The sequence below is a fragment of the Yeosuana aromativorans genome (genome assembly GCF_014646655.1).
Classification (GTDB): Bacteria; Bacteroidota; Bacteroidia; order Flavobacteriales; family Flavobacteriaceae; genus Yeosuana; species Yeosuana aromativorans.
Genome location: NZ_BMNR01000002.1, coordinates 617,642 through 675,312 on the forward strand (window position 1 = coordinate 617,642; position 57,671 = coordinate 675,312).

Genomic DNA, 57,671 nt, shown 5'->3' on the forward strand with positions numbered 1-57,671 from the left:
GTATTTTCGTTTGTCATATTAATTAGTTCTTTTTTGGTAAAATTACCGGTTATGGGCGTGCTCATGTTCATATTGTTCAATGTATTGGTTGTCGTCAATAAAAAACTCTTAAAAAGACTAGAAAAAATTGACAAAAATGTAAGTAGTTACCAATATTTAAAATCTTTTAATGCCTGGATGCAAGAGCAAATTGCCATTAACAAGAAGATGTCTCAATACATTTATCCTTACATTTTTATTGCCATGGTTTCTGGGTTTTGGTTTTCAAGCCCAATTCGGGAAACGCTACAAAGACAATTTGGAAATTACCAGCCCTACATGGTTTATGGTATGCCTGTTTATTGGTTACTTGGCATGTTAGCTGTTATAATAATTTTATACTTTTTTGGTGGACGAATTTATAAATGGGATTTGAATTTGGTTTACGGACGCGTACTAAAAAAGCTGGATGAGTTGATTAAAGATATGGAAGATTTAAGATCTGAATGAATTAAGGTGTAATAATATTGGCTTTTTGACACTAATTAAACAAACATTAAAATTATGAGTATTACAGACGCAATAGATTTTTTTAAAAAACTATCAAAAGAGACAAACAACAAACGGGAGTTACGGATTTACAAAGACTTCATAACCATGCTTTCTAATTTAAATAACAGAAACTTGTCAGAAGAGCAATTATTACAGATTGAAAAGGAGATTGAAACGTTAAATTTAAAATCAAATCCTGAAAACAAAAAACGCTTTTTTAGCAAAAAACTGACGGTTTTCAAGCAGTTTTTAAAAACTGAATTTTCACTAGTACCAAAGGGATACTACACAAATATGGGTATTGGCTTAGGAACCTCTTTTGGGATTCTTTTTGGAGTGATGGTTTTATCAAGCTTAGAACGGTCTTTGGGTATTTCACTTGGTATAGTTGCAGGCATGCTAATCGGCATAATTATTGGCCATTATATGGATTCCCAAGCAAAAGAAGCAGGAAAGGTGATATGATTTACATATCTATTTTTGAAAAATAAAAAAGGAGTAGCAAATTAACTACTCCTTTTGGTTTATTTATTTGGAATCTGCTTTAAAATCTCCAATACAAACTTCCAGAACTTTTGAACAGATGAAATCTGGGCACGCTCATCAGGTGAATGGGCGCCCTTAATGTTTGGTCCAAAACTTATCATATCCATATCTGGATAATGAGTGCCCAAAATGCCACATTCCAATCCGGCATGACAAGCTGCTACATGAGGTTTGGTTCCATTCATTTCTTCATACAGATTCGACATCACTTTTAATATCGGCGAGTCCATATTGGGTGTCCATCCCGGATAATCACCAGAAAATTCAACTTCGCAACCCGTTAATTCAAAAGTTGCTCGCAACGCATTGGCTAAATCCATTTTAGAACTTTCCACAGACGAGCGCGTTAAACAGCCCACATGAATGTTACCATCCTTAACTAAAACCTTAGCTATGTTATTGGACGTTTCAACCAAATTCGGGATGTCCGCACTCATTCTATACACCCCGTTTTGGGCTGCGTACAAAGCTCGTGTAAATCCTTCTTGAACACCTAAATCCATAATCATTTTTGGCGTATCAACTTTAGAAAATACAATCTCTAAATCAGGCTCCATGGTTTTTAACTCGGTCTTTATGGTATCAGCTTGTTCCTTCATTTCCAATAAGAAAGCTGCTTCATGAATGGCATCAATAGCAACAATGGCTTTGCTTTCCCTTGGAATGGCATTACGCAGGCTTCCGCCATCAATTTCTGAGATACGCAGTCCAAAATTCTCAAAACCATCAAACAACAATCGATTCATGATTTTATTGGCATTGCCCAATCCTTCATGGATTTGCATCCCCGAATGTCCGCCTTGCAATCCTTTTACTATTATTTCAAATCCTGTTTTAAACTCAGGCGTTTCTTCTTCTTTATAGGTTCTTGTTGCCGTAACATCGATACCGCCGGCACAGCCAACCCCTATTTCATCATCCTCTTCGGTATCTAAATTCAACAAAATACCGCCAGAAAGCAACCCTCCTTTAAGTCCCATGGCGCCTGTCATACCCGTTTCCTCATCAATGGTAAACAAAGCCTCAATGGCTGGATGTGCAATGTCTGTACTTTCTAAAATAGCCATAATAGTGGCTACTCCCAATCCATTATCAGCACCAAGTGTGGTACCTTTTGCTTTTACCCAATCGCCATCCACATACATATCAATGCCTTGGGTGTCAAAATCAAAAACGGTATCATTGTTTTTTTGATGTACCATATCCAAATGCGACTGCATTACCACGGTAGTTTTTGATTCCATTCCCTTGGTGGCCGGTTTCTTTATGATCACGTTCCCTACTTCATCAACCAAAGTCTCAAGGCCAAGCTGCTCCCCAAAATCCCTCATAAACGCAATAACACGTTCTTCTTTTTTTGAGCCTCTGGGGACTGCATTTAAATCGGCAAATTTATTCCAAAGAGCTTTGGGCTCTAGTTGTCTTATTTGTGAACTCATGGTGTGATTTTTAAGTGCAACAAAGGTAACATATCTAATCAGGAATATTAAACATTTCCTTATTTTTGAGCATGCTAAAACACAAAAAGTCCTTAATAGCCTTTTCAATTGTCCCACAATACCTTTTGGTGAAATGGCTTTCGCATAATCCGCAATTTATAGAAACCTATTACAGCAATGGCCTGTACCCGTATATCTCAAAACTATTTCGGTTTATGTTGGGCTGGATACCGTTTTCGTTTGGTGATTTTGTCTATGCTTTTGCAATTATTTATATTGTGAGATGGCTTTTTAAAAACAGAAAGCGTTTACGAAAAGACACCAAACAGTGGTTTATTGATGTGTTTGCAGCTTTATCTATTGTTTACCTTGCATTTCATTTGTTTTGGGGACTAAATTATTACAGACCTCCACTTTACAAAAACTTGGGTTTAAAACCTGAATACACCACAGAACAGCTTGTTAAAGTAACCAAAAAACTTATAGAAAAATCAAATAAACTGCATGCCAGCATCATTAAAAATGATACGATTCCTATTGATATTCCTTACAGCAAACATGATATATTAAAGATGGTTCCCAATGGTTATTCCAATTTAAAAAAAGAATTTCCACATCTTGAATACTACCCAAAAAGCATTAAAAAATCGCTGTTTAGTTTGCCCTTAACCTACATGGGGTTTAGCGGGTATTTAAATCCGTTGACCAATGAATCCCAAGTTGATGCACTCATCCCCGTGTATATTTTTCCAACAACTGCTTCGCACGAAGTTGCCCATCAATTGGGCTATGCCGCAGAAAATGAAGCTAATTTTATTGGGTGCTTGGCGGCCATCAATCATGATGATATCTATTTTAAATACTCTGGATATACGTTTGCATTGCGATTTTGTTTGAACGAAATTTACAGACGTGACGAAACCTTATTCGATTCACTTTCTGAAACCGTAAATAAAGGCATTTTGGAAAATTACAAAGAAACCCGTGAGTTTTGGGAAGGTTATGAAAACCCTTTTGAACCGATATTCAAAGAAACATATAGTTCTTACCTAAAAGCCAACAAACAAGATAAAGGCATGGAAAGTTATAGTTATGTAGTGGCCTTATTGGTAAATTATTTTGAAAACAAATCGTTATAATCAATTGAATGGAATTACATTACTTTTGTCTTTGAAATGAATAAACAAATCCTCAGTACACAAAACCCATTGATCAAACAACTGGTCCAATTAAAAGACAAGTCTCGCGAACGCAAAAAAACAGGCTTGTTTTTAATTGAAGGTGAACGCGAAATCCGTTTAGCATTAAAAGGCGATTATGAGTTGGACACTATTTTGTTTTATCCTGAATTATTTTCTCAAGAACAACTTAACAACTTAACAGCTAAACAACTAAACGTCATTGAGATTTCAAAAGAGGTTTATGAGAAATTGGCGCATAGAGAAACCACAGAAGGTGTCTTGGCTGTTGCCAAATGCAAAGAACATACTCTAAGCGATTTAAATATTACCTCTAAAAACCCTTTGATTTTAGTAGCCGAAGCACCTGAAAAACCTGGTAACATCGGCGCCCTGTTACGAACGGCCGATGCAGCCAATGTAGATGCCGTTATGATTGCAAACCCAAAAACAGACTTGTACAATCCAAATATTATCCGCTCTAGTGTGGGCTGTGTGTTTACCAATAATATTGCCATGGGCTCGACAACTGAAATTATTGAATTTCTAAAATCAAAACACATACATGTTTACTGTGCCGCCTTACAAGCGTCTGTTAATTATAACACCCAAGATTTCACCAAACCATCCGCTATTATTGTAGGTACTGAAGCTACTGGTTTAAGTGATGAGTGGCTTAAAAGCTCAACCCAAAACATCATTATTCCCATGCAGGGAGACATCGATTCCATGAATGTGTCTGTTGCAGCAGGAATTCTTATTTTTGAAGCCAAAAGACAACGCCATTTTAAATAACACGTCATTACGAGGACAGTATGACCGAAGTAATCTCATAAATTGAAATTATAACAAAACAGATTGCCACGACTTTTAAAAAAGTCTCACAATGATGAAAAATATCAAATATGACTGCAAATACGCTTTTTTACATCATCATCGGAATAATAATTGTAAACTTTATCGTTGACAAATTTTTGGATGCTTTAAATGCCAAACATTTTAATGATGATTTACCCAAAGAAATTGAAGATGTTTACGACAAGGACGAATACAAAAAATCTCAAGATTACAAAGCCACCAAATATAAATTCGGAATCATAACCTCAACATTTTCATTGGTTTTGACATTGGCCTTTTTATTGTTGGACGGATTTGAATACGTTGATAGTATTGCCAGAAGTGTTAGTGATAAGCCTATCATCATTGCATTGATTTTCTTTGGTATTATTATGATAGGCAGTGATATTGTTACCACACCATTCTCGTATTACAGCACCTTTGTAATTGAAGAACAATTTGGTTTTAATAAAACAACCAAAAAAACTTTTTTTCTGGATAAACTAAAAGGCTGGCTGATGATGATTGTCTTGGGAGGCGGCATATTAGCACTTATTATATGGTTTTACCAAATAAGTGGTGATCAATTTTGGTTATATGCATGGGCTTTGGTTACGGTCTTTACGGTGTTTATGAATATGTTTTATTCACGATTGATTGTGCCATTGTTCAATAAACAGACACCTTTAGAAGAAGGCAGTTTAAGAGATAAGATTTCAAACTATGCTAAAACGGTTGGTTTTACATTGGATAAAATATTTGTGATTGATGGCTCTAAGCGCAGCACCAAAGCCAATGCCTATTTTTCTGGTTTTGGCAGTGAAAAACGTGTGACCCTTTATGACACCTTGATGTCGGATTTGGAAGACGATGAAATTGTTGCCGTGTTGGCCCACGAAGTAGGTCATTACAAGAAAAAACATATCATCTTTAATTTAATCAGTTCTATTTTGCTCACTGGTTTGACGCTATATGTGCTATCCTTGTTTATTTCAAATCCTGTGTTATCAAACGCTTTGGGTGTTGACACACCTAGTTTCCATATAGGATTAATTGCGTTTGGATTGTTGTATGCGCCCATTTCAGAAATAACGGGTTTGATCATGAATCTGTTTTCAAGAGCTTTTGAATACCAAGCCGATGATTATGCCAAAAACACCTATAAAGCGGAACCGCTTATTACCTCACTTAAAAAACTGTCCAAAAACAGTTTGAGCAATTTAACGCCGCATCCGGCGTATGTATTTATGCATTATTCACATCCTACCTTGTTGCAACGGATTAAGAATTTAAAAAAATAGTTGTTTTCTAAAAAAAATGACAGAAGCCTAATAAACTTTTTAAAATAAAAAAGGGCTAGTATTTTAAGCCGACCCGTTTTTATCATAGTCAATTATAACTTAAAAAACTATCAAAAAATAGTTTGAGTAATTTAACGCCGCACCCTGCGTATGTGTTTATGCATTATTCGCATCCTACGTTGTTGGAACGGATTAATAATTTAAGATTAACAATAAATCAATAAAAAATCAAAATCGGTAACTATTACAACTCTTTTTTTGAAGACATATAATAATTACCGATTAAGGAATTCTGAATTTTACTCTTGATGGTTTATTAATAGGTTATTTCACCATAAGCAGTGTGTGATTCATGAAAAGTGTCTAGATTGTATATCATATTTTCAAAGATAAACCAGCCTGTGGCACCTTCAAATCTACCAGTACCACCAACAATGGTAGATCCACCTTCAATTGTTGCGATATTAGAGCCATCTGTTGGAAAAGTTATTTCAATGCTTCCATCAGACCATAATTCATCTCCATTTGCCGCAATAGTAACTTCGTGCCCGCTACTGATTAAAGTTCCAGCTTCAGTCCAATGACAGTCTGATCCATCGGTATAACCAGTAACCTTACCCATATGGGTAACATTACCATAGAATAAAGATTCACCACAGGGGTTATCAGTATTTGGGTCTGGATCACTTTCCAAATTTGTGTTTATTGGCCTAGTAACTCTTTTGGCATTTGCATTTTTATTAGTTGCTGACTTTGATAACAGGTTTGCGGCATCAGAGCCATCAAGAACGGGGGCGGTAGATTCTGTAGTACATGACAATGCAAATAGAATCACAAATAAAAGCGTAAACTTAAAAACTGTTTTCATAATTGGTTGGTTTTAATTGGTTATATAATTGATTAAAAATTACACATTTTGAAGTTGCTTATAATCACAACTACATTAATACACAATAACTTAAACCAAGTCAAATAGGTAGAAAAAAGGGCACACAATATGTATTAATTAAATAAAAATCCAATCAAATTATAAATGCACTGTTAATTAGGGAGTTACTACTGAATATAGTGAAAAATTAAATGCAAACATTCAAATATATATTTTAGTCGTTTATAAACCAATAACCAAGGTCAAAAGACTAAATTTTAAAAAATCAAGTGGTTTTAACAAACCACTAATTAACTATTACACTTAAGTTAACCTAATATCCAATATCCAAATACACATGGCACAAGCCGAAAAATGACTTTCCAAAGAACATAAATACCTAAAACTAAAGATTTGTTAAACAGTAGTTAATCACAAATAAAAAACTATCTTTGCCGCTTGAAATCCGAAGACGGGTTTTTAAATTCCTCAGAGTGAGGATGTGTTACAAGAAGGTTAAGTTAAGTATGTCGATTTGCTTCTTATGTAACACCACATAACAACATCGAATACTTACATACGAATGAACACATTCCAAGAATTGGGTCTTAATGAGGACCTATTGCACGCTATTACTGATTTAGGTTTTGAAACGCCCAGTGATGTACAGCTAAAAACCATCCCTATTTTATTAGAAAGAGAAACCGATTTGGTAGCTTTGGCACAAACCGGAACCGGCAAAACAGCGGCATTTGGTTTCCCCATGCTCCAAAAAATAAATATTGACAGTCGAACCACGCAAGGGCTTATTTTATCGCCAACCCGAGAACTTTGCTTGCAAATAACCAACGAAATAAAACTCTACGGAAAATACTGCAAAGGTCTTAATGCGGTTGCTATTTATGGTGGTTCTAGCATTACAGAACAAGCTAGAGATGTAAAAAAAGGCGCTCAAATTATTGTGGCCACACCTGGCCGAATGAAAGATATGATAAGCCGCAAGCTGGTTGATATCTCTAAAATTGAATATGCCGTTTTAGATGAAGCTGACGAAATGCTCAATATGGGCTTTTATGAAGATATTACTGATATCTTGTCATATACACCACAAGAAAAAAACACCTGGTTGTTTTCTGCAACCATGCCCAGGGAAGTGGCTTCCATTGCAAAAAAATTCATGCACAACCCAGTTGAGATTACTGTTGGGAATAAGAATGAAAGCACCAATCAAGTTAGTCATGAATATTACTTAATCAATTCAAGAGACCGATATGATGCCTTAAAACGTTTATCGGATGCTAATCCAGATATCTTTTCGGTAGTGTTTTGTAGAACCAAACGGGATACCCAAAAAGTTGCCGAGCAATTGATTGAAGATGGCTATAGCGCTGGCGCTTTACATGGCGATTTAAGCCAAAACCAGAGAGATTTGGTCATGAAATCCTTCAGAAACAAACAAATACAGATGTTGGTAGCTACTGATGTAGCGGCTCGTGGTATTGATGTTGATGACATTACCCATGTTGTAAATTACCAATTGCCTGATGAAATTGAAACCTACACCCACCGCAGTGGCCGTACAGGTCGTGCTGGAAAAACAGGTGTTTCCATGGTACTGGTTTCAAAAAGTGAGGTTAGAAAAATAAAAAGTATTGAGCGCATCATTAAAAAAGACTTCGTTAAAAAGGAGATTCCTGATGGCATGGAAATTTGCGAAGTGCAATTGATGTCTTTGGCCAATAAAATCCACAATACGGAAATCAACCATGAAATTGATAAATACTTGACCAGTATCAATGCATTGTTTGCCGATTCCAGTAAAGATGATTTGATTAAAAAATTCTTTTCTGTGGAATTTACCAGATTCTTCAACTATTATCAAAAATCCAAAAACCTAAATGTTTCTGAAAGTTCTAGAGATACCAGAGATGATGGTCGTGATTTTGGCGGAAATTCAAACTCTACACGGTACTTTATCAATGTAGGCAGTAAGGATGGATATGACTGGATGAGCCTTAAGGACTTTTTAAAAGAGGTTTTAGAGCTTGGTCAAGATGATGTGTTTAAAGTAGAAGTAAAAGATAGTTTCTCATTCTTCAATACCGAAAAAGAGCATCAAGAAAAGGTTTTGGCATTTTTTACCGACTTTAAATACAACGGTCGCTTTGTAAATGTTGAAATCTCACAAGATAGAGGTCGTGGCGGTAGTAAACGAAGTGGAAGACGTGATGATAGAAAAGGAGGCGACAGACGAGGTAGTGATAAACGTTCCAGTTCAAGAGGTGACAGACGAAGTTCTGGTTCTGATTCTGGAAACAGAAGTGAACGAAGACGTTCTGACAGTGCTCCAAAACCAAGACGTTCAGGCAGTTCAAATGCCAAATCATCTGCTTCTGGTTTTGACAGACCAAGACGCTCAAGACGCTAATATTTAAACCTCTTTGCTTTTGTCAAAGAGGTTTGTTAATTTTAAGACAAAAATATTGCATCGGCATAAAACTTGGTATTTTGTTTACTATTTTTATGCTCAATTAAAATCTCAATGAAAAAGTACCTTTTCCTCTTTACATGTATTGTATCAACTGTGTTCTGTTTTGCCCAAGAAAGCACAACCGTAAAGGGAGTGGTTATTAATAGTGCTGACGATACGCCACTTGAAAGTGTGAATATTGTTAACCTTAACCAGGTGGTTGGTACCTCAACCAATGACAAGGGCGAATTTGAAATTCGAGCAAAGGCCAATGATACCTTACATTTTTCATACTTAGGATTTAAGTCCATTAAGGTAAGGGTCACCAATGACTGGATAAAGTTTGGAAGTTCAAAAATTGAATTGACCGAGTTGGCTTTAGCCCTTGAGGAAGTTGTGGTGAACCAATTAAAACTTACTGGTTATCTTGAGGTTGATATCAAGCAAGTCCCCCTAAATAACAACAATTACAGATATAGTATTTCTGGATTACCAAGTACAGGTTACGAGGCCAGTTCGCCCAGTGCCATTACAAGAATCATGGGGTCTATATTTAATCCAGCTGACTTTTTACACAGAATGTTCGGTAAAAAACCAAATGAGCTGAGGAAACTGAAGAAAATGAAAGAAGATGATGAAATCCGGAATATACTTGCTTCGCGTTTTGACAGGGAAATGCTCACCGCATTATTGCAGGTAGACCGTGTTGACTTGGATGAGATTGTGAGCCAGTGCAATTACTCAAAAGGGTTTATTCAAACCGCTAATGATTTGCAAATTTTGGACGCTATCAGTGAATGCTATGAAGAATATAAATTATTGAGCAGAGGCAGAACCAACAAGTAATTTAAACCCAAAAACTATTTTTTTTCTAAAAGTAATTTTAAGTTAGATAGGCCTTCTTCAAAATCTTTTCCAACAGACTTTTCCATATTAAAAAACAGCATGAAAATACTTGAAGGGAATTTATTTTTTCCAAAAAAGCCCCAGGCTACTTTGGTTTGCATTTTTCCTAAATCTTCAACTACAAGAAACGCATTTGATGTAGACTTCCAAGGTTTATAAAACCGCAATTCAGTATCCATTCGCTTGTTGTTAACAATCGCTGTAATTTCTTGTTCACCTTCTCCCACATCACTGTTACCTTTCCATCTTGCTGTAAACCCTACTTCTCCATCGGTACCAACAAACTCTTGGCTCATTGTGGGATCTTTCTTTTTCCAAGGAGACCAATGATCTTGATTTTTCAGATATTTTAAATAGTTAAAAACTTCGGAGACCGGTTTGTCTATAATAATCTCTCTGCTTATTTCATAATACTTGGGTGATGAGATGGCTAGTATTACAATCATCCCAATAACTATAAGGAAGCCGAATAGAATAAGTAACATTTAAAATTTGGTTGTTAGTTAGAAAACTAAATTAGCAAATCTTTTTTGTATTCATTAAAAATCCTACAAAATATTTTTAAGGGATTACAATGGAATTTTGTAAAATGTATAATAACAACTTTTACAACTTGGTTTTAATTTGGTATTTTTAACACATGAAACACCTTGTTGTACTTACTGGCGCTGGCATGAGTGCAGAAAGTGGACTCAAAACTTTTAGAGATGCCGATGGTTTGTGGGAAGGTCATGATGTCAGGGAAGTGGCTTCGCCAGAAGGATTTGCCAAAAACCCTGAACTTGTTTTGGAATTTTATAACCAGCGTAGAAGACAGTTATTAGAGGTCAAACCCAATACTGCACATATTGATTTAGCCAACCTTGAAAACGAATTCAAGGTATCAATCATCACGCAAAACGTTGACGATTTACATGAACGTGCTGGCAGTAGCCATGTTGTTCATTTGCATGGCGAATTGCTCAAAGCTAGAAATATTGTTGATGAGCAATCTGTAATGGAATGGAACACGGATATTCATTTAGGTGATACTTGTCCAAAAGGCTATCAACTGCGCCCACACATTGTTTGGTTTGGTGAGGCCGTTCCAATGATAGACAAAGCCATTGATATTTGTATGACCGCTGATATGCTTCTGATAATTGGCACATCAATGCAAGTATACCCTGCCGCTAGTTTGCTGCATTATAGACCAGCAAACGCGCCCATTTTTTTTATTGACCCAAAACCAGCAATACAAAGCCAGCAACAAATAACTGTTATAGCTGAAAGCGCTACAGTTGGAATTAAACAATTTATTGAAATTGTAAAAAAGTAGCTGTTTTTAAAAGCGTCAATAACATAACACACCAAATTAATCATCTTCACTTAATTCAAAAAAGTCATTAACCGGCTTCTTAAATAGTTTAGATAATTTTAGTGCCAAAACCGTAGAAGGCACATATCTATTGGCTTCAATGGAATTTATGGTTTGCCTGGAAACACCTATTTTTTGGGCAAGTTCATCCTGGGTTATGTTTAAAATGGCACGTTCTATTTTTATTTTATTGTGCATTATCTATAACGTTTTAAGTTATGATAGAACATAAGTTGTATCATGAGCATAAAAAGCAACACTTGAAAATCGCCTAAATCTTTGTAAGCTTCCCCACCATTGTTCACAACATTTGAAACCCCAAATTCTACATAGGGCATGACTAAAGCATAAACAACACCCAGAACAAAAGCATACATATAAGATTGAGCTCTCAACTGAATAGTCATTTCATCTTCTATCTTATCTTTTGAAATGGACATGATTAACATCCCTACCAAAAGTGTTTTTTGAAATAATAATTTCAACCACTCTGTATCACTTACATGAAAAAAGCCTCTAACTACCATCCCTATCAGGGATAATCCTACAATAGCAATTCCAATTTTTAAAAATCTATTAGGTAATCTAAATTTAATTAGTTTAACAAAACGTTTTCGTTCACATTCAATAAAGCTTTCTTTATTCATAATTACATATTTTAAATTGACAAATATATTTTCTATTAAGAAAAATACTTTTTACATAATGACAAATATATTTTACATTTTATTATAAAACAAATTATGAATGCTTTTTTTTTAAATTGTTTATGACGCTTTTTTATACTTTCTGGGGAAAGGCCTATAGGTATAATAATGCAAAACTTCCTCAATGGCTACTTTTAAAGCTTGATTAATAGGAAGAATGGTATTACCAAGTTTAAAATCTATTTGGGAAAGTTTCATATAATAATCCGTGAAAATTGGAATATCCAAACCATTTCCAATGGCCACTTCGGCTCTATTGTAACTTGCGTTTTGATTCTCTTTTATAATCTTACAGGTTGCCAATCTAAGCTGGCCGAACTTGTCTTTTGTAGCCGCATAACCAAACAAACGGCAAATAAGTCCACGATATTTATAGTTCCCACAACTTCCACTATGGCTATCCAATAAGGAAAGCGGTTGATATATATAACAAATGGAATTGCCCCTGTTGTTTAGCTCTGCCAAAGTTATTTCAGCTTCTTTATTTAAAAACAACTGGAATGCCCAAGGCAAAAACTCCAATGGCGATGCTTCTACATCTGGTTTGGTGCAGCATTTTCCGCAGCCAGATATACAATGTAACGTTGTTTGTGATTGAAATTTAGAAATTTCGCTATCGAGGCAATCAAACAAATGTTCAATACGCCTCACTTTAGATTCTATGGACATGAATCCTTAAAAACCAAACTGAAATTTAGTGTTCATAAAGCATGGAATTTTCCGCAAATGTAATCTATTTAAGAATACAATTTATATCTAGATACTTCTTTTTAATCTTCTAAAACTCGTTTCAAATCCAAATCGTGAAAATCAAAACTAAAATCGATATTTGGAGAAATGCCTTTCATTTTAATGCTTTGTGCCAGACCGTTTTCATCTAATGAAAACATAGCAAAAGCATCACAATTCATATCTTGATATTCCCACTTTATAGCAAACGTGTTAGCGTTATAAAAATACATAGCGCCATTAAGTTTAGGTGAACGATAAGATTTTATCCAAAGTTGGTTCCCTTTCTTAAAAACCGCCATTTTCCCGAACCAACTATCTTCATAAACGCCAATATATTTTGATTCATCCACTTTTATTTTCTTATGGGCTTCTACGGTTTCCCATGTTTTTTTGGTTACCTCATCACCTTTTTCGGCTCTTGCTTTTAAAATCTGACTTAATTTGTCGGTCCAATGGAAATCGTCCAGTCCTAAATAACTGTCTTCAATAGTTGATGAAACGGCATAAAACAGTCCAGCACCACCAGGCTCTGTATTGGTTAGAACTACTACACCAAGATTAAGATCTGGAATCAACAGTGTTTTGCTTAACATACCTGGCAACCCTCCTGTATGAGATACTTCCATGTTGCCTTTTTTATCGGTTAATTGCCATCCCAAACCATATCCGGCAAAGTGTGAGTTGTATCGTGGGTTTCTACTGGCTTCTTGAACAGTATGAATCTTCCACATTTCACGTTGGCTCTCCTTTGTAAACAGCTGCTTTTCTAAACTATCACCATATTTCCCATTATTTAGCTGGACAAGCATCCACTGACAAATATCATCAACATTGGAATAAATGCCTCCGGCAGCACCATTGATCATTTCTTGATAATCTGGCAGTACTTTAAATTCGCCTGAATCTGCATTGTGTGGTGATGCCAAATTACTTTTGTCGGTCATATAATTTAAGGCCGGATAGCTGTTGTCCATTCCAAGAGGTTCAAAAATTCTTGTTTTAACAAACTCTTCCCAAGTCTTACCGCTCTCTCTGGCGATTAATTCACCAGCTACTAAATACAATAAATTATCATAATCCCATTTCGTTCTAAATGCAGATACTGGCTTAAATTTCTTGAAACTAGCCAATAAGTCGTCAATGGTAAAATCGGTTCCATCTGGAAAAAACATTAAATCACCCATACCAAGACCAAGACCGCTGCGGTGCGTTAACAAATCTTCTATATTAAAATTTTGCTGTACATAAGGGTTGTACATGGTAAATTCCGGAATATGGTCAACCACTTTGTCGGTCCATTTTAGTTTACCTTCTTCAACCAACATGGCCAATGCAGCCGTTGTGTATGCTTTACTGTTTGAAGCAATGGCAAAATTGGTATGTTCATTGACAGGCTCCTTTGTTATTGTGGATTTTACCCCAAATCCTTTTTCATAAATAATCTCACCATCCTTAACAATGGCAACTGCCGATCCTGCAACCTTAAAGGTTTCCATGGCATTACTTACTAAAGAATCAATTTGTTTGCTTGTGAGTTGTGCAAATAGTGCAACGTGCGAATAGATTAGAAATAGAGCAAAAAGAATCGTTTGTTTTGATTTCATAATAATTTATTTAACTGTCAACCTTATTCAACTAAAGACATTTATCATCCTCTTTAAGCTGGCTCATTTTTTGTACGGCAGTATTTTCAGTAACTTCCTCACAATAAACATTATTAATAAGGATTCCTGTTTCAAAAACTAATTGAACATAAGTTGTTTTACCTGGTTTCACATCAACTTCAAATTTTTCTGCTTTATCTTTTGATTTTTTCCCACCAAACTGAACTGAGCACCTATGAATACCCGGAGTGACCTCATGATATGAAAATCTTTTATTGTTTAGTTTACAAACAAATTGTTCGTCAATAAATGTTTTGAAAGCAGATGCAGATCCTTGAAAGCCTGTAGAGCGGATAAAACATATTTTACCGGTCTCACTTGCTGATGCATCTACCTGTTGAGCATTTAAATTAAAAGTTGCTGCAAAAAAGGAAAGTAACGAAACTAAAAAGATTTTTTTCATGGTTTAAGGTTTTAAGGATAACTAATATATGATTTTAAATAATCTCAATTTTTTATTGAATATCTCTTTTATATTAATTATGAAAAGTACAAAAAATCTTATCATTAAAAGAGGTGGATAAAAACTCTTATCTAAAAAATCAAGAAAAAAGAATACATGTTTTTATTCAATATTTTTATTTTTCTCCTCAATCCATTTACTCATAAACTTTGTGCTTTGCATAGTATGGTGCTTAAGCATTTGGCCTGTGAAGTTATCCAAACGATGAATACCAAGGTTGTTTTGAATGGCTGTTATCTTATATATAAAATCTGAAACAAAAAGGTTTTTGTCAAAACGTGCATTGATGACCTGAAAACCGTTTTTTTGCTTTCCATTCCAAAAAATCTTGTTTGTATAGAGTTCTATGGCCTTATTGGCAAATTCCTCAGCATCATCTGCTATAAACCCGTTTGGTTCAAAATTACCAAACATGCCTTCAGCCGCAATGGATGTCATAACACAAGGCGTTCCATTTGTCATGGCATCAATAAGTTTTCCTTTTAATCCGGCTCCAAATCGCAATGGCGCCAAGCAAACTTTTGCTTGTTGCATTACAGATTCCACATCATCTGCAAAACCTTTAATAACGAATCCTTCTTTTGCGTTGTTAAGTTGGTTTACTTTTTCTGAAGCGTAAGCCCCGTAAATATGTATCTGTGCCTTAGGCAATTTGTGTTTTATTAATGGCCAAATATTTTGTTTTAAAAATAAAACCGCATCATAATTAGGGGCATGCAAAAAATTACCAATGGTTATAAAGTGTTCCCTTTCCTTGAACTTGGTGAATTTTTTCTTACTCTCCATGCTAACCACCTCTGTTAAAAATGGTAAATAACATAACAGATGATCACTTACTTTAAATTGGTTTTTTAATATTTCGATTTCTTCTTCTGAAATAATCAAACTTAAATCACACCTATAAATACTGGCTATCTCACGTTTTGCTATATCATTGAACAAATATGATTTATCAAAAACAGCCTGATCTTTAAGCGCTTGTTCCCTGCCCTTTCTTAAACAATGCAAATCTTCTGTATCAAGAATTCTAAGTGCATTGGGACATTGTTCTTGTACGCGCCAACCAAATTGTTCTTCAACCATAAACCGATCAAAAAGAACAACATCAGGATTTAAATTCTTTACAAATGTGTCAAAACTAGAGTTGTTTAATTCAATGCTTACTTGATTAATTCCTAAAGTACTTAAATCAAACGCATTATTGGTCTTGGCACAGGCACTTGCAAATGTAATTTGATAATTGTTTAACAAAAAAACATCTATTAATTGTAGCATTCGGCTTCCTGCGGCAGAACTTTTGGGCTCAGGCCATACAAAACCTACAATCAATAGATGTTTCGCCATATATTTTTAAAAACTCAAACTTGACTATTGGCCAAGTTGCAAATGTTATTCGGGTTTAGGTTCCAAACTGTATTTCATTCTTACCTGTTTAGCCCAATCAGTAACCGCTTTTATTTGATCAGCAGAAAGTCTAGCGTCTGTATGTATCAATGTATATGAAGATAAAGGCATTTTTTGTTTTTCTACCAAACCAATAATACCCTTCATCTTTTTATCTTTACGTTTAGTTGAGTTTCCTACCCAATTGGAAAAATTAAGATGGTGCTTGCCTTCATTAATATGGTCTGCCAACCAATAATTAACTGGTGTAATATGGTTGTACCAAGGATAACGGGTAACATCACTGTGGCAGTCATAACAAGCCGTTTTTAATATGGCTTGCACGTTTGAAGGCGGATTGGTTTCTGCTAAAAATGGTTCAATGGAAGTCATATCCCCTGAATTTTTTTTAGGCCCAAAGAATTGTGCAACTACAAATAGCACCAATAAGATCAACAGGATTTTTTTAATTTTTTTCATACGTTTAATTTAAAAAATAAAAATAGTAAATTATCCCATGACTTTTAAGGAATTTTATGACACTTTAACATATGTTAATGCATCTAGAAACAGCCGACTAAAATATGCTGGATTAATATTAGATGATTTAAGTTTAATGCCTAATCTTGTTGAAATTATGTTTATGATAGACGACAAGGTTTCCTGCAAAGCTGCATGGATTTTTGAGTATGTCTGCACAGAAAACATATATGCCATTGTGCCTTTTTTAGATGAGTTTACCAATAATTTAAACAAAGTCCATTTTGATTCGGCCAAAAGACCCTTAGCTAAAGTTTGTGAAATGATAGCTACGGTAAATTACTCTGAACAGCCAAATCCAATAAGAAAAATGCTCTTATCAAAACATAAGGAACGTATTATTGAGGCCTGTTTTGATTGGATGATCAATGATGAAAAAACGGCGGTAAAAGCCTATGCCATGAGTACTTTATACCTTTTTGGACAAGATTATAAATGGATCCATCCTGAGCTTGCTCAACTATTGGAACACGATTATCCAAATCAAAGTGCCGGATTTAAAGCCAGGGCCAAACATATTTTGAAACAAATAAAAACAAAAAGATAGGTTATAAGGCCATCAGTTTTTGCAATTCGTCTTTAGAAATAATCAAAAGTTTGTTTTTAACAATTCTGGAGGTCAATGTTTTCCAGTTACTGTCTTTTTCAAAAACAGTTTTTAAAATAGGACGTGCTTTATCAAATTCTTTATTATTGAGCAGATTGATGGCATACCAATATTTCATTTCCAAATTATCAGGAAACATATTTTGAGCACTTAAATACAATTGTTCCGCTTGTTTTGAGTCGCCTGCTTCCATGGCTAGATCGCCCCGATTCATAAAATCATAAGCTTTGTGCAGTTTTACCAATCGTTCCAATTCTTTAACTGGTTTCTCATTGTCTTCAACCCGTAAATCCATCACAACATCTTCCCAAGAATTCCCAGTTGCTTGAGCCTTCACTATTAAAATGGCGGCAGACTGACTTCCCCTAATATCACCTTTTTCACCTTGAGCAGCTTTTAAAGCGGCTATCATTCTATCACTTAAATCGCCTTTAGTGGTTTCAAAAGCGTTTGCCATGGCATCCCAAACCGTATTATTGAGCATCATATTGGCCTGCGCAGAAAAATTTTTTCCTTGTCTATGTCCAGCAGCCTCAATACAAGAACTCCCCGTATGTGTGGCCACTTCGCCTTTGGTGTTTAAAAATGCCACTTGTCTGAACATTTCGCCATCATCATTTGCTAATAAGGCATCCAACGCTTGTTGAGGTGACAACCCCTGCTCCATCAAGGCCAATCCTTTAGGGCCATAACTGGGATTAACAAAAGATTGCGTAGCAACAACGCCTACACCTGCTTTTCCGTAAGTTACAACACTTCCTACACTAAACCAGTGAGATTGTACTGCAACACCAATATCCCCTGTTACAGAATCCCTCGCAACAATGGAAAATGTGTGGGCTAATGGTTCGGCTTTTTTATAAACTTGTGAAAACATGGCATTAGATATTATCAGGGCGGCAATTAAACAAAATGATTTCATTTTTTAGGATTTTATTTTTTTAGGATTCAAACGGGATTTTTCTACAACGATTTTATAAAACATTCTTACAAAATACTAATATAGCACAAAATTTACTGGTTAAAAATTCATAATCAGTAATTCGCAATTAGCCATGCAAATACTTATCTTTGCAAATTCTTAAAACAACATAACAACACATGTCATTATCCGAACTTAATGCCATCTCTCCTATTGACGGAAGATATAGAAACAAAGTTAATGCGTTAGCCGCTTATTTTTCTGAAGAAGCCCTTATCAAATATCGCGTATTGGTAGAAATTGAATATTTCATAGCACTTTGCGAAATCCCGCTACCTCAACTTAAAACGGTTTCAAAAAACAGTTTCAAGGATTTAAGATCCATTTATGAAGCGTTTTCTACTGAAGATGCGCTGGCCATTAAAAAAATTGAAGGCATTACCAACCATGATGTGAAAGCTGTTGAATATTTTATTAAAGAACAGTTTGATAAGTTGGGGCTTTCTGAATACAAGGAATTTATTCATTTTGGTTTAACATCCCAAGATATCAACAACACAGCTATTCCGCTAAGCATTAAAGACGCCATTGAACACGTTTACATTCCTGAATATAATAGTATTTATGATGCGTTAAAAAAACTATCCTCAGATTGGGCCCACATATCCATGCTAGCAAGAACCCACGGGCAACCGGCCTCTCCAACACGTTTAGGCAAGGAAATTGAGGTTTTTGTGGTCCGTTTAGAGCAACAGTTCGCATCATTAAAAAACATTCCAAATGCAGCCAAATTTGGTGGTGCAACAGGAAATTACAATGCACACCATGTTGCGTATCCAAGCATTGATTGGAAAGCTTTTGGAAGTGATTTTTTAAATAATAAACTGGGTTTGCATCATTCCTTTCCAACAACGCAAATTGAGCATTATGACCATATGGCTGCGCTGTTTGATAATTTAAAGCGCATCAACACCATTTTGATTGATTTGAACCGTGATATTTGGACTTATGTGTCCATGGATTATTTTAAGCAACGTATTAAAGCTGGGGAAGTTGGTAGTTCTGCCATGCCACACAAGGTGAATCCCATTGATTTTGAAAACAGCGAAGGAAACTTAGGTATTGCAAACGCCCTTTTTGAACATTTGTCAGGTAAATTACCCATATCCAGATTACAACGGGATTTAACCGATAGCACTGTATTACGAAATGTTGGTGTACCTTTTGGACATACGTTGATAGGCTTTAAATCCACCTTAAAAGGATTGAATAAATTATTGCTGAACGAAACTAAGTTTGCAGAAGATCTAGAGCGCAATTGGGCTGTGGTTGCAGAAGCCATTCAAACCATTTTAAGACGTGAAGGATATCCCAATCCGTATGAAGCCTTAAAAGGATTGACCCGAACCAACGAAACCATCAACCAAACATCTATTTCCAATTTTATTGCTACTTTAGACGTAACCGATGCAATAAAAGAAGAATTAAATCGTATTACACCAAGTAATTATACTGGAATTTAATATGCTATCAGATAAACAATCGTTAATACTCTGTGGTTTACTGGGAATTGGTATTTTTTCAACAGGAGTACTGGGGGTTTTAGATAATTTTATTACCAAAACGTTACTAACTATCCTTTTCTTGGTGATTGTTGTCAATTTAATTGTTGTTAATTCTAGAAAAAAAGAACACAAAGAATAAGACTCATATGTAATTAAAAAAGGCTTGCAGTTTTGCAAGCCTTTTTTAATTAATCACAATATTTTCTATTTTTTGAAGAAGTCCATAATACCACTAAGCTGGGATTCATCAATATCAGAATTTTTCATAGCATCAGCCAAAGTCACCATCTTCTCTGGGCTCATGTGATCTCCCAGTACACGAACAATTCCAAAGCCAATATCCTTAGAACTTGCAAACACCACAAATTCATCGGCGTTATCGTCATCGCCAAGATATTTCACAACAATTTTGGCCTTCTTGTCATTAAACTCCATAAGGTCGTTGTACTTTTTATCCTTAAGTATTGCTTTAACCTTGGCTAATTCAGCATTAAATGTCTCTACGTTGTTTTCATCCAATTTATAGCCCAAAAAGTTTAATCGTTTTACTGAGTTATAGGCTTCTTTTTGTGGTTCTGTCAATTTAGATTCGTCCAAATTGATAATAGAAACAGGAAGATCAATAGCTGTAAAGTTTCCAGACTCTTGATTATCCACAAAGTAACGTTGCAATGTTGGACCATCATTACAGCCTGTGAAAAGCAAGGCTGTAATAAAGGTCAATAATATAGATTTGAATGTTCGTTTCATGATTGATGGTTATTGGTTAAGGAGTACTATATTTTTTTCTCTAAATGTTCTCCGCCAGGGATGTTCATTTTCTCAGTAAGCTTAGAAATCTCATTAAGGTCAATATCGCCTGTTAGTGATACCACAACGGTTTGTATTTTTCTTACTTCACCATTAATTTCAACACCTTGTCCTTTCATGGCTTTATCAATGCCATTTACAAAGATCAACAGTTCTTTAACATGGTCTGAATCTTTTCCTTCTTTAACATAAAACTTCACTTCAGTGCCTTCATCTTTTACTTGCATCAATTCTTCTAAGGAACCTACTCTGGATTTTACCCATTTGGTGATATCGGCTGAAATGGCTGTATTATCGGTCACCAAAGTTTTAAAGCTGGTAATACTTTTTACCATATCCATATAGGCTTTGGCCTCTGGCTCATCTACGTTGATACCCATTTTGGCTATCATTTGAAACATTTTGGGTTTAATGGATACATAGGTAACATCTGAATTGTCACTATACTTATCAAAAACATCTTGTGCCATTGATACAGCTGGCAATAATAAGATTGCCATTACGAATACTACTAATTTCTTTTTCATTGTATTTGGTTTTAATTTATTTAACGGTTTCATTGTACTTAGTTGTTTTGGTTATTTAACTGGTTTAAAAATTATGTTTCTTGTATTTTCAATTGTGTTAAGGTACCCTAGTGTTGCGGTTCCTTTGTTCATTTCATCAAGGTATCCTACTGTAGAAACACCTTTATTGAACTGATTTGAGATCATGGCCAACGATTTTACAACTTCGTTATAGGCCATTTGTGGGTCTTGGTACGTTCCTAAATCATTTTTAGTATTTGATTTAAAATAAAACCCTATCATAAGAACGGCTACGGCTGCAACAGAAATCCATTTGTAATCAAAAATACGTCTGGTTTTTAATGGAACGTCTTTGGTAAACTGTTCTTGCTGATTTACTGAAAAGTAAGCAAACATAGGTTTGTACATTTCTAAATGGGGAGCAACGGTCTCTTGCGAAAAATAGTTTTTTAACTGTTGCTCTTCCTTTAAAGTAGTTTCTCCGTTTTCGTACTTTTCAAGTAATTTTTCTATATTATTTAATACCATAACTGTGTGTATTAGTTAATTTTTCTCGTATTGTTTTTCTGGCTCTTGATAAGGCTACCCGTACCGCTGTATTGTTCATATCAAGCATGTCGCATATCTCATCTAGTTCATATTGTTCTATATCTCTCAATTGAATTACCATTTTTTGTTGTTCTGGTAAATCAGCAATAATTCTTCCTACCCAATCCATACTATCTTTTAACTCCACTTCTTTTTGCAAAGACACGTTGTGATCTTGATAGTTGCTGTGCACAATTTTTAAATTTTGCGCTTGTTTTGATTTGAGTTTGTCCAAACAAAAATTCTTGGTCATGGTCATTGAAAATGCTTCAACATTTTTGTATTGCTCAAACTTTGACTTATTGTTCCATAATTTTATAAGAACTTCTTGTGTGGCATCTTCAGCTTCTTCTGTTGACACTAACAACCGTTTTGCTAAACGGAACACTTTATCTTTAAAAGGCATGACAATATTTAAAAACTCTGTCTGCGTCATTTTATGTTTTTGGTTTGGTTAAAAAGCTTTTTAGGCTGTTTGATATTACGACGAACCACTATCAATTTTGTTACAAAATATTTTTATAATAAAATAATGTGAGTAAATTTAACGTTTAAAGACCAAGTTTTAAATAACAATCCCCTTATGAAAAATTTAAAAGCCCTAATCGTTCTAATTGCCATATCGTTTTTAACCACTGGTTGTTTTAAAGATAGTGATGATAATCTTGTATCTGCAAATGAAATAAACGACTTTGTTTGGAAAGGCATGAACTCTTGGTATAACTGGCAAACACAAGTGCAAAACCTGAGCGACACCAAAGATGATGACTCTAATGCTTACAATATTTATTTAAATCAATATAGCTCTCCGCAAGATTTATTTAACAGTCTTATTTATCAAGAAGGGGTTGTTGATAGGTTTTCTTGGTTCATTGAAGATTATATTCAACAAGAACAAGAATTTCAAGGCATATCCAAAACCTTTGGAATGCGCTATCAAGCTGTTCAAATAAACAATACAGGTGATGTTATTTTGTATGTAAGATATGTTTCTGATAATTCTCCTGCCAGTGATGCCAACATTAAACGAGGCGATATTATTAGTGCGTTGGATGGCACTTCATTAAACACCTCAAACTTTGATCAAGTAATTGGGAACCTATATAATGACACCACGACTTTTTCCTTTTCACAAGAAAGTGGTGGTTCCTTGACATTTGTTGAAGACAAAACACTTACTTCTAGCGTTGTATATGAAAACCCAGTGTATCTGGCCAAAGTATTTCCTGATATTAATGGCAAAAAAGTAGGCTATTTGGTCTATAATGGATTTGTTTCGTCATACAATGATGAGTTAAATACTGCTTTTGCTACCTTTAAAAGTGAAAATATAGACGAACTGATACTTGATTTACGATTAAATGGCGGTGGTTCTGTTGAAACCTCTTCCTATTTAGCAAGCATGATTTATGCTGATGCAGCCCAAGGGAAATTCGCAGATTTGAAATTCAACTCCAAACATAGTAATGAAAATGGTTCTTACAATTTCAGCAATACCTTGAATGTATACAATACAGACAATTTAAAAACCGGAGAGGAAACTATCAATAGATTAACCTCGCTTAGCAAGCTCTATGTACTAACATCTGGTAGTACCGCTTCAGCAAGTGAAATGATCATCAATGGGCTAAAAGCATATATCCCTGTTAAGCTTATAGGAACAACAACCTATGGAAAAAACGTGGGTTCTATCACATTATATGATTCTCCATCAACAGATTTTACAGACAGGGCATCGGCCAATCCCAGCCACACCAATGCCATGCAACCTATTGTATTTCAAATTTTCAACAAAAACGGTGAGAGTGATTACACACAAGGGTTTGCACCGGATACCGAAATCAAGGAATATGAATATTGGAACAACATCCTGCCGTTTGGTGATGAAAACGAAGTGGTTTTAAAAGCTGCCCTTGACGACATAAGGGGTATCACTTCAAAAACAGCAAGCATAAAAAAAGTAGCAGGTTCGAAAAGCTTAAAGCCAATAGTTACCAAGAAATTTGAACAAGAAATGTATATAGATAAGCGCTTTTTTAACAAAAACTAAATTTATCTATATTTAAAACAAAAGAGCTGTGGCGTCTATATATGGACAGCTCTTTGTTTTTTTACAAATTTATATTCAATCCTAAACTTACATTCCTACCGCGTGTGGAATAGCCATATAGCTCCTGATAATCTTCATTTAAAATATTGGTCACATTGGCAAACAACATCAGCTTATTCTTGATTAATTTATGACTGATGTAAAAATCAAAAAGATTGTATGATTTTAAATTAATATCATCATTCTGGTAGGTTGATGGATTATAAACAGAATCCGTTCGGTCATCATTAAATTGATAAGACATGCTTAAAAAAATTGATTCAGAAAGATCATATAACAACAAAGCATTTACCTTGAACTTTGGAATTCTTAAATTTAATTTATCATCAACTTTGGTATAGGTGGCATTTCCTTTAAATTTCAACTGCTTTAAAATATTGAAATCTGTAGTAAACTCAACACCTCTAGCAGTAAATGAATTATCCACATTTTGATACTGGTATACATAATTACCAATATCCACAAAATCAATAAAATTGGTTTCTTTTCTGGTAAAATATACCATACTAAAGGTTGCCTTGTTTTTTAAATGAACCTCAGTCCCTACTTCAATAGTGGCATTATCTTCTGGTTTTAAATTAGTATTTCCATAGGTTGGTTCAAATAATTGATAAAGCGATGGTGTGATATAGGCCGTGCTGTAACTTGCCAACCCTTTGATATAACCGAAACCAAAGTCTTTTTTAAAGGACGGGTTCAAACTATAAACCCAGTGCGAACCATACTCAGAATGGTTATTTAAACGCACACCGGCATTCAAGTTTAATCCAAAATCTGAAATATAAACCATGTTGGCATACGGATCAATAATGGTGAATTTGGCATCATCAGGATTGATACTTTGTTCAAAATCTGAACTTCCATACGGAATAGAAAAACTCTCCATGGTATTATCTTGAGCATTTATACCTAAAACCGTATAAAATGTATTATTAAAATGATATCTATTAAATGCATCTGCAACAAAACTTTTAGCTTTATAAATTGCTGGATAACTTGAACTGATATCTCGTTTTATATTATTGTAAGCGGTATTTAAAATGATGCTGCCTTTTTTGTATGTGAATTCAGAAGACATTCCAAAACGATGCTGATTGGTCTCAGAAACATCTTGTATTTCTGGACCCGAATAGGTGTCGTCAAAATCAGCTTTAAAATCATCAAAACTAGCGTAAACATGTGTTTTAAAGTTTTTTGAAAATTGATAGCCTAATTTCAAATTTCCATTTATAGCATCATAGGTATCTTTATCTGTTTCAATTGAAGATAAGGAAGATAACCCATCTGTGAATTGATTTCCGAAACTGGCTAAATAGCTAAACTTTTTTAAAGTGCCATTTACAGACACTGAATTTCTAAAATCCTGTACATAATAAGCATTATCGTGTTGCGATTGATTAGTACCTAAAACACTTCTAAAATTGGCAGAAATTGGTTTTTTGGAAGCCTTTTTCAATGTAACATTAATAACGGCAGTGGCGGCACCAGAACCATATAATGTACCGGAAGCCCCTTTTAAAATCTCAATATTGTCCACTTGATCTGCATTCAATAAACGCAAATCATAATCGTTTGAGATTTGTGAGGCATCAAATAATGGCACACCATCAATCAACACCAAAACCTGACGATTCCGTCCGCCTCTTATATAATAATTCAGGTTTTGCCCTGCATAACTTTTAGTACCGTTAATTTCAATTCCAACGGTTGAATTAATAATTTCTGCAATTGATTTTCCTTGCTGGTGCTGTAAGTCTGCTTGTGTAATTTTGGTAATTACCTTACCAGAGTTTTCACGTTTTAAGTTGAATTTTGAGTCGGTAATGACTACCTCATCCAATTGTTGCACAGTTGTAGAATCAGCTTGCTGTTGCGCCAAGCCACATACTGATATACCGAAACACAGTATACCAAAAACAGTTGTTTTTTTGTTCATTTAATTACGAATTGCTCGAGAATCGCATGTGTTATCATACGCAAACTTTTATCCCGAAAGTTTAACTTATTTGTTTTGAAAATGGCAGGTCTCCTGACTTGCGTCTTCATGTTGGTCTTCCCAGAAAAAATTTCCAGTGACATTGAAGGTAACATGAAGCTTATTAGCTTACAGTTGCGGGAACAGTTCAAGAATGAAGAGTAACGAATCTTGATTTTTGATTTCAGAATTTTTATTCAAAATTCGTTAATCGTTAATCATCAATCGCCAATCTTTTCACTTGATTCCCTTTTAATCCATTCACAAAAAATGAATGAAACCAAATTTCAGTGCGAAAGTAAATATTACTTTTAAAAGAATGATATACTAATCACTTTTTTTTGGTCATTTTATACATTAAATATATAAACCCAACTAAAAAATGAAGAATGATAACACCCGCCACAATGTATAGCGTAACATTGGAATTGTCTCTCATAATTAAAATTTAATTCTAATTTAAAGCCTATTTTTATGTTATAAGGAAACAAATGTTACATTAATATGTTTTAAATCTTGTTTTACAAACATCATTTGTTTTTTAATTATTATTTTTGGCATATCATTTAAACCAATATTATGAATTCATTATTAAGCAAAAAACAAATTATCATTAGTTCATTTATTCTGATGGCGTTCCTATTTCGCTTAATCCCACATATACCGAATGTAACGCCCATTACTGCGGTGGCCCTTTTTTCTGGGGTTTATTTCACTAATAAAAAATATGCGTTTATCATTCCTATGGCTGCTATGTTTCTATCCGATCTTGTTTTAGGATTTTCAAGCATTTCGTTATTTGTATATGCCGCTTTCATATTGGTTGGTTACATAGGCATTGCTTCAAAAAAAATGAGCATAAAAACCATTTTGTTGAGCAGCATCAGTTTCTTTGTTATTACCAATTTTGGCGTATGGTTATTAGCATATCCTAAATCACTAAATGGTTTAATGGAGTGCTACACATTGGCCATTCCGTTTTTTAGAAACTCATTAATTGGAGATTTTGTTTTTTCCGGAGTCTTGTATTACGGCTTTGAGTTTGTATCAAGAAAATATTTAAAAACAGCTTAGTTTTAAATATATAAACCCTTAATAAAAAAACGCTTTTATAGCGTTTTTTTTATTTTTTAAACTGTAATTTTATGCGTAATCAATAATTCGATTAACTCAATGACAGACATTATTATTCTTATTGTAGCCATCGTTTTTTCCGTAGGGATTACTACATACATTCTAAAACTTAAAAGCAAGAGCGAACAAAGTTCCTTACAAGAGCGTTTAAATCAAGCACATATAGCTAATGACGATTTAAAGCAGAGTTTAAACAAAGTGGAACTTGACCGTGATAAAATACGTGAGGAAAAAGAATTGTTACTATCTGAACTAGCAAGAACCAATGCCGATTTTGATAATTTGAAACAAAAAAATGACGAGCAAAAAGCAGAGGTAGAAAAACTGCAGGAAAAATTCACAAAGGAATTTGAAAATCTTGCCAATAAAATTTTAGATGAAAAATCAAACAAGTTCACAACACAGAACAAAGAAAATCTTGACGCCATTTTAAAACCACTTCAAGAGAAGATTCAACATTTTGAAAAGCGTGTAGAGGAAACCAATAAAGAAGATATTACCCGCAGTGCCGATTTGCGCAGGCAAATTATTGGTTTAAAAGAGCTCAACGAACAAATGAGCAAAGAGACCACAAACTTAACCAAGGCACTTAAGGGTGATACCAAAATGCAAGGAAATTGGGGAGAATTAGTTTTAGAGCGTGTGTTGGAACGAAGTGGTCTTCAAAAAGACAGAGAATATTTTGTGCAGCAAAGCTTTTCCACCGAAGAAGGTAAACGAGTTATGCCCGATGTGATCATTCATCTGCCGGGTGACAAAAAACTGATTGTGGATTCCAAAGTGTCACTTGTTGCCTATGAACGCTATATCAATGAAATAGATGATACTGAAAAACCGTCCCATTTAAAGAATCATGTCATTTCAGTAAAAAAACGCGTCAGTGAATTGGGCGAAAAAAACTACCATCAATTGTATGAAATGGAAAGTCCCGATTTTGTATTGTTGTTTATCCCCATAGAATCAGCCTTTGCAATAGCCTCAATGGAATATCCTAATTTATATTCGGATGCCTTTGAAAAAAATATTATCATAGTCACGCCTACCACATTATTGGCCGTATTAAAGACCATTGATAGCATGTGGCAAAATGAAAAGCAGAAGGAAAATGCCATTGAAATTGCTACCCAGGCAGGAAGATTATATGATTCTTTTGTGAATCTTACAGAAGAATTGATAAAAGTTGGCAACCAAATAGGCACTGTCCAAAAATCATACGAAAGTGCTATGGTTAAACTTACCGGTAAAGGAAACCTGATCAAACGCGTAGAAAACTTAAAAACCTTAGGCGCCAAGGCCAGCAAGCAACAAAACCAAAAACTACTAAAACGAGCTCAAGAAGGAGAGTCATAAAATTACACCTATGTTTAAAACCATTGAAGAATCGCAAGTAACCATTACGCAACTCATGCTTCCGTCCCACTCCAATTTTAGTGGTAAAATACACGGAGGGTTTATATTAAGCCTCATGGATCAAATTGCATTTGCTTGCGCTTCAAGACATTCTAGAAACTATTGTGTAACAGCTTCAGTAAATAAAGTGGATTTTTTAAATCCCATTGAAGTTGGGGAACTTGTAACCTTGAAAGCCTCTGTAAACTATACGGGCAGAACATCCATGGTCATTGGGGTAAGAGTGGAATCTGAAAACATTCAAACTGGCGAAAAAAAGCACTGTAACTCCTCTTATTTTACCATGGTTGCAAAAGACGAAAACGGTAAAAACGTGTCTGTTCCAGGTATTATTTTAAACAATAAAAATAAAATTCGCAGATTTGCCCGAAGTATTGCCAGACAAGAACAAGCCAAAAATAGAACAACAGCTTTTAAAACTTCGGAGTTTAAAATGGAGGAATACCTTGATGCTATCAAAAAACAAAATGCTTTGATTGAATTATGATCAACAAAAAAAGCCACTTAAATAAGTGGCTTTTTTTGTTCTATTTATTCAAATACATTTTTCGTCTGGAATACAGATCGTAAAATTGATCATCTTTTAAGCTATCAATAAATAAAATGCTTTCGCCTGTACTTTTCATTTCAGGTCCCAATTTTTTATTCACATTCGGGAACTTATTAAAAGAGAATACGGGTTGCTTAATGGCATAGCCCTCTAAATGTGGCTTAAAGTCGAAATCTGTTACTTTGTTTTCTCGCAACATTACTTTGGTAGCATAATTAACATACGGTTCTCCATACGCTTTTGCTATAAACGGAACCGTTCTTGATGCTCTTGGGTTGGCTTCAATTATGTAAACAACATCATCCTTTATGGCAAACTGAATATTTATCAACCCAACGGTATGTAAAGCCTTTGCTATTTTTACAGTGTGGTCTTTTATTTGCTGCATAACCAAATCGCCTAAATTAAATGGTGGCAACATGGCATTACTGTCTCCTGAGTGGATTCCACAAGGCTCAACATGCTCCATGATTCCGATAATATAGACATTTTCGCCATCACAAATTGCATCAGCCTCAGCTTCAATAGCTCCTTCTAAATAATGGTCAAGGAGTAATTTGTTATTTGGTATGCTTCTAAGCAAACTAACAACATGTTCTTCCAATTCCTTTTTATTGATAACAATTTTCATGCCTTGCCCACCTAAAACATAAGACGGTCTCACCAATATAGGGAAGTTTAATTTATCTGCAACAGCTAAGGCTTCATCAGCAGATTCAGCTGTGTCAAACTCTGGATAAGGAATATTGTTTTCTTTCAACAAGTTGGAAAAACTGCCTCTATCTTCAGCTAAATCCAATGATTCAAAACTAGTTCCTATAATTTTTATACCATATCTTGATAATTTCTCAGCAAGCTTTAGAGCGGTTTGTCCACCTAACTGAACAATGACGCCTTCTGGTTTTTCATGTTTGATGATATCATAAATATGTTCCCAAAAAACAGGCTCAAAATACAGTTTATCAGCCGTATCAAAATCTGTTGAAACGGTTTCTGGGTTACAGTTGATCATAATGGTTTCATAGCCACATTCAGCTGCTGCCAAAACACCATGCACACAACAATAATCAAACTCAATACCTTGCCCAATTCTATTCGGTCCAGAACCCAATACAATAATTTTTTTCTTGTCTGTTACGACACTTTCATTATGCGCAAAACGGTTTCCATCTGCGGTTTCCATATCACTTTCAAACGTAGAATAATAATATGGGGTTTGTGCCTTAAATTCTGCTGCACAAGTATCAACCAGTTTATAAACCCTATTCACACCAAATTCCTCGCGTTTATTGTAAACCTGACTTTCCAAACAACCCAACATGTGGGCTATTTGTCTGTCTCCATAGCCTTTTTGCTTAGCCTCCAGCAATAAATCTTTCTGAATGGTATCTATATTGTAAGTGGATATTTCTTTTTGAAGGAAAAACAAGTCTTCAAATTGTCTTAAAAACCACATGTCAATCTTAGTGATTTCATGAATCCTGCTCAATGGGATTCCCATCTGGATAGCATCATAAATTATAAAGACCCGATCCCATGATGCATATGTGAGCTTTTCTATAATCTGCTCGTAGTTTTTGTTTTCTTTACCATCAGCCCCAAGTCCGTTTCTCTTAATCTCCAATGATTGTGTGGCTTTATGGAGTGCCTCTTGGAATGAGCGTCCTATACCCATAACTTCACCAACCGATTTCATTTGAAGTCCCAGTGTACGGTCACTACCTTCAAATTTATCGAAATTCCAACGTGGAATTTTTACAATCACATAATCCAGTGTTGGCTCAAACAAAGCGGAAGTGGATTTTGTGATTTGGTTTTGCAACTCATCCAAATGATAGCCTATAGCTAATTTAGCTGCAATTTTAGCAATGGGGTAACCCGTTGCTTTACTGGCCAAAGCCGAAGACCTTGACACCCTTGGATTGATTTCTATAGCTATAATATCCTCATTTTCATCCGGACTCACCGCAAACTGCACATTACATCCGCCCGCAAAATCACCTATGCTTCGCATCATATGGATGGCCATATCACGCATTTTTTGATAGGTCCTATCACTTAAAGTCATAGCTGGAGCTACCGTAATGGAATCTCCTGTATGAATCCCCATTGGATCCATATTTTCAATGGAACAGATAATGACCACATTGTCATTAGCATCTCTTAGAAGCTCTAATTCAAATTCTTTCCAACCAATCAAAGCTTTATCAATCATCACTTCATGAATAGGAGACTCTTCCAACCCATGCGTTAACAATCTATCAAAATCTTCTTCTCTATGAACAAAAGACGCTCCTGCTCCACCAAGTGTAAAAGATGCTCTAATAACCAAAGGGAATCCAAACTCTTGGGCTATTTCTTTCCCTTTTAAATAGGATGTGGCCGTTGCTTGGGGCGCCATTGGAATGCCAATTTTAAGCATCAACTCTCTAAACTTCTCACGATCTTCCGTAATATTGATAGCATCAATATCTACACCAATAATCTCAACGCCAAAGTCGTTCCAAATGCCCTTTTCATCCGCTTCGATACATAAGTTCAAGGCTGTTTGACCTCCCATAGTAGGCAAAACGGCATCAATTTGTGGATGTTCTTTTAAAATTTTTATCAATGATTTTGTGGTAAGCGGCAACAAATACACATGGTCTGCCATGGAAGGGTCCGTCATAATTGTTGCTGGATTGGAATTGATTAAAATCGTTTCTATTCCATCTTCCCGTAATGATCTTAGGGCTTGAGATCCTGAATAATCAAACTCACATGCTTGCCCTATGATGATAGGACCAGAACCAATGATTAGTATAGATTTTAGCTTTGGATTTTTTGGCATTTTTACTTTTTGTGTTTTCTGGTTTATTAAAAATTTTGTTATAAGATATAAAAAAAGGCGTTACACCTAAGCAACACCTTTAATTTATTGGAAATGAAAAATCATTATTTTTTATGTCTAGCTTCAGATGATACCGACAATCTTTTTCTTCCTTTAGCTCTTCTTCTAGCTAACACCTTTCTACCATTAGCAGACGCCATTCTTTCTCTGAAACCGTGCTTGTTTCTTCTCTTTCTTTTTGATGGCTGAAACGTTCTTTTACTCATTGCCTAATATCTTTAAATCTGAATAATTGTATTTGTTTTTTTAATTTTTGGGTTTCCCTAAAACCGAGCGCAAATATACAAAGAGTTTTTACTTTGACAAACCTTATTTTAAAAATATTTTCATTAATTGAATTTTAAAATACTTTCCTTGTAAAGCTAATATTTTTGGGCACCTTGTTGATTTTTTGTGAAAGCTCCATTAGGTCCTTTTGATAAAAATTTAGTTTCTTTGCAGTCAGAAAAAGACTTTTGCACATCTCAAACATTAAACGTGCATATAACCTTTTATTAAACCATACAATGTACAACAAAATCATAAAACTTATTATAGCGGCTGGTATTATAGCGTATGCCGTATATCAATTTACAGAAGGATTTATAGGCAATGGTATCATGCTTATATTATTATCATTGGTCTTTGTGTTTTTATACTTTAAAAACGAATTTATTTTATTGGCTTTTTTAAGGTTAAGGAAACAAGATTTTGAAGGCGCTAAAAAATGGCTCAACAAAATTAAAAACCCAGAGTCTGCCTTAGTCACCAAACAACAAGGATATTATAACTATTTGCATGGTATCATGGTATCACAAACCAATATGAACGAAGCCGAAAAATATTTTAAAAAGGCTATTTCTTTAGGGTTGTCCATGGATCATGATTTGGCCATGGCTAAATTAAATCTATCTGGTATAGCCTTTTCAAAGAGACGAAAACAAGAAGCCCAAAAACTACTGTCTGAAGCTCAAAAACTGGACAAACAAGGTATGTTGACCGACCAGATAAAACTGATGAAGGAAAACATGAAGCGTGCCCAAATACCTAACCAACACTACGGAACCGGCGGTTCTATAAGAGCACAAAAACGAAGAGGATAAGAGCGGTTTAGTGCACGCTGTTGTAATATCCCTTTTCGGGAATTTCAATCATATACTTTTTACCGGATTTATTAGCAAGGAATCTGTCCCGTAACCAAGGGTTATGTATTTTTAAAATTTTGTAATTGATGCCGAAATCCTTGGCGAATTTTGTAAAATCACTAACAGAAGAATCCACTTCTACCTTAAAAGTTGGGATATTGTTATATAAGTCCTTTTCCCTAAAGTTAAAACCGTACCTGTCAGGATGTGTCAAGATTTCCTTTAACGCCACTATTCTAAACACATATCGACCGGTTTCTTCCCCTAACAACAAATCATAATAATTGGACACCTCTTGTTCTTCCAAACGCCTTGAGATACCAGTGTCACCAGCGTTATAAGCCGCTGCCGCAAGTGTCCATGAACCCAATTTTTCTTTTGAATTCAGCAAATATTTACAAGCCACTTCCGTTGACTTTTCAAGATTGTAGCGTTCATCTACATTATCATTAACCTCTAGGCCATTCTCTTTGGCGGTAGCCTTCATAATTTGCCAAACACCAGTTGCATTGGCACTAGAAACGGCATTGGTCAAGCCACTTTCAATCACTGCCAAATATTTAAAATCATCAGGCACACCATTCTTTTTCAAAATAGGTTCAATAATGGGAAAGTATTTTTTGGCTCGTTTAAACATTAACAATCCGTTTGATTGCCAATAGGTGTTAACAAGCAACTCCCTATCTATTCGTTCGTGTATGTCTGGATCTGTTAGCGGCAAAGGTTCGCCCGCAAAATTCAAGCTTTCTGGTATTTGTAAGGCATATACATTATAATCATTGATGAGTTTTTTTTCAAAATTCTCATCTGTTGGGGCGTCTTGAAGGGCATAAATAAATAAGGCTGTTAAACTTAATAATCCCACAAACGCAAGTGCTCTTTCTATAGTCTTCATAGCTAATAAGTTTTGCTTAAAATTAATAAATATTTTAATCTGATAAAATAATATCTGGTAATTGTTCATTAAACCATTTATACTTGTTGATGATCATAATATGCGTTCCATTTTTAATGGTGATACAGTTTTCAATGTTCTTTATTGGAAACACAGCATCGTTTTCACCATGAACATGAATAATATTCGGAATTATGGTTTCTTGGTTCCAGTTGACCATTTGCTCAATGGCCCAATCCAAATACTTACTATCACTCACAGATAGGTATCGCTTATATAATTCCAACCGTTTTTTTACATTAGAACCAAACGCATATTTGGCAAAGGCATCAATATTTGTTGCCAATTTAGTAGGCAAAAGTTTGTAGGCCTTGGTCACTTTTGCCAAAAGCATGCGCTTGGGTAGTTCATGCATGGTTTTCACACTTGATATAATAATTAACTTTCTGTATTTAATATGCTTACTGATTTCTTGTACCAAAACGCCTCCAAATGATACCCCAATCAAAACACAATTTGAGTATTTAATATTACTTGAAATTCGCACTGCATAAGCCTCAAGTGATTCATTATCAGTAGGTATTATCCATTCCAGATAATGAACAGCAAAGCGCTCTTCAGGCAGTTTTATATACTCAAATATTTTGGGGCTCGCTGCCATCCCTGGCATTAAATAGACATGTATTATCTCTTGATTCATAAGGTTTTAACCTTTGTATATCGCCTCTATAACGATTTTTTTTGTAAATTTGCAACACAAAGCTATATAAATTAGCGTTCACTGGTTACTATTCTTTTCAAATAAAACACTTTATCATGATTGATGCTGCAGAATTAATAGACAATGATTTTTTACGTCAGTTTGAAATCAAAATTGACGATCACCTTGCTAAAATTGAGTATTCCTTACAAGAACGAAAGATTTTCTTGACCAAATTGGTTATTCCTGATGACATCAATAGTGAAAATTTTAGCAACGAATTTTTAACTGCTGTCTTTGAACAAATTGAGGACCGTAACCTAAGCATTGTTCCAACAAGTCCTGAAATAGCGAAATTTGTTAGAAAAAACAGAAAATACAAGCGAATGCTTCCTGTTGGCGTAAGAATTTGATTTTTATCAAAAAAACTAATAAAAAGCCCAGAACATACGTTTTGGGTTTTTTATTTACAGGGCAAACTCATTGACAAATTCAAACCTTACCAAACCATCATCATCAATATTGGTGAGTTCTATATCGTGCAATGTATTGACTAAATCAGGGTTCCATGGGGTTTTTACTTTCACATAATTTTCTGTAAACCCATGAATATAGCCTTCTTTGTTTTCACTTTCAAACAGCACGGTTCTAGTGGTTCCTAGTTGGCTTTCATAAAAGGCACGACGCTTTTTAGCTGAAAGTCCACGCAACATTTTACTGCGCTTATGTCGTACATTCATAGGTACAACACCATCCATATCTACCGCTTCCGTATTATCTCTTTCGGAATAGGTAAACACATGCAAGTATGAAATATCAAGTTCATTTAAAAAATGATAGGTCTCTAAAAAATGTGCATTGGTTTCACCAGGAAATCCAACAATCACATCAACCCCTATGCATGCATGTGGCAAGACTTCTTTAATTCTTGAAACACGGTCAACATACAATTCCCGATTGTAGCGACGTTTCATCTTTTTTAAAATGTCATTACTTCCCGACTGTAACGGAATATGAAAGTGAGGCACAAAGGTATTGCTGTTAGAAACAAAATCAATAGTCTCGTTCTTTAAAAGATTGGGTTCAATGGACGAAATACGCAAACGCTCAATGCCTGCAACCTCATCCAAAGCTTTTACCAATTCAAAAAAAGTATGTTCATGCTTTTTGTTACCAAACTCACCTTTTCCGTAATCTCCAATATTTACACCCGTTAGAACAATTTCCTTAATATCCTGTTCTGCTATTTCCTTGGCATTCTTTAAGACGTTCTCTAAAGCATCACTCCTGGAAATACCCCGTGCCAACGGAATGGTACAATAGGTACATTTATAGTCGCAGCCGTCTTGCACCTTTAAAAAGGCTCGGGTTCTATCACCTATTGAATAACTTCCAACATAAAAATCGGCGTCTTCAATTTCACAGGAATGCACTTCTCCAAAATCGTTTTTTGATAAGTCGTTCAAATAATCGGTAATCTTGAATTTTTCGGTAGCTCCCAAAACCAAATCCACGCCATCAACATCAGCTAATTCCTGTGGTTTTAACTGGGCATAACAACCCACAGCTGCCACAAATGCCTTAGGATTGGTCTTTTGAGCTTGCTTAACAATGGTTTTAAAACGCTTGTCGGCATTTTCAGTAACCGAACAGGTATTGATTACATATATATCAGCTTGTTCTGAAAAATCAACACGGTCAAAACCTTCATCTGTAAAACTTCTGGCTATGGTTGATGTTTCAGAAAAATTCAGTTTACAACCTAAAGTATAAAATGCGACTTTTTTTCTAGCGTTCATTCTTGTATTTTTACCAAGTGGGCAAATTTACAACTTATAAATGATATGATAAAACCAATGGCTTTCATCTTAAGACAATCATTCATCTATCTTTCAATAAGTTGTATAGTCTCAGTATTGTTTTCTTGCAGAAATGACGCCAGTAATATCAATGAGTCTCTTGTTTTTAGATACAATGAACACAAAAACATTGGTTCTTTGGATCCAGCTTTTTCAAAAGATATTGCCGATATCTGGGCAACCAATCAGTTATTCAATGGTTTGGTACAAATGGATGACAGCCTTCATGTTCAACCCTGTATTGCCAAACATTGGACTGTTTCAAAAGATGCCCTAACCTATTCCTTTTTTTTACGAAATGATGTTTACTTTCATAAAGATGTTCTATTTGGAAAAGATTCAACCAGAGCAGTAACTGCTTATGATTTTGAATATAGTTTCAATAGACTGCTTGATAAAAAAATAGCATCTCCAGGTGGCTGGGTTTTAAACAAAGTTGATACGTTTAAAGCCATTAATGATAACCTGTTTCAAATTAAATTAAAACAACCATTTCCTGCTTTTTTAGGGCTACTGACCATGAAATACTGTAGCGTAGTCCCCAAGGAAATTGTTGATTTTTATGGAACAGATTTTCGCTCACACCCCATTGGCACAGGGCCTTTTATGTTTAAACGTTGGGAAGAAAACATTAAACTGGTTTTTAGAAGAAATCCTGATTATTTTGAAAAAGACAGCTCAGGAAAAAGCTTACCTTATTTGGAAGCGGTTGCCATTACTTTTTTACCCGATAAACAAAGTGAATTTTTGCAGTTTACACAAGGCAATATCGATTTTGTTTCGGGGTTGGACGCTTCCTATAAGGATGACATTTTAACTGCTGATGGGAAGCTCCGTGATACATATAAGAAAACTGTCAATATGATACGCGGCCCTTATTTGAATACCGAATATCTAGCATTTTTTATGGATTCCAATATTTCTGAAATACAATCTGAATCCATTCGAAAAGCCATAAACTATGGCTTTGACCGTCAAAAAATGATGGTGTATTTACGTAATGGTGTGGGCATACCTGCCAACGGTGGTTTTATTCCCAAAGGATTACCTGGATATAATGGTAAGATTGGTTTTAATTACCAACCCGAAAAAGCCAAAGAATTGGTCTCTAAATACATCACTGAAAGTGGCAACAAAAACCCAGAAATTACCATTACCACTACCAGTAACTATTTGAGCTTCTGCGAGTACATCCAAAAAGAACTGCAAAAAACAGGGTTAACGGTACATGTAGATGTCATTCCTGCGGCAACCTTAAAAGAAGCCAAAGCCAATGGCAAACTGGATCTATTTAGGGCCAGTTGGGTTGCAGATTATCCTGATGCCGAAAACTATCTGTCCCTATATTATAGTAAGAATTTCGCACCAAACGGCCCCAATTACACGCACTTTAAGAATGATCTATTTGATGAGTGGTTTGAACAATCTTTTACAGAAACCAACACCAAACAACGTGAACTATTATATTCCAAAATGGACTCGTTGGTGATGCAAAAAGCTCCTATTGTTCCTTTATTTTATGATGAAGTGGTCAGGTTTACTAGAAAAAATGTTAAAGGCTTGGGAATAAACCCAACTAATTTATTGGAATTGAAAAAAGTTAAGAAAGATTGACCTTGTATTGTTGTCCTTCTATGACTCCTAAAACAATATAATACATAGAAATCCCATAAAACATCATAATAAAAAAATCCTCAAAAGGCAGGTGTTGCTTAAATGTTTTTATAGCCATCATACTCTCGCTGATTATATAAATCATCACTCCCACGAATACATACATATAACTCTTTTTACCGCAAACACCTTTTCTTAAATAAGCAAATTGAAACATTAACAACGATAGAAAAAAGCTTACAAGTGCAGGCACCAAGAACTCCTTAAGCCCATTAAGAACTATACTAATTAAAAAAACAGCATAAGCAAACATTATGATTGAAAAGGGAACCAGTCTTAAAACATCAAAATCATTTTTATGGGAAAAATTAAAGCTGAAAAACACTTTCCCTATTGAGAAAAACAACAAACTCAATCCTAAAAAAACAATATTGTTATGGTTTATTATCAACAAATCCCCAATAAGAAAAGAACCTAAGCCCAAAAACATCCATACATGTTTTTTATCATCACTTCCTGCTTTATTTTTAAAATAATAGCCTAACAGAAATAACACTATCAAAGGTTTGGATATAAATCTGTAGGGAAATATAGGACAATACAATTTTACTAAAACATCAACCAATAGAACTATAAAGAATACAATTGTAAACTTTGTGTTGCAAGTAAAAATGCTCTTCATTTAGGTGTTAGGGAAAATTAAATTCTGGCTGAAAATATAAAAAATACCCATACACCAAACTTAATTAGTCACTTTTTAGATGAAATGCTACAATTTTTAAATTAGCCTTTATTATTAAATTATTTTAATGGTCAAAACCGACTAATTCAAAGTAAAGTAATAGATGTCATCTTCTCCTTTTCCACCGGCTCGTTTTGAAGAAAAATATCCCGATGCATTATCTGCATCAATAATAAAACAGACATCATCTTCATTACTGTTTATTGGCTTAGGTAATTTCACTGCTTTTTCAAATTCACCTTTAGCATTCAAAACACATTTATAGATATCATAACCACCAAATCCACCAGGTCTGTTTGATGAAAAATAAAGGATATTATCAGCACTCATAAAAGGAAACATTTCACCACTATATGAATTGACAGTTGACCCTAAATTTTTAGGCTGGCTATAGGTGTTATTTGATAAAATGTCAACCTTAAAAATATCAGATGTTCCTTTGGCGCTTTCCTTGCCTCCTCTAATATTAGCTGTAAAATATAGGGTTTTGCCATCAGGACTTATTACTGGATGCGCATACGAATAACGCGGTTTACAAAATGGCAACACCTTAAAATCAGTCCAGCCAACACCTTCCTTGTATTCAGCTACTTCAATATGGAAATTGCTCTCTTTGTAGTCGCCTTTGGGTTTGTTGCGCCTATTTATGTAATTGGTAGTAACATAAAGCTTTTTTTTATCAGGTGAAAAAACAGCATTTGTTATTTGAAAAACATCTTCTTTTGGATCAATTTGAAGAAGTTTAACATTGTTGATATTGCCTGTTTCATCTTTTATACCGGTATATAAAGTTAAAATACCTTGATCAAAAAAGGTTTTTATCTTTCCGTTTTTATTCAATAAATATGATGTGAACAAAACCTCATTAGACTGACCAACAGATAAACCAAAATGCGGTTTGTCGTCATTTATATCAATATTCTTAACAATGTAATTGGGTGATTGAGAGAATCCTGAAAAGTTCAAAATAAAACACAAACAAGTAAGCAATACCTTCATAACTTCAATAAAATAAAATTAAAGTTACTAAAAGTTATCTATTCCCGTCTATATTTTTTGGTCTGCTCAAAAACATGCTCCAATATGTCCGCATCTTGTTGGGTGAATTCCATGTTGCGTCTAGACATTACTGTTTTGGCAACTTCAAATGCTTTTTTGGTTAAATACGTTGTAAATCCCCCATATCCGCCCCAAGTGAAACTTGGTATGAAATTACGGGGAAATCCACTTCCAAAAATATTGGCGTTTACACCCACAACCGTTCCTGTATTGAACATGGTATTTATGGCACATTTACTGTGATCACCCATAATAAGTCCGCAAAACTGCAACCCAGTTTTAGTAAAACTCTCTGTTTGGTAATCCCATAATCGCACTTCAGAATAATCGTTTTTAAGATTTGAATTATTAGTGTCAGCACCAAGGTTGCACCATTCTCCTAAAACGGCATTTCCTAAAAATCCATCATGCCCTTTGTTTGAATAGGCAAAAAGAACCGAATTATTGACTTCGCCTCCAACTTTACTGTATGGCCCAATGGTTGTTGGTCCATAAATTTTAGCTCCCATTTTAACGATGGCACCTTCACAAATTGCTAACGGTCCGCGAACAAGTGCACCTTCCATGATTAAAGTATCTTTTCCAATATAAATAGGGCCATTTGTAGCATTAAGTGTAACAAATTCCAAAGTAGCACCTTCTTCTATAAAAATATTTTCCGGATCAATCACATTGTTACTGGACGGAATTGGTTTTGATTTCCTGTCTTTGGTTATCAAGTTAAAATCATCTTGAATAGCCTCACCATTTTTTGAAAAAATATCCCATGTATGTTCAATTCTGATAATATCATCATTAAATTCAATGGCTTCAAAAGTTGAGAAATCAATATTTTCTTGGGCTTCTTTTGTAAAAAAAGCAATAATATCTTCATCTTTAAAGATAGCCTGATTATTTTCAAGTCCTTTGACCATTTCAACCAATTCAAAATTTGGAAGATAGGAGGCATTGATCATAATGTTCTCTTCCATTTCAACCATCGGATACTTCTCAGACAAATAATCTTCAGTCACTGTAGTGGTTGTAGAGTCCAGATAAGCTTCCCATTTTTCGCGAATGGTCAATATGCCAACCCTAATATCGGCAACGGGTCTGGTAAAGGTTAAAGGCAGCAGGTTATTCCTAAAAGGACCGTCAAAAAGAATATAGTTCATGAGGCTTGCAAGTTATATGCTAAAGTTAATAGTTTTATGCTATGTACCTTAAACCATTCGTTATTATGCACCAAAAGTAGATTAATTGCGCAAAATAAAAAAGCCTTTCAGTAATAGAAAGGCTTTTAAAATATATTGTGTTAAGCTTATTTTTTAAACTTAGCATATTTGTTTTTAAACTTATCAATACGACCAGCGGTATCAACTAATTTAGATTTACCTGTATAGTAAGGATGAGATGTTCTTGAAATCTCCATCTTAACAAGTGGATATTCAACACCATCAACTTCAATCGTTTCATTTGTATTGGCGGTAGATTTTGTTAAAAAAACATCATCATTAGACATGTCTTTAAAAGCTACTACTCTATAATTTTCTGGATGTATACCTTTTCTCATCGCTAAACGCTTTAATTCTTTTCAATTTTGGAAGTGCAAATTTAAGTATTTTTTACAAATGAACAATACTTTTTAATATTTTTTATTTTACCCCTTTATGTAACGTTTTATTATCTTTGTTTACTAACTAGTCAACTAATTTAAAAACCAAAATTATTATGGAACCACAACAACTATCTCCTGGTAAATTTGCTAGAAACTATGGCGTTATTTTAGGAATCATCCTCATTCTTATAGCCGTTATCATGTATGTAACCGGTATGCAACTTGAAGGCGTTCAATGGCCAATGTACATTTACTATGTAATCTTCCCTGTATCTATTTTTTATGCCATAAGCCAATACAAAAAAGCACAAGGTAATGTATTGTCACTGGGAGAAGCCATAAAAATTGGGCTTGTTATAGCCGTTATAAGCGCTTTGGTTTATGCGGTTTATAATTTATTGTTCAACTACGTTATTGATCCAGAGTTCACAAAAGAAGCTGTTAAGGCTGAATTGGACAGAATGTTGGAAAGCGGCAAAATGACCGAAGAAATGATTGAACAAACTGCCAAAATAAGAGAGATATTTACAAATCCGTTTGTAGGAACCACTATCTGGATTGCTTTAAGCGCCATTTTTGGTTTGATTTACTCATTGATTGCCGGATTGATAATGAAACGCGAGCAACAATAAAAGCTTATTTTATTTTGAGTATTTTTGAAGCTTCAATTATTGAGATAAATTTACATGAACATATCTGTAGTCATACCACTACTTAATGAACAAGAATCATTAACAGAATTATATGATTGGATTGCAAAAGTTATGCAGTCCAATCATTTTTCTTATGAGATTATTTTTATTGATGATGGCAGTGACGACAACTCATGGGAAACCATAACCCAACTTTCTGCAAAAGACAAACAGGTTAAAGGCATTCGGTTTCTAAAGAATTACGGAAAATCACAAGCACTTCATGCTGGTTTTGAAAAGGCCCAAGGCGATGTGGTCATCACCATGGATGCCGATTTACAGGATAATCCAGATGAAATACCTGAACTTTACAACATGATTATCAAAGACGGCTTTGATCTGGTTTCTGGCTGGAAAAAGAAACGTTATGATGCTATCCTGTCAAAAAATTTGCCTTCAAAATTATTTAATTGGGCTGCCAGAAGAACATCGGGTGTCAAATTACACGACTTCAATTGTGGTCTTAAAGCCTATCGTTTAGAGGTTGTCAAGCACATAGACGTAAATGGTGAAATGCACCGCTACATCCCTGTGCTATCAAAAAATGCTGGTTTTAATAAAATCAGTGAAAAAGTTGTACAGCATCAAGCCAGAAAATATGGAGAAACCAAATTTGGTATGGACCGTTTTATCAATGGTTTTTTAGACCTCATAACCATTTGGTTTTTATCCCGTTTTGGTAAACGCCCCATGCACTTATTTGGAAGCTTAGGTGTTATCATGTTTGCCATTGGTTTTGGTTTTTCATTATATTTAGGTATTGACAAAATATTTTTGAATCCCTTTGGAAGATTAATTACAGAACGTCCTCAGTTTTATATTGCCTTGTCAACCATGATTATTGGCACACAATTTTTTGTTGCCGGATTTTTGGGCGAAATTATATTGAGAACAAAACCAGAAAAAAAACGCTATTCCATTAAATCTGAACTAAATTTTTAAGTCATTTTAATTAATTTTGACTTTTAGTGTTAACAAACAAATTCCATAAACCATGATACATATAGAACCAGAACTTTTAAATAGAGTCAATACTTGGTTAACACCATCTTTTGATGACGATACCCAAACCCAAATAAAAGAAATGATTGCATCAAATCCTGTTGGCTTGAAAGAAAGCTTTTATAAGGATTTGGAATTTGGAACTGGTGGTATGCGTGGTGTTATGGGTGTAGGAAGTAACCGGATAAACAAATACACACTTGGCAGAAGCACTCAAGGATTAAGCGAGTATATGCTTGACTATTTCCCTGGTGAAACACCAAAAGTTGCTATTGCTTATGACTGTAGACATAATAGCAAAACATTAGCAAAAGTTGTTGCCAACGTATTTTCTGCAAATGGCATAGAAGTCTTTCTTTTTGAAGACCTCCGCCCTACTCCAGAATTATCCTTTGCCTTAAAACATTTAAACTGCCACTGCGGAATTGTGCTTACAGCATCGCACAACCCACCAGAATACAATGGGTACAAAGTTTATTGGCAAGATGGCGGTCAATTAGTGCCTCCTCAGGACGATGCCATCGTCAATAAAATAAACAACACAGAATACGCTAATATTAAGTTTAAAGCCAATGAATCTTTAATCAATTATATAGGAAAGGATATTGATAATGTCTTTATTGATGCTTCATTAAAAAATGGAAGTTTTAATATTTCCCAATCAGCTAAAGACAATTTAACCATCGTATTCACATCGTTACACGGAACATCCATCACTTTGGTTCCTGAAACCTTAAAACGGGCTGGTTATAAAAACGTTCATATTGTTAAGGAACAAGAAGTGCCAAATGGTGATTTTCCAACGGTGGCCTCTCCAAATCCAGAGGAACCTGCCGCATTAAAAATGGCTTTGGAACTGGCCGAAGAAGTAAATGCCGATATTGTGATAGGTACTGATCCTGACTGTGACAGATTGGGTGTTGCTGTTCGCAATTCTGAAAACAAACTGCAATTACTCAACGGAAACCAAACCATGGTCGCTATGACCGATTTCTTATTGAAACAATGGAAATCAAATGGAAACATTAAAGGAGAGGAATTTATTGCTTCAACTATAGTGTCTACACCTATGATGAGCGCTCTAGCCAACGCCTACCAAGTTGATTGCAAGATTGTTTTGACTGGTTTTAAATGGATTGCTAAACTCATCAAAGATTTTAACACGTTAAACTTTATTGGTGGTGGCGAAGAAAGCTTTGGCTTTATGGTTGGTGATTTTGTAAGAGATAAAGACGCCGTTACATCTACGCTTTTAGCTTGTGAAATTGCAGCCCAAGCTAAGGCTAATGGCAGTTCGTTTTTCAACGAGCTTATAAACTTGTACGTTTCACATGGTTTCTACAAAGAACGATTAATTTCCCTAACAAAAAAGGGCATTGAAGGTGCACAGGAAATCAAACAAATGATGATTGATGCCAGAGAGAATCCTTTAAAAGTGGTGAATGGTTCTAAAATCGTGAAAATTGACGATTATCAGTTATCCATTTCAAAAAACTTAATCACTGGTGAAGAAACCACCATTGATATTCCAAAATCCAACGTACTTATTTACAAGACTGAAGACGGCAGTCAAATTGCTTTGAGACCAAGTGGAACAGAACCTAAGATAAAGTTCTATATAAGCGTAAACACTAAATTGGACAATGTGTCAGCATTTAAAGCTACGGAACAAAAATTGGAAAGCAAAATAGACGCTATTGTAAAAGACATGAAATTAGCTTAGTCTTAAACAATAAGTCTATTAAATTATGCTCTTTTGCTAATGGCATCTGATCATAAAAACAACATTACAAACAGATGACACTTAGTTAATGAACCAATTTATAAATATCCTAAAATACGCTAAACCTTATAAACGGTTTGCGTTAGGGCATATCATATCAAATATTCTTTATGCATTATTTGGTGCACTTTCTTTTATGGCACTAATACCCATGTTAGACGTGCTTTTTAAAGAGAACACCCAAAAGGCTATCAAAGAACCCGTTTATCAAGGAATTGGCCATCTTAACGCCTATTACAAGGATTTTATGGCATACCAGATTAATCTGTATGCCCAGCAAGATAAAGCTAAAGCACTCATTTTTATTATTGCTTTTATTATCATCATATTCTTACTGAAAAACCTATTTAGTTATTTGGCCTATTATTTTATGGTCTTTTTACGAAATGGTGTGGTAAGGGATTTAAGAAATGCCGTGTATAAAAAAACAGTGGAATTACCTCTTTCATTCTTTTCTGAACAGAAAAAAGGTGATATCATGGCGCGTGTCACCAACGATGTAACAACCTTACAGTATTCTATGTTGCCTGTTCTGGAGCTCATTTTCAGGGAGCCACTCAGTATTATTTTTACTGTAATTATAATGCTTATTATAAGCGTAAAACTTACCATTTTTGTCTTTATTTTTATTCCTTTATCTGGTGTGGTCATTTCCAGAATTGGCAAAAGTTTAAAACGAAAATCCGATCGCGTTCAAAAAGAACAAGGCGTTATATTGTCAACCATAGAAGAAACCTTAACAGGTTTGAGAATCATAAAAGGATTTAACGCCGAAGGTATCTTCAACCAGAAGTTCAATGAGTCAACATCTAGGTTCTACCATTTTTCAAATAAATTATTAAACCGTCAAAACCTAGCATCTCCAACCAGTGAAATATTAGGCGTCATTGTTATCTCAATACTTTTATGGTATGGCGGTCAATTGGTGCTAGTAGACAAGTCATTGGATGGCAGCTCTTTTATTGCCTATATTGGTCTGGCCTATAATATTTTAGTGCCCGCTAAAGCAATCTCCAGAGGACTTTACAATATCAAACAAGGTAATGCGGCTGCAGAAAGAATACAAGAGATTATTGATACACCTAACCCTTTAAAGGACAAGGAAAATGCACTTATTAAAACAGGTTTTGATTCTCAAATTGTATTTGATAACATCTCTTTTAAATATCAAGACGAGTATGTTTTAAATGATTTTTCCTTAACCATTCCAAAAGGAAAAACTGTTGCGTTGGTTGGGCAATCAGGAAGCGGAAAATCTACCATTGCCAATCTAATCACGCGTTTTTATGATGTCAATAAAGGGTCTATTTCTATTGATGGCATTGACATTAGAGACCTGTCAACACCTTCCTTAAGGCAACAACTCGGTATTGTTACCCAAGATGCCATTTTGTTTAACGATAGCATTAAAAACAATCTGAAACTAGGAAAATTTGATGCTACTGATGAAGAGGTCATCGAGGCCTTAAAAATTGCTAATGCTTGGGAGTTTGTAAAGGACTTACCAGATGGTATTGATACTAATATTGGCGATTCAGGCAACAAACTCTCTGGTGGACAAAAACAACGACTAAGTATTGCCAGAGCGGTATTAAAAAGTCCGCCAATAATGGTTTTGGACGAAGCCACTTCGGCTCTTGACACAGAAAGCGAGCGCTTAGTACAAGTTGCTTTAGAGAACATGATGAAAAACAGAACATCCATTGTGATTGCCCACAGGCTTTCTACCATCAAAAATGCTGATGAGATTGTGGTTTTGAACAAAGGGAAAATAGTAGAACAAGGAAAACACAACGAACTTATTGCCAAAAATGGTGTCTACAAAAAACTGGTGGACATGCAAAGTTTTGAATAGTTTCTAATTAAATAAAAAGTAAAAAAGGATAGAGATTTGGGCTTCTATCCTTTTTTTGTTTATTGCTAGACTTGGGGCAGACTAACAACATAAGTAGATTTTGATATTGTAAAATTAAATCAAAAAAAACTATCCTGCAAGAAAAAATGCATTTAATCGTATTAAAAATACATTTCATCGATTATTTTAAACCTATATAGTTATAAATCAGCTATTTAATATTTTCATAAATTTTAAATAATTTTACTGTAAATTAAAGGCGTTTAAACTTTTAGTAATTTGAACAGTCTAAATCTGTAAAAGGCACGCGTGACTCCAGAACATCAATTAGTAGAACAGCTAAAATCAAAGCAGCATATAGATCAAGCCTTTAAAGAATTGGTGTCTTTATACAAGGAGCGGCTGTATTGGCATATACGGAATATTGTAAAATCACATGACGATACCGATGATGTTTTACAAAACACCTTTATAAAGATTTACAAAAACATTCATGCCTTTAAAGGAGACAGCAAGTTGTTTTCATGGATGTACAGAATAGCAACAAATGAAGCCATAACATTTATAAATAAAAAAGCTAAGCAATTACAAATTTCAAATGAAGAGGTGCAACAACAGGCAATTGAAAATCTAACAACAGACGTTTATTTTGAAGGCAACAATATTCAGTTGGAATTACAAAAAGCCATAGCCACCCTACCTCAAAAACAACAAATGGTTTTTAACATGAAGTATTTTGAGGAATTGAAGTTTAAAGATATGGCCGATATTTTAAATACCAGCGAAGGCGCCCTGAAAGCATCATACCATATTGCGGTAAAAAAAATCGAGAAGTATTTAACTAGAAATTAAACCTTTACCAAAAAAAACAGTCTTATAAGTACAATGAAAAAGAGACGTATAGAACATATTGAAAAAACAGGTTTTAAAGTACCGGAGACCTATTTCAAAGATTTTGAGGACACCTTATTAAGTGAGTTGAATCTTAAGGATAAAGTTTCTGCAACAGGTTTTCAAGTTCCTGAAGATTATTTTGAATCGTTAGATGAATCTATTTATAGCCGTGCCTCCAAAAACAAACAAGGTAAAGTCATTGATCTGGTTTCTTTTAAAAGAACAGCGTACACAGTTGCTGTTGCAGCTAGTTTAGTGCTTATGTTTAGTGTGTTTTTCAATAAAAAAGAACCATTAACTTTAGACAGCATTGAAACAGCTAGTATAGAAAATTACATTTTGAATGAAGATCTTGAAACAACTGATATAGCATCATTATTTTCAAATGTTGATGCATCTAATTTAAATGACATGGACGTGAATTTAAATTCTGATTCATTGGAAGATTACCTTTTGGAAAATTTAGATGTTGATGATTTGATTTCAAACTAATAACCTAATAGTAAAAACATGAAAAAAACACTCACAACAGTCTTTGTTTTAGGTTTTTATCTACTATCATTTTCGCAAGATAATAGAGACAAAATAAAAACCTTAAAAATTGCCTATATAACAGAAAAATTAAACTTAACCGAAAAGGAAGCCCAAGCGTTTTGGCCCATCTATAATAACTTTGAAGATGAATTTATGAGGCTTAAGCACCAATCATATGATAAAAGAAAGAATGTGGATTTGCAAAACATATCAGATAAAGATGCTGAAGCTTTACTAAATGAAATCCGCTCAATGGAAAATAAAAAATATACACTTAAAGAGAATTTTATAAATGACTTATCAAAAGTTATTCCTGCTAAAAAAATAATTCTGCTCAACAAAGTTGAAGACGACTTTAAGCACAAAATGTTTGAGGAGTTTAAAAACAGGCGAAGAATGCAGCAACCTAGGCAATAAAAAAAGAGGAACAACTTGTTCCTCTTTTTTTATTGCCTGAATATTAATTTAGAAATTCTGCCATTACCTGAAGCATATGCAACGGTATCATTTAAAAACCTAAGGGTATAAAATCCTTCATCACTTATATGTCTCCAATTATATCCGCCATCATTAGAGAAATCAATGCCCTTAAATCCTAACGCAATTAACTCTTTCCCATTTCTATTAGGCACATACTGCACACAGCTTCTGTAACCCGGCGTTTTGTTTTTTGCAACTACGTACCAGGTTTTTCCACCATCTTCAGTCAATATTTTATTACTGTATGTATCATCTGGATTGGTATAATCGCCCCCAATGGCAAAACCATGAAGCGTATCATAAAAGTCAATTGAATAAATGCCTTCAGTAGCTTTTTCTTGTACTATTGGGGTTTTAAAAACCTCCCAAGTATGTCCCTTGTTTTCAGAATAATGGACATTTCCGGCAGTTGTTGCAACCCATGTTTTATCCCCAATGATTTTAATATTGGTGTTACTTGCCGCAAAAGCCCCTTCGCCTTCTTCCGCTTTTGGCAAATCTTCACATGGAATTTTATTCCATGTACTTCCTCCATCCCTGGTAATTATAATGGATAAGCATCCGTTTACACTATCCCCAATGGCAATGCCTTCTTGGTCATTCCAAAAGTTTAGAGCATCATAAAAAACACCCGGACCTTCTTCTTTGTAAACCAATTCCATTTCACCAGAATCACCAGTCTTAAATAATAATGCCGGGGTATCAATACTCAGCATAAAAAAATCATTTGATGTATGACCAATCGCTCTAAACTGTAAATTCAAACTATCAAACTCCTGTTTAGAAATCAACCAACTCTTCTTCAAAGGATTGTAAAGTCCAAAAGCATTGTTATTGGCCGCAAAGGCTAAACTACCATCTTTTAGGATGTCAATAGCTCTAATGCTTAACAAAGAATCCTGTAGAATTGTTTCTGTTTCTACTTTGGAAATATTTCGAGGCATAAATGTGTCCTTTCTTTTGCAGGAAAGTAAAATTGATGATATTATAATAACGAAAAGGAGTTGTTTCATCTACTTTATTTTTTATAAAAATAGGAAAGTCAACTTAATAAACAGATAAACCATTTAACAAATCAACATTTAAAATGTAACTTTGCACCCTTATTTATAAAACATGCGATTACACAGAAATTTATGCTTTTCGGTTATAGACGGATTAACCTTAATTTTTAACGAAGGAAACTATGCCGATAAAGTTATTCAACAACTTTTAAAACGCGACAAACGATGGGGTGCTAGAGACAGGGCTTTTGTTGCTGAAACCACTTATGATATTGTTCGTTGGAAACGTTTATATGCTGAAATTGCAGAAGTTAAAGAACCGTTTGACAGAGATAATCTTTGGCGTATGTTTGCCGTTTGGGCAACCCTAAAAGGTATTAAACTGCCCGACTGGACTTATTTTGAAAACACACCAACCCGAAAAATAAAAGGTCGTTTTGATGAACTTTCCAAAATTAGAAAACTAAGGGAATCCATTCCAGATTGGTTGGATGAATTAGGCGAAAAAGAATTAGGCAAAGCTGTTTGGACCAAAGAGATTGCTGCATTAAATGAGCAAGCCGATGTTATTTTAAGAGTCAACACCCTTAAAACAACCAAGGAAGCATTGCAAGCTGAATTGTTTGACCAAGACATCGAAACAGATGTTTTACCAAACTATCCAAATGCCTTAAAACTTAAAGAACGTGCCAATGTATTTCAAACGGAACAATTTAAAAACGGTCTATTTGAAGTTCAGGACGCCTCATCACAATTGGTTGCAGAATTTTTAAATGTCCAACCAGGCATGCGTGTGGTGGATACTTGTGCTGGTGCTGGAGGCAAAACATTGCATATAGCTTCCTTGATGGAAAATAAAGGTCAAATTATCGCATTGGATATTTATGCCAATAAACTCCACGAATTGAAACGACGTGCCAAACGAAATGGTGCCCATAATATTGAAACCCGCTCCATTGAATCAACCAAAGTCATTAAGAAGCTATATGACAAAGCAGATCGTGTCTTGATTGATGCGCCATGTTCTGGTTTGGGTGTGCTGCGCAGAAACCCTGATGCCAAATGGAAATTGCAACCCGATTTTGTTGAAACCATCAAACAAACACAACAAGACATTTTACAGCAATACTCCAGAATGGTAAAAGTTGGTGGCCAACTGGTGTACGCAACCTGTTCTGTGTTACCATCTGAAAACCAAAAGCAAATTGACACATTCTTAACATCTGAATCTGGAAAAAATTTTACTTTTGTAAAAGACAACAAAGTGCTTGCCCATAAATCTGGCTTTGATGGGTTCTATATGGCATTGTTGGAACGAAAACAATAACTATTCTAACATGAAACACATTTACTTTCTTTTTTTATTTATTTCAACATTCAGTTTTGCTCAACCTGCAGGTTATTACAATACTGCAACCGGAACTGGCGCTACCCTAAAGACCCAATTACACAATATCATCAATAATAATTTCAATAGCTCATCTACATCAAATTATGGAGATTTATGGACGTTGTATGATGATACTGCTTTTAAGGACCATTATTATGACAACGATGGCACTTTGGTAGATTTATATACTGAAATACCTTCTGGGTCTGACATATATACATTCACAACCATTACAGATCAATGTGGAAATTATAGTGGAGAAGGTGATTGTTATAATAGAGAGCATGTTATACCTAAATCATATTTTGGTGGTAGTGACGTGTATCCTATGTATTCTGATGCAAATTTCGTGTTTCCATCTGATGGGTATGTTAATGGAAAACATAGCAACTATCCATATGGGGTAGTTGCTTCTGCCAGTTATACGTCTTCAAACGGCTCTAAATTAGGCAACAGTCTAAATTCTGGATATTCCGCAGGCTATTCAGGAACTGTTTTTGAACCCATTGATGAATTTAAGGGTGATGTAGCAAGAGCATACTTTTACTTTTCAACACGTTATGAAGACCAATTGTCTGACTTCTATGCCAATTATTCTACAAGTGAGGTTAGTGTCATGTTTGATGGGACAACAATGCCTGCATTTAGTCCAACATTTTTAAATATTTTATTGACTTGGAATGAACTAGATCCTGTTAGCCAATATGAAATAGATAAAAATAATGCCGTCTACACATTTCAAGGAAATAGAAATCCTTTTATTGATCACAATGAGTATGTAACTAAAATTTGGGGAAGTGCATTATCAACTAATGATTTAGCTCCAATCAAATTTAAAATCTATCCAAATCCTATAAAAGATAATTTTGTATATATTTCATCAACCCAAGATTTAGATGTCATCATTTATAATGTTTTGGGAAAAACCATTGAAACAAAACATATCAGTCCAAATAACAACAAAATTGACGTTAGCAATCTAAGTAAAGGCATTTATTTGATAAAGCTTACCTCAGATCAAGGTAGCGTCACAAAAAAATTAGTTAAACAATAAATCCCAACAAAAGCTTATCTGTTAAAACCGTCTTTTTTTGGACGGTTTTTTTATTTTTAAAGTAATGGATCCAACTTTTAAAGAACATATTGCAAGTCTCCTTGGTGAAGCAATAAAAAACTTTCATCACATGACAGGTGGAGATATTTCCCAAGCTTTTAAAATAACTACCGAACACAACCACTATTTCATTAAAATAAATACTACCAAAAATGCGCTCAACATGTTTCAAACAGAAGCGGACGGGCTTAGATTAATTAATGAAGCAAACACTATAAAAACCCCAAGGGTTTTGCTTTGTGACACATTTGAAAACGCATCGTTTTTGCTCATGGAGTTTATTGATAATAAAACACCTTCAAGTCTTGATTTTAAAAATTTAGGAATACAACTAGCCCAATTACATCAGGTTACTTCAGAACACTTTGGATTGCATCAAGATAACCTTATTGGCAGTTTACCCCAAAGTAATTCCAAGCATAAGTCTTGGATAGACTTTTACACAAAAGAACGCTTGATCCCGCAATTGAAACTGGCAAAACAAAATGGTTTCCTTTCACCTAATGAATGTCCTTCAGAAAACCACATCAAAGAACGTTTAGAATCGTTGTTTTTAAACATCAAACCATCCTTATTGCATGGCGATTTGTGGAGTGGCAATTATTTGATTTCAAAAAAAGGCGAACCGTATTTAATTGATCCTGCCATTTATTTTGGGCACCATGAAGTTGATATCGCCATGACCAAATTATTTGGTGGTTTTGGAAAGGACTTTTATGATTCATATCACAGCATATTTCCTAATGATAAAAAAACACCATCACGAATAGAAATTTATCAATTATATTATCTTATGGTTCATTTGAATTTATTTGGAAAATCCTATTACCCATCAGTAAGTAGCATACTCAAAAAACATTTTTAACGCCATTGTTAAAAATACTGTTGATAACAGCTTGGCCAATCCGTAAAAAAGCAAACTTAAATGAACAAAAAAGTGTATTTTTGCACTTTAAAACACAACCATAAAATATCTAAAATGATTCATTTCTTTGGAAACGTAAACAGTACCGTTTTTGCTGTTCAAACAACAAAAGAATTATCAACGGAAACCATATCAAAATTAGAATGGTTATTTGGCAACCAGCCCAAGATAGAACAAGCATCACTCGATGCTTTTTTTGTTGGTCCACGTGCTGCCATGATTACACCTTGGAGTACCAATGCCGTTGAAATTACCCAAAACATGGGAATTACCGATATACTGAGAATTGAGGAATTCCATGCTGTTTCAAAAGACTTCAAAGATTTTGACCCCATGATTTCAGAGAAATTCAACGGGTTGAACCAAGATTCATTTACTATACAAATCACACCTGAACCCATTCTGAATATTGAAGATATTGCAGCTTATAATGAGCAAGAAGGGCTGTCGTTAAGTAACGAAGAAATTACATATTTAGAAAACGTTTCAAAAAAAATTGGAAGACCACTTACAGATTCTGAAGTGTTTGGTTTTTCACAAGTCAACTCAGAACATTGTCGCCATAAAATATTTAACGGGACATTTATTATAGATGGTGAAGAGAAACCAACGTCCCTTTTTAAGCTCATCAAAAAAACATCCGAAACGCATCCAAACGATATTGTTTCGGCTTACAAAGACAATGTGGCTTTTATAAAGGGGCCTGTGGTGGAACAATTTGCTCCAAAAACAGCTGACAAACCTGATTTTTATGTAACCAAGGATTTTGAATCGGTTATTTCATTAAAAGCCGAGACCCATAACTTCCCAACAACTGTGGAACCCTTTAATGGAGCCGCTACCGGATCGGGAGGTGAAATCAGGGATCGCCTTGCTGGAGGTAAAGGGTCTTTACCTTTAGCTGGAACAGCTGTTTATATGACTGCGTATTCCAGATTGGAAGCCAACAGACCTTGGGAACAAGCGTTTCCAGAACGTAAATGGTTATACCAAACACCCATGGACATTTTAATAAAGGCATCCAATGGTGCATCAGACTTTGGCAATAAATTTGGGCAGCCACTTATTTGTGGTTCTGTTTTAACCTTTGAACATGAGGAAGACGCACGTAAATTAGGGTTTGACAAGGTGATTATGCAAGCTGGTGGGATTGGTTATGGAAAAGCCGACCAAGCTTTAAAAGACAAGCCTAAAAAAGGAGACAAAATAGTGATTCTTGGTGGTGATAACTACCGAATTGGTATGGGAGGTGCTGCCGTATCATCTGCAGACACCGGTGAATTTGCATCGGGTATTGAATTGAATGCGGTACAACGCTCCAACCCCGAAATGCAAAAGCGTGCAGCTAATGCCGTAAGAGGTATGGTAGAAAGCGATGAAAACCACATTGTATCTATCCATGATCACGGTGCCGGAGGCCATTTAAATTGTTTATCTGAATTAGTAGAGGATACTGGTGGAAAAATAGATTTAGATGCGCTACCTATTGGAGATCCAACCCTTTCTGATAAGGAAATTATTGGTAACGAATCCCAAGAACGTATGGGATTGGTGATAGACAAGGACCATATTGACATCCTTCAGCGTATTGCAGACAGGGAACGCTCCCCCATGTACACAGTTGGTGATGTGACTGGTGATAACCGATTTACTTTTGAATCGGAAACCAATGGGCATAAACCAATGGATTTAGCCATGGAAGACATGTTTGGAAGTTCCCCAAAAACCATTATGACCGACAAAACCGTTGAAAGAGTTTATAACAGCATATCTTATAACAAAGATGCATTTTACGATTATCTAGACCAATTACTCCAATTGGAAGCTGTTGCCTGTAAAGATTGGTTAACCAACAAAGTAGATAGGTGTGTTGGTGGTAAAGTAGCCAAACAACAATGTGTCGGCCCTTTACAATTACCTCTCAACAATGTGGGTGTTATGGCGCTTGACTATAAAAGAAAAGAAGGTATCGCAACATCTATAGGGCACTCGCCCATTTCTGGTTTAATCAACCCAGTTTCCGGAAGCAGAAATTCAATAACCGAAGCGTTGACCAATATAATTTGGGCACCGTTAAAAGATGGTTTACAAAGTGTGTCATTGTCAGCAAACTGGATGTGGCCTTGCAAAAACGAAGGTGAAGATGCTCGTTTATATGAAGCCGTTAAAGCTGTTTCAGAATTTGCGATTGATTTAGGAATCAATATACCTACGGGTAAGGATTCCTTATCCATGAAACAAAAATACCCTAACGAAGAGGTAATTGCTCCAGGAACCGTTATCGTTTCGGCTGCAGCCAATTGCACTGATATTACCAATGTGATTGAGCCTGTTTTTAAAAGACATGCTGGCGCTATTTATTATATCAATCTATCACAAGATAATTTCAAACTCGGTGGAAGTTCCTTTGCCCAAATAGTCAACAAAATAGGAAATGAGACGCCTAATGTACAAGATGCCAACTACGTAAAAACGGTTTTTAACACCATTCAAGAATTAATAAAGCAACATAAAATTGTTGCCGGTCATGATGTAGCCTCTGGAGGTTTAATAACCACTTTATTGGAAATGTGCTTTGCCGATAACCATTTAGGAGCTGAATTAGATGTGACCGAATTAGCTGAAAAAGATTCATTTAAGCTATTATTTTCAGAAAATGCCGGTATCGTTATTCAAGCTAAAGACGCTTCAATAGAACATTTTTTAACAGAACGCAATATTGAGTTTTTCAACATTGGAAACATAACTGAAAGTGATGTGCTGAGCATTATTAATGGAACGGATGTATTTACCATGACTATTTCTCGTTTACGTGATATGTGGTATAAAACATCTTACTTGTTGGACCAAAAACAAACAGCCAATAATTTAGCTCAAGACCGCTACAACAACTATAAAAATCAACCACTGCAATATAAATTTCCTCAACATTTCAATGGAAAATTACCTAAGATAGATTTAAACAAACCAAGACCAAAAGCAGCTATTTTAAGAGAAAAAGGAAGTAATTCTGAAAGAGAAATGGCCAATGCCTTGTATCTAGCTGGGTTTGATGTGAAAGATGTTCATATGACCGATTTAATTTCTGGTCGCGAAACCCTTGAAGACATTCAATTCCTAGGTGCTGTTGGAGGCTTCTCAAACTCTGACGTTCTAGGTTCAGCTAAAGGTTGGGCTGGAGCTATCAAGTACAACGAAAAGGCGAACGAAGTCATTAAAAACTTCTTTAAGCGCGAAGACACCTTGTCCGTTGGTATTTGTAACGGTTGTCAGTTATGGATGGAATTAGAATTGATTAACCCAGAGCACGATGTTCACGGTAAAATGGTTCACAACAATTCTCACAAACACGAGAGTGCCTTTACTTCGGTAACCATTCAGGAAAACAACTCAGTAATGCTTTCTAGCCTAGCTGGAAGCACTTTAGGTGTTTGGATTTCTCATGGTGAAGGTAAATTTAACCTGCCAAAATCTGAAAACCAGTACAACATTGTTGGTAAATACGCTTATGCGGAATACCCTCACAATCCAAACGGTTCTGATTACAACACTGCTATGATGTGTGATAAAACAGGTCGTCACTTAGTAACCATGCCGCACATTGAACGCTCTACTTTCCAATGGAATTGGGCGCACTACCCTGACAACAGAAAAGACCAAGTGTCTCCTTGGTTAGAAGCGTTTGTAAATGCTAGATTGTGGTTAGAAAATAAATAAACTATCTGTTTTAATATAAAACAAAAACCCGAAGTAAGACATACATCTCACTTCGGGTTTTCAAACTTAAAACAAACAATTACATGGTTTTTTTAATAGCCGCTTGTGCTGACGCAATACGTGCTATTGGCACTCTATAAGGTGAACAACTCACATAGTTCATACCTGTATTGTAGCAGAATTCAACTGAACTTGGTTCGCCACCATGTTCGCCACAAATACCAACTTTTAAATTTGGTTTTGTGCTTCTGCCCTTTTCGGTTCCCATTTTAACCAATTGGCCTACGCCCTCTTGGTCAAGTACTTCAAATGGATCTACTTTAAGAATACCTTTTTCTATATAGATTGGCAAAAATTTACCAGCATCATCTCTTGAATAACCAAAGGTCATTTGGGTTAAATCATTGGTTCCGAATGAGAAAAATTCCGCTTTCTCAGCAATTAAGTCTGCTGTTAATGCCGCTCTTGGTATTTCTATCATTGTTCCAACCAAATATTCAATGGTATCACCGTACTCTTCAAAAACTTTTTCAGCAGTACTTCTAATGATACCTTCCTGCATTTCAAACTCTTGAATGGTTCCAATAAGTGGCACCATAATTTCTGGTTTGGCCACAATGCCTTTAGCCTTTAAATTTAAAGCTGCTTCAATTATGGCCCTTGCTTGCATTTCAGTGATTT

At 35.0% G+C, this 57,671-nt stretch carries 55 protein-coding genes and 1 riboswitch (2 of these 56 running past the window's edge); of the genes, 28 read left to right on the forward strand and 27 right to left on the reverse strand.

The genetic code is table 11. The features are described from left to right. Together IEW94_RS06115 and IEW94_RS06120 are read left to right on the forward strand one after the other, a co-directional pair. On the forward strand, positions 1-489 hold the 3' portion of the coding sequence (locus IEW94_RS06115) for a hypothetical protein (protein ID WP_188651003.1). Its footprint begins 153 nt before the window's first position; only the last 489 of its 642 coding nucleotides appear in the window; its start codon lies beyond the left edge, outside the window; its stop codon occupies positions 487-489. Positions 490-543: 54 nt separating this feature from the next. Beyond that, positions 544-996, forward strand: a complete 453-nt coding sequence (locus tag IEW94_RS06120) for an OmpA family protein (RefSeq protein ID WP_188651005.1) — start codon at positions 544-546, stop codon at positions 994-996. 59 nt (positions 997-1,055) lie between these two features. Here the strand turns inward: IEW94_RS06120 and IEW94_RS06125 are convergent, their stop codons facing one another. Further along, a complete protein-coding gene (locus IEW94_RS06125) occupies positions 1,056-2,516 on the reverse strand; it encodes an aminoacyl-histidine dipeptidase (RefSeq protein ID WP_188651006.1) in 1,461 nt (486 codons plus the stop codon). Positions 2,517-2,587: 71 nt separating this feature from the next. Here IEW94_RS06125 and IEW94_RS06130 point away from each other — a divergent pair, with 71 nt between their 5' ends. The 3 genes from IEW94_RS06130 to IEW94_RS06140 all read left to right on the forward strand — a co-directional run bounded on the left by IEW94_RS06130 (position 2,588) and on the right by IEW94_RS06140 (position 5,832). Continuing rightward, positions 2,588-3,655, forward strand: a complete 1,068-nt coding sequence (locus IEW94_RS06130; protein ID WP_188651008.1) for a DUF3810 domain-containing protein — start codon at positions 2,588-2,590, stop codon at positions 3,653-3,655. 36 nt (positions 3,656-3,691) lie between these two features. Further along, positions 3,692-4,489 carry a TrmH family RNA methyltransferase gene (locus IEW94_RS06135; protein WP_188651010.1) on the forward strand — a complete coding sequence of 266 codons (798 nt, stop codon included), beginning with the start codon at positions 3,692-3,694 and terminating at the stop codon, positions 4,487-4,489. Positions 4,490-4,599: 110 nt separating this feature from the next. Then, the gene (locus IEW94_RS06140; protein WP_188651012.1) at positions 4,600-5,832 is read left to right on the forward strand and encodes a M48 family metallopeptidase; all 1,233 of its coding nucleotides are present in this window, start codon (positions 4,600-4,602) and stop codon (positions 5,830-5,832) included. A gap of 316 nt (positions 5,833-6,148) precedes the next feature. On the opposite strand, the gene IEW94_RS06145 is transcribed toward IEW94_RS06140, so the two are convergent. After that, entirely contained in the window at positions 6,149-6,700 is a 552-nt protein-coding gene (locus tag IEW94_RS06145) for a hypothetical protein (protein WP_188651014.1), read from the reverse strand. Between the two features lie 583 nt (positions 6,701-7,283). Here IEW94_RS06145 and IEW94_RS06150 point away from each other — a divergent pair. Beyond that, positions 7,284-9,128, forward strand: coding sequence for a DEAD/DEAH box helicase (locus IEW94_RS06150; RefSeq protein WP_188651016.1), 1,845 nt, complete (start codon positions 7,284-7,286; stop codon positions 9,126-9,128). Positions 9,129-9,242: 114 nt separating this feature from the next. Then, positions 9,243-10,016: a carboxypeptidase-like regulatory domain-containing protein gene (locus tag IEW94_RS06155; protein WP_188651018.1), complete on the forward strand. Its 774-nt coding sequence runs from the start codon at positions 9,243-9,245 to the stop codon at positions 10,014-10,016. 14 nt (positions 10,017-10,030) lie between these two features. On the opposite strand, the gene IEW94_RS06160 is transcribed toward IEW94_RS06155, so the two are convergent. Continuing rightward, positions 10,031-10,522 carry an SRPBCC family protein gene (locus IEW94_RS06160; RefSeq protein WP_229669470.1) on the reverse strand — a complete coding sequence of 164 codons (492 nt, stop codon included), beginning with the start codon at positions 10,520-10,522 and terminating at the stop codon, positions 10,031-10,033. A 194-nt stretch (positions 10,523-10,716) separates the two neighbouring features. Here IEW94_RS06160 and IEW94_RS06165 point away from each other — a divergent pair, with 194 nt between their 5' ends. Continuing rightward, complete coding sequence (locus IEW94_RS06165) at positions 10,717-11,394, forward strand: SIR2 family NAD-dependent protein deacylase (protein ID WP_188651022.1); 678 nt, start codon at positions 10,717-10,719, stop codon at positions 11,392-11,394. A gap of 36 nt (positions 11,395-11,430) precedes the next feature. On the opposite strand, the gene IEW94_RS06170 is transcribed toward IEW94_RS06165, so the two are convergent. The 7 genes from IEW94_RS06170 to IEW94_RS06200 form a co-directional block, all read right to left on the reverse strand. Further along, positions 11,431-11,631, reverse strand: coding sequence for a helix-turn-helix transcriptional regulator (locus IEW94_RS06170; RefSeq protein WP_308423684.1), 201 nt, complete (start codon positions 11,629-11,631; stop codon positions 11,431-11,433). Further along, the gene (locus IEW94_RS06175; RefSeq protein ID WP_188651024.1) at positions 11,631-12,080 is read right to left on the reverse strand and encodes a hypothetical protein; all 450 of its coding nucleotides are present in this window, start codon (positions 12,078-12,080) and stop codon (positions 11,631-11,633) included. Before IEW94_RS06175 ends, IEW94_RS06170 begins: the two co-directional genes overlap by 1 nt. A gap of 120 nt (positions 12,081-12,200) precedes the next feature. Continuing rightward, positions 12,201-12,809 carry a YkgJ family cysteine cluster protein gene (locus tag IEW94_RS06180; RefSeq protein ID WP_188651025.1) on the reverse strand — a complete coding sequence of 203 codons (609 nt, stop codon included), beginning with the start codon at positions 12,807-12,809 and terminating at the stop codon, positions 12,201-12,203. Between the two features lie 101 nt (positions 12,810-12,910). Further along, positions 12,911-14,476 carry a serine hydrolase gene (locus IEW94_RS06185; RefSeq protein WP_188651028.1) on the reverse strand — a complete coding sequence of 522 codons (1,566 nt, stop codon included), beginning with the start codon at positions 14,474-14,476 and terminating at the stop codon, positions 12,911-12,913. 31 nt (positions 14,477-14,507) lie between these two features. Beyond that, positions 14,508-14,939 (reverse strand): DUF2846 domain-containing protein, encoded by a 432-nt coding sequence (locus tag IEW94_RS06190; protein WP_188651030.1) that lies wholly within the window; start codon positions 14,937-14,939, stop codon positions 14,508-14,510. 162 nt (positions 14,940-15,101) lie between these two features. Next, positions 15,102-16,343, reverse strand: coding sequence for a glycosyltransferase family 4 protein (locus IEW94_RS06195; protein WP_188651032.1), 1,242 nt, complete (start codon positions 16,341-16,343; stop codon positions 15,102-15,104). A gap of 45 nt (positions 16,344-16,388) precedes the next feature. Continuing rightward, complete coding sequence (locus IEW94_RS06200) at positions 16,389-16,862, reverse strand: heme-binding domain-containing protein (RefSeq protein ID WP_188651034.1); 474 nt, start codon at positions 16,860-16,862, stop codon at positions 16,389-16,391. 37 nt (positions 16,863-16,899) lie between these two features. On the opposite strand from IEW94_RS06200, the gene IEW94_RS06205 reads away from it, so the two are divergent. Beyond that, complete coding sequence (locus tag IEW94_RS06205) at positions 16,900-17,469, forward strand: HEAT-like fold family protein (RefSeq protein ID WP_188651036.1); 570 nt, start codon at positions 16,900-16,902, stop codon at positions 17,467-17,469. 1 nt (position 17,470) lies between these two features. Here IEW94_RS06205 and IEW94_RS06210 read toward each other — a convergent pair whose 3' ends face one another. Continuing rightward, a complete protein-coding gene (locus IEW94_RS06210; protein WP_188651038.1) occupies positions 17,471-18,451 on the reverse strand; it encodes a DUF1028 domain-containing protein in 981 nt (326 codons plus the stop codon). Between the two features lie 179 nt (positions 18,452-18,630). On the opposite strand from IEW94_RS06210, the gene purB reads away from it, so the two are divergent. Then, on the forward strand, positions 18,631-19,974 hold the full coding sequence (purB, locus tag IEW94_RS06215; protein WP_188651040.1) for an adenylosuccinate lyase: 1,344 nt from the start codon (positions 18,631-18,633) through the stop codon (positions 19,972-19,974). 246 nt (positions 19,975-20,220) lie between these two features. Here purB and IEW94_RS06220 read toward each other — a convergent pair whose 3' ends face one another. The 4 genes from IEW94_RS06220 to IEW94_RS06235 are packed head-to-tail and all read right to left on the reverse strand — an operon-like array spanning position 20,221 to position 22,377. Next, positions 20,221-20,766 (reverse strand): GFO_1091 family lipoprotein, encoded by a 546-nt coding sequence (locus tag IEW94_RS06220; RefSeq protein ID WP_188651042.1) that lies wholly within the window; start codon positions 20,764-20,766, stop codon positions 20,221-20,223. 26 nt (positions 20,767-20,792) lie between these two features. Next, positions 20,793-21,353 (reverse strand): GFO_1090 family protein, encoded by a 561-nt coding sequence (locus IEW94_RS06225; RefSeq protein WP_188651043.1) that lies wholly within the window; start codon positions 21,351-21,353, stop codon positions 20,793-20,795. Between the two features lie 51 nt (positions 21,354-21,404). After that, positions 21,405-21,881, reverse strand: coding sequence for a PG0215 family putative anti-sigma factor (locus IEW94_RS06230; RefSeq protein WP_188651045.1), 477 nt, complete (start codon positions 21,879-21,881; stop codon positions 21,405-21,407). Then, on the reverse strand, positions 21,868-22,377 hold the full coding sequence (locus tag IEW94_RS06235; RefSeq protein ID WP_188651046.1) for a GFO_1088 family ECF-type sigma factor: 510 nt from the start codon (positions 22,375-22,377) through the stop codon (positions 21,868-21,870). The genes IEW94_RS06230 and IEW94_RS06235 overlap by 14 nt, the downstream gene beginning before the upstream one ends. A 147-nt stretch (positions 22,378-22,524) precedes the next feature. On the opposite strand from IEW94_RS06235, the gene IEW94_RS06240 reads away from it, so the two are divergent. Next, a complete protein-coding gene (locus IEW94_RS06240; RefSeq protein ID WP_188651048.1) occupies positions 22,525-23,991 on the forward strand; it encodes a GFO_1087 family putative carboxy terminal peptidase in 1,467 nt (488 codons plus the stop codon). A gap of 61 nt (positions 23,992-24,052) precedes the next feature. Here the strand turns inward: IEW94_RS06240 and IEW94_RS06245 are convergent, their stop codons facing one another. After that, the gene (locus IEW94_RS06245; protein WP_188651050.1) at positions 24,053-25,987 is read right to left on the reverse strand and encodes a TonB-dependent receptor plug domain-containing protein; all 1,935 of its coding nucleotides are present in this window, start codon (positions 25,985-25,987) and stop codon (positions 24,053-24,055) included. A gap of 66 nt (positions 25,988-26,053) precedes the next feature. Then, positions 26,054-26,326: riboswitch (cobalamin riboswitch) on the reverse strand. 279 nt (positions 26,327-26,605) lie between these two features. Between IEW94_RS06245 and IEW94_RS06250 the strand changes: the two genes are divergently transcribed. The 3 genes from IEW94_RS06250 to IEW94_RS06260 all read left to right on the forward strand — a co-directional run bounded on the left by IEW94_RS06250 (position 26,606) and on the right by IEW94_RS06260 (position 29,057). Next, positions 26,606-27,100 carry a DUF6580 family putative transport protein gene (locus tag IEW94_RS06250; protein ID WP_188651052.1) on the forward strand — a complete coding sequence of 165 codons (495 nt, stop codon included), beginning with the start codon at positions 26,606-26,608 and terminating at the stop codon, positions 27,098-27,100. Positions 27,101-27,199: 99 nt separating this feature from the next. Then, positions 27,200-28,510, forward strand: coding sequence for a DNA recombination protein RmuC (locus IEW94_RS06255; RefSeq protein WP_188651054.1), 1,311 nt, complete (start codon positions 27,200-27,202; stop codon positions 28,508-28,510). Between the two features lie 10 nt (positions 28,511-28,520). Next, positions 28,521-29,057 (forward strand): acyl-CoA thioesterase, encoded by a 537-nt coding sequence (locus IEW94_RS06260; RefSeq protein ID WP_188651056.1) that lies wholly within the window; start codon positions 28,521-28,523, stop codon positions 29,055-29,057. A gap of 40 nt (positions 29,058-29,097) precedes the next feature. Here IEW94_RS06260 and carB read toward each other — a convergent pair whose 3' ends face one another. Both carB and rpmH read right to left on the reverse strand, forming a co-directional pair. After that, positions 29,098-31,950 carry a carbamoyl-phosphate synthase large subunit gene (carB, locus tag IEW94_RS06265; protein ID WP_188651057.1) on the reverse strand — a complete coding sequence of 951 codons (2,853 nt, stop codon included), beginning with the start codon at positions 31,948-31,950 and terminating at the stop codon, positions 29,098-29,100. A gap of 104 nt (positions 31,951-32,054) precedes the next feature. Next, on the reverse strand, positions 32,055-32,216 hold the full coding sequence (rpmH, locus tag IEW94_RS06270) for a 50S ribosomal protein L34 (RefSeq protein ID WP_188651059.1): 162 nt from the start codon (positions 32,214-32,216) through the stop codon (positions 32,055-32,057). 300 nt (positions 32,217-32,516) lie between these two features. Between rpmH and IEW94_RS06275 the strand changes: the two genes are divergently transcribed. Next, the gene (locus IEW94_RS06275; protein WP_188651061.1) at positions 32,517-33,092 is read left to right on the forward strand and encodes a DUF2892 domain-containing protein; all 576 of its coding nucleotides are present in this window, start codon (positions 32,517-32,519) and stop codon (positions 33,090-33,092) included. 7 nt (positions 33,093-33,099) lie between these two features. On the opposite strand, the gene IEW94_RS06280 is transcribed toward IEW94_RS06275, so the two are convergent. Together IEW94_RS06280 and IEW94_RS06285 are read right to left on the reverse strand one after the other, a co-directional pair. After that, positions 33,100-34,029, reverse strand: a complete 930-nt coding sequence (locus IEW94_RS06280) for a lytic transglycosylase domain-containing protein (RefSeq protein WP_188651063.1) — start codon at positions 34,027-34,029, stop codon at positions 33,100-33,102. A 34-nt stretch (positions 34,030-34,063) separates the two neighbouring features. Next, positions 34,064-34,729, reverse strand: coding sequence for an alpha/beta hydrolase (locus IEW94_RS06285; protein WP_188651065.1), 666 nt, complete (start codon positions 34,727-34,729; stop codon positions 34,064-34,066). A 116-nt stretch (positions 34,730-34,845) separates the two neighbouring features. Between IEW94_RS06285 and IEW94_RS06290 the strand changes: the two genes are divergently transcribed. Then, on the forward strand, positions 34,846-35,142 hold the full coding sequence (locus IEW94_RS06290) for an N-acetyltransferase (RefSeq protein ID WP_188651067.1): 297 nt from the start codon (positions 34,846-34,848) through the stop codon (positions 35,140-35,142). 54 nt (positions 35,143-35,196) lie between these two features. On the opposite strand, the gene mtaB is transcribed toward IEW94_RS06290, so the two are convergent. Further along, a complete protein-coding gene (mtaB, locus tag IEW94_RS06295) occupies positions 35,197-36,528 on the reverse strand; it encodes a tRNA (N(6)-L-threonylcarbamoyladenosine(37)-C(2))-methylthiotransferase MtaB (protein ID WP_188651068.1) in 1,332 nt (443 codons plus the stop codon). 57 nt (positions 36,529-36,585) lie between these two features. Here mtaB and IEW94_RS06300 point away from each other — a divergent pair, with 57 nt between their 5' ends. Further along, a complete protein-coding gene (locus tag IEW94_RS06300) occupies positions 36,586-38,202 on the forward strand; it encodes an ABC transporter substrate-binding protein (protein WP_229669471.1) in 1,617 nt (538 codons plus the stop codon). Here IEW94_RS06300 and IEW94_RS06305 read toward each other — a convergent pair. The 4 genes from IEW94_RS06305 to IEW94_RS06320 form a co-directional block, all read right to left on the reverse strand. Continuing rightward, a complete protein-coding gene (locus IEW94_RS06305; RefSeq protein WP_188651073.1) occupies positions 38,189-38,884 on the reverse strand; it encodes a lysoplasmalogenase family protein in 696 nt (231 codons plus the stop codon). The genes IEW94_RS06300 and IEW94_RS06305 overlap by 14 nt on opposite strands. 141 nt (positions 38,885-39,025) lie before the next feature. Then, positions 39,026-39,943: a TolB-like translocation protein gene (locus tag IEW94_RS06310; RefSeq protein ID WP_188651090.1), complete on the reverse strand. Its 918-nt coding sequence runs from the start codon at positions 39,941-39,943 to the stop codon at positions 39,026-39,028. 38 nt (positions 39,944-39,981) lie between these two features. Further along, entirely contained in the window at positions 39,982-41,157 is a 1,176-nt protein-coding gene (locus IEW94_RS06315; RefSeq protein ID WP_188651092.1) for a GlmU family protein, read from the reverse strand. Between the two features lie 146 nt (positions 41,158-41,303). Then, complete coding sequence (locus tag IEW94_RS06320; protein ID WP_188651099.1) at positions 41,304-41,555, reverse strand: type B 50S ribosomal protein L31; 252 nt, start codon at positions 41,553-41,555, stop codon at positions 41,304-41,306. Between the two features lie 158 nt (positions 41,556-41,713). Here IEW94_RS06320 and IEW94_RS06325 point away from each other — a divergent pair, with 158 nt between their 5' ends. The 7 genes from IEW94_RS06325 to IEW94_RS06355 all read left to right on the forward strand — a co-directional run bounded on the left by IEW94_RS06325 (position 41,714) and on the right by IEW94_RS06355 (position 48,777). After that, complete coding sequence (locus IEW94_RS06325; RefSeq protein WP_188651101.1) at positions 41,714-42,232, forward strand: DUF4199 domain-containing protein; 519 nt, start codon at positions 41,714-41,716, stop codon at positions 42,230-42,232. A gap of 54 nt (positions 42,233-42,286) precedes the next feature. Then, positions 42,287-43,234, forward strand: coding sequence for a glycosyltransferase family 2 protein (locus IEW94_RS06330; protein WP_188651103.1), 948 nt, complete (start codon positions 42,287-42,289; stop codon positions 43,232-43,234). A 52-nt stretch (positions 43,235-43,286) separates the two neighbouring features. After that, positions 43,287-45,017 (forward strand): phospho-sugar mutase, encoded by a 1,731-nt coding sequence (locus IEW94_RS06335; RefSeq protein ID WP_188651105.1) that lies wholly within the window; start codon positions 43,287-43,289, stop codon positions 45,015-45,017. A gap of 88 nt (positions 45,018-45,105) precedes the next feature. Next, positions 45,106-46,932: an ABC transporter ATP-binding protein gene (locus IEW94_RS06340; RefSeq protein WP_188651107.1), complete on the forward strand. Its 1,827-nt coding sequence runs from the start codon at positions 45,106-45,108 to the stop codon at positions 46,930-46,932. A gap of 309 nt (positions 46,933-47,241) precedes the next feature. Then, positions 47,242-47,784: an RNA polymerase sigma factor gene (locus IEW94_RS06345; protein WP_188651109.1), complete on the forward strand. Its 543-nt coding sequence runs from the start codon at positions 47,242-47,244 to the stop codon at positions 47,782-47,784. Positions 47,785-47,817: 33 nt separating this feature from the next. Continuing rightward, entirely contained in the window at positions 47,818-48,318 is a 501-nt protein-coding gene (locus tag IEW94_RS06350) for a hypothetical protein (RefSeq protein WP_188651111.1), read from the forward strand. Between the two features lie 18 nt (positions 48,319-48,336). Next, positions 48,337-48,777, forward strand: coding sequence for a sensor of ECF-type sigma factor (locus tag IEW94_RS06355; RefSeq protein WP_188651113.1), 441 nt, complete (start codon positions 48,337-48,339; stop codon positions 48,775-48,777). A 29-nt stretch (positions 48,778-48,806) separates the two neighbouring features. Here the strand turns inward: IEW94_RS06355 and IEW94_RS06360 are convergent, their stop codons facing one another. After that, positions 48,807-49,853, reverse strand: coding sequence for a WD40/YVTN/BNR-like repeat-containing protein (locus IEW94_RS06360; protein ID WP_188651115.1), 1,047 nt, complete (start codon positions 49,851-49,853; stop codon positions 48,807-48,809). Between the two features lie 103 nt (positions 49,854-49,956). Here IEW94_RS06360 and IEW94_RS06365 point away from each other — a divergent pair, with 103 nt between their 5' ends. The 4 genes from IEW94_RS06365 (at position 49,957) to purL (ending at position 56,990) form a co-directional block, all read left to right on the forward strand. Further along, a complete protein-coding gene (locus IEW94_RS06365) occupies positions 49,957-51,171 on the forward strand; it encodes an RsmB/NOP family class I SAM-dependent RNA methyltransferase (RefSeq protein WP_188651117.1) in 1,215 nt (404 codons plus the stop codon). Between the two features lie 10 nt (positions 51,172-51,181). Continuing rightward, the gene (locus IEW94_RS06370) at positions 51,182-52,288 is read left to right on the forward strand and encodes an endonuclease (RefSeq protein WP_188651119.1); all 1,107 of its coding nucleotides are present in this window, start codon (positions 51,182-51,184) and stop codon (positions 52,286-52,288) included. Between the two features lie 64 nt (positions 52,289-52,352). Further along, the gene (locus IEW94_RS06375) at positions 52,353-53,213 is read left to right on the forward strand and encodes a fructosamine kinase family protein (RefSeq protein ID WP_188651121.1); all 861 of its coding nucleotides are present in this window, start codon (positions 52,353-52,355) and stop codon (positions 53,211-53,213) included. A gap of 114 nt (positions 53,214-53,327) precedes the next feature. Further along, positions 53,328-56,990 (forward strand): phosphoribosylformylglycinamidine synthase, encoded by a 3,663-nt coding sequence (gene purL, locus IEW94_RS06380; protein WP_188651124.1) that lies wholly within the window; start codon positions 53,328-53,330, stop codon positions 56,988-56,990. Between the two features lie 79 nt (positions 56,991-57,069). Here the strand turns inward: purL and ppdK are convergent, their stop codons facing one another. Next, positions 57,070-57,671, reverse strand: partial view of a pyruvate, phosphate dikinase gene (ppdK, locus tag IEW94_RS06385; protein WP_188651126.1) — the end only. The gene runs 2,128 nt beyond the window's last position; only the last 602 of its 2,730 coding nucleotides appear in the window; the start codon falls outside the window, past its right edge; the stop codon is at positions 57,070-57,072.

What these genes read in the sequence shown, in the direction of transcription:
- IEW94_RS06120 (WP_188651005.1), top strand. Translation starts at nt 544, where the DNA reads ATGAGTATTACAGACGCAATAGATTTTTTTAAAAAACTATCAAAAGAG.
- IEW94_RS06125 (WP_188651006.1), bottom strand. Translation starts at nt 2,516, where the DNA reads ATGAGTTCACAAATAAGACAACTAGAGCCCAAAGCTCTTTGGAATAAA.
- IEW94_RS06130 (WP_188651008.1), top strand. Translation starts at nt 2,588, where the DNA reads ATGCTAAAACACAAAAAGTCCTTAATAGCCTTTTCAATTGTCCCACAA.
- IEW94_RS06135 (WP_188651010.1), top strand. Translation starts at nt 3,692, where the DNA reads ATGAATAAACAAATCCTCAGTACACAAAACCCATTGATCAAACAACTG.
- IEW94_RS06140 (WP_188651012.1), top strand. Translation starts at nt 4,600, where the DNA reads ATGACTGCAAATACGCTTTTTTACATCATCATCGGAATAATAATTGTA.
- IEW94_RS06145 (WP_188651014.1), bottom strand. Translation starts at nt 6,700, where the DNA reads ATGAAAACAGTTTTTAAGTTTACGCTTTTATTTGTGATTCTATTTGCA.
- IEW94_RS06150 (WP_188651016.1), top strand. Translation starts at nt 7,284, where the DNA reads ATGAACACATTCCAAGAATTGGGTCTTAATGAGGACCTATTGCACGCT.
- IEW94_RS06155 (WP_188651018.1), top strand. Translation starts at nt 9,243, where the DNA reads ATGAAAAAGTACCTTTTCCTCTTTACATGTATTGTATCAACTGTGTTC.
- IEW94_RS06160 (WP_229669470.1), bottom strand. Translation starts at nt 10,522, where the DNA reads ATGATTGTAATACTAGCCATCTCATCACCCAAGTATTATGAAATAAGC.
- IEW94_RS06165 (WP_188651022.1), top strand. Translation starts at nt 10,717, where the DNA reads ATGAAACACCTTGTTGTACTTACTGGCGCTGGCATGAGTGCAGAAAGT.
- IEW94_RS06170 (WP_308423684.1), bottom strand. Translation starts at nt 11,631, where the DNA reads ATGCACAATAAAATAAAAATAGAACGTGCCATTTTAAACATAACCCAG.
- IEW94_RS06175 (WP_188651024.1), bottom strand. Translation starts at nt 12,080, where the DNA reads ATGAATAAAGAAAGCTTTATTGAATGTGAACGAAAACGTTTTGTTAAA.
- IEW94_RS06180 (WP_188651025.1), bottom strand. Translation starts at nt 12,809, where the DNA reads ATGTCCATAGAATCTAAAGTGAGGCGTATTGAACATTTGTTTGATTGC.
- IEW94_RS06185 (WP_188651028.1), bottom strand. Translation starts at nt 14,476, where the DNA reads ATGAAATCAAAACAAACGATTCTTTTTGCTCTATTTCTAATCTATTCG.
- IEW94_RS06190 (WP_188651030.1), bottom strand. Translation starts at nt 14,939, where the DNA reads ATGAAAAAAATCTTTTTAGTTTCGTTACTTTCCTTTTTTGCAGCAACT.
- IEW94_RS06195 (WP_188651032.1), bottom strand. Translation starts at nt 16,343, where the DNA reads ATGGCGAAACATCTATTGATTGTAGGTTTTGTATGGCCTGAGCCCAAA.
- IEW94_RS06200 (WP_188651034.1), bottom strand. Translation starts at nt 16,862, where the DNA reads ATGAAAAAAATTAAAAAAATCCTGTTGATCTTATTGGTGCTATTTGTA.
- IEW94_RS06205 (WP_188651036.1), top strand. Translation starts at nt 16,900, where the DNA reads ATGACTTTTAAGGAATTTTATGACACTTTAACATATGTTAATGCATCT.
- IEW94_RS06210 (WP_188651038.1), bottom strand. Translation starts at nt 18,451, where the DNA reads ATGAAATCATTTTGTTTAATTGCCGCCCTGATAATATCTAATGCCATG.
- purB (WP_188651040.1), top strand. Translation starts at nt 18,631, where the DNA reads ATGTCATTATCCGAACTTAATGCCATCTCTCCTATTGACGGAAGATAT.
- IEW94_RS06220 (WP_188651042.1), bottom strand. Translation starts at nt 20,766, where the DNA reads ATGAAACGAACATTCAAATCTATATTATTGACCTTTATTACAGCCTTG.
- IEW94_RS06225 (WP_188651043.1), bottom strand. Translation starts at nt 21,353, where the DNA reads ATGAAAAAGAAATTAGTAGTATTCGTAATGGCAATCTTATTATTGCCA.
- IEW94_RS06230 (WP_188651045.1), bottom strand. Translation starts at nt 21,881, where the DNA reads ATGGTATTAAATAATATAGAAAAATTACTTGAAAAGTACGAAAACGGA.
- IEW94_RS06235 (WP_188651046.1), bottom strand. Translation starts at nt 22,377, where the DNA reads ATGACGCAGACAGAGTTTTTAAATATTGTCATGCCTTTTAAAGATAAA.
- IEW94_RS06240 (WP_188651048.1), top strand. Translation starts at nt 22,525, where the DNA reads ATGAAAAATTTAAAAGCCCTAATCGTTCTAATTGCCATATCGTTTTTA.
- IEW94_RS06245 (WP_188651050.1), bottom strand. Translation starts at nt 25,987, where the DNA reads ATGAACAAAAAAACAACTGTTTTTGGTATACTGTGTTTCGGTATATCA.
- IEW94_RS06250 (WP_188651052.1), top strand. Translation starts at nt 26,606, where the DNA reads ATGAATTCATTATTAAGCAAAAAACAAATTATCATTAGTTCATTTATT.
- IEW94_RS06255 (WP_188651054.1), top strand. Translation starts at nt 27,200, where the DNA reads ATGACAGACATTATTATTCTTATTGTAGCCATCGTTTTTTCCGTAGGG.
- IEW94_RS06260 (WP_188651056.1), top strand. Translation starts at nt 28,521, where the DNA reads ATGTTTAAAACCATTGAAGAATCGCAAGTAACCATTACGCAACTCATG.
- carB (WP_188651057.1), bottom strand. Translation starts at nt 31,950, where the DNA reads ATGCCAAAAAATCCAAAGCTAAAATCTATACTAATCATTGGTTCTGGT.
- rpmH (WP_188651059.1), bottom strand. Translation starts at nt 32,216, where the DNA reads ATGAGTAAAAGAACGTTTCAGCCATCAAAAAGAAAGAGAAGAAACAAG.
- IEW94_RS06275 (WP_188651061.1), top strand. Translation starts at nt 32,517, where the DNA reads ATGTACAACAAAATCATAAAACTTATTATAGCGGCTGGTATTATAGCG.
- IEW94_RS06280 (WP_188651063.1), bottom strand. Translation starts at nt 34,029, where the DNA reads ATGAAGACTATAGAAAGAGCACTTGCGTTTGTGGGATTATTAAGTTTA.
- IEW94_RS06285 (WP_188651065.1), bottom strand. Translation starts at nt 34,729, where the DNA reads ATGAATCAAGAGATAATACATGTCTATTTAATGCCAGGGATGGCAGCG.
- IEW94_RS06290 (WP_188651067.1), top strand. Translation starts at nt 34,846, where the DNA reads ATGATTGATGCTGCAGAATTAATAGACAATGATTTTTTACGTCAGTTT.
- mtaB (WP_188651068.1), bottom strand. Translation starts at nt 36,528, where the DNA reads ATGAACGCTAGAAAAAAAGTCGCATTTTATACTTTAGGTTGTAAACTG.
- IEW94_RS06300 (WP_229669471.1), top strand. Translation starts at nt 36,586, where the DNA reads ATGGCTTTCATCTTAAGACAATCATTCATCTATCTTTCAATAAGTTGT.
- IEW94_RS06305 (WP_188651073.1), bottom strand. Translation starts at nt 38,884, where the DNA reads ATGAAGAGCATTTTTACTTGCAACACAAAGTTTACAATTGTATTCTTT.
- IEW94_RS06310 (WP_188651090.1), bottom strand. Translation starts at nt 39,943, where the DNA reads ATGAAGGTATTGCTTACTTGTTTGTGTTTTATTTTGAACTTTTCAGGA.
- IEW94_RS06315 (WP_188651092.1), bottom strand. Translation starts at nt 41,157, where the DNA reads ATGAACTATATTCTTTTTGACGGTCCTTTTAGGAATAACCTGCTGCCT.
- IEW94_RS06320 (WP_188651099.1), bottom strand. Translation starts at nt 41,555, where the DNA reads ATGAGAAAAGGTATACATCCAGAAAATTATAGAGTAGTAGCTTTTAAA.
- IEW94_RS06325 (WP_188651101.1), top strand. Translation starts at nt 41,714, where the DNA reads ATGGAACCACAACAACTATCTCCTGGTAAATTTGCTAGAAACTATGGC.
- IEW94_RS06330 (WP_188651103.1), top strand. Translation starts at nt 42,287, where the DNA reads ATGAACATATCTGTAGTCATACCACTACTTAATGAACAAGAATCATTA.
- IEW94_RS06335 (WP_188651105.1), top strand. Translation starts at nt 43,287, where the DNA reads ATGATACATATAGAACCAGAACTTTTAAATAGAGTCAATACTTGGTTA.
- IEW94_RS06340 (WP_188651107.1), top strand. Translation starts at nt 45,106, where the DNA reads ATGAACCAATTTATAAATATCCTAAAATACGCTAAACCTTATAAACGG.
- IEW94_RS06350 (WP_188651111.1), top strand. Translation starts at nt 47,818, where the DNA reads ATGAAAAAGAGACGTATAGAACATATTGAAAAAACAGGTTTTAAAGTA.
- IEW94_RS06355 (WP_188651113.1), top strand. Translation starts at nt 48,337, where the DNA reads ATGAAAAAAACACTCACAACAGTCTTTGTTTTAGGTTTTTATCTACTA.
- IEW94_RS06360 (WP_188651115.1), bottom strand. Translation starts at nt 49,853, where the DNA reads ATGAAACAACTCCTTTTCGTTATTATAATATCATCAATTTTACTTTCC.
- IEW94_RS06365 (WP_188651117.1), top strand. Translation starts at nt 49,957, where the DNA reads ATGCGATTACACAGAAATTTATGCTTTTCGGTTATAGACGGATTAACC.
- IEW94_RS06370 (WP_188651119.1), top strand. Translation starts at nt 51,182, where the DNA reads ATGAAACACATTTACTTTCTTTTTTTATTTATTTCAACATTCAGTTTT.
- IEW94_RS06375 (WP_188651121.1), top strand. Translation starts at nt 52,353, where the DNA reads ATGGATCCAACTTTTAAAGAACATATTGCAAGTCTCCTTGGTGAAGCA.
- purL (WP_188651124.1), top strand. Translation starts at nt 53,328, where the DNA reads ATGATTCATTTCTTTGGAAACGTAAACAGTACCGTTTTTGCTGTTCAA.